The organism is Bacillus sp. 11B20 (assembly GCF_056098985.1).
Window position 1 is genome coordinate 1 of sequence record NZ_JBLZWZ010000002.1, and the last position, 55318, is coordinate 55318.

General features: G+C 41.7%; 58 protein-coding genes, 2 tRNA genes, 1 rRNA gene and 1 pseudogene. 61 read left to right on the forward strand and 1 reads right to left on the reverse strand.

Going from position 1 to position 55318, the window contains the following annotated elements; translation table 11 throughout:
• The 14 genes from rrf to rsmI all read left to right on the forward strand — a co-directional run.
• Positions 1-81, forward strand: a 5S ribosomal RNA gene (rrf, locus tag ACN6NB_RS00110); the annotation flags it as partial.
• A gap of 171 nt (positions 82-252) precedes the next feature.
• Positions 253-444, forward strand: a complete 192-nt coding sequence (locus ACN6NB_RS00115; protein WP_024425620.1) for a sigma factor G inhibitor Gin — start codon at positions 253-255, stop codon at positions 442-444.
• A gap of 128 nt (positions 445-572) precedes the next feature.
• Positions 573-1187, forward strand: coding sequence for a 5-bromo-4-chloroindolyl phosphate hydrolysis family protein (locus ACN6NB_RS00120; protein WP_039175866.1), 615 nt, complete (start codon positions 573-575; stop codon positions 1185-1187).
• Positions 1188-1205: 18 nt separating this feature from the next.
• Positions 1206-2270 (forward strand): toxic anion resistance protein, encoded by a 1065-nt coding sequence (locus ACN6NB_RS00125; RefSeq protein WP_144491845.1) that lies wholly within the window; start codon positions 1206-1208, stop codon positions 2268-2270.
• Between the two features lie 75 nt (positions 2271-2345).
• Complete coding sequence (locus ACN6NB_RS00130; protein ID WP_126681988.1) at positions 2346-3755, forward strand: aminotransferase class I/II-fold pyridoxal phosphate-dependent enzyme; 1410 nt, start codon at positions 2346-2348, stop codon at positions 3753-3755.
• Positions 3752-4390 carry a dTMP kinase gene (gene tmk, locus ACN6NB_RS00135; RefSeq protein ID WP_064498585.1) on the forward strand — a complete coding sequence of 213 codons (639 nt, stop codon included), beginning with the start codon at positions 3752-3754 and terminating at the stop codon, positions 4388-4390. The genes ACN6NB_RS00130 and tmk overlap by 4 nt, the downstream gene beginning before the upstream one ends.
• A 79-nt stretch (positions 4391-4469) precedes the next feature.
• Positions 4470-4799: a cyclic-di-AMP receptor gene (locus tag ACN6NB_RS00140; RefSeq protein WP_024425625.1), complete on the forward strand. Its 330-nt coding sequence runs from the start codon at positions 4470-4472 to the stop codon at positions 4797-4799.
• Between the two features lie 12 nt (positions 4800-4811).
• Positions 4812-5252, forward strand: coding sequence for a YaaR family protein (locus ACN6NB_RS00145; RefSeq protein ID WP_039175878.1), 441 nt, complete (start codon positions 4812-4814; stop codon positions 5250-5252).
• An 11-nt stretch (positions 5253-5263) separates the two neighbouring features.
• Complete coding sequence (gene holB / locus ACN6NB_RS00150) at positions 5264-6253, forward strand: DNA polymerase III subunit delta' (RefSeq protein ID WP_039175879.1); 990 nt, start codon at positions 5264-5266, stop codon at positions 6251-6253.
• Positions 6254-6255: 2 nt separating this feature from the next.
• Positions 6256-7083: a competence/sporulation regulator complex protein RicT gene (ricT, locus tag ACN6NB_RS00155; protein WP_024425628.1), complete on the forward strand. Its 828-nt coding sequence runs from the start codon at positions 6256-6258 to the stop codon at positions 7081-7083.
• Positions 7084-7097: 14 nt separating this feature from the next.
• Complete coding sequence (gene yabA, locus ACN6NB_RS00160) at positions 7098-7451, forward strand: DNA replication initiation control protein YabA (protein ID WP_039175883.1); 354 nt, start codon at positions 7098-7100, stop codon at positions 7449-7451.
• Positions 7452-7506: 55 nt separating this feature from the next.
• Positions 7507-8250, forward strand: coding sequence for a tRNA1(Val) (adenine(37)-N6)-methyltransferase (locus ACN6NB_RS00165; RefSeq protein WP_039175886.1), 744 nt, complete (start codon positions 7507-7509; stop codon positions 8248-8250).
• Positions 8237-8536 (forward strand): GIY-YIG nuclease family protein, encoded by a 300-nt coding sequence (locus ACN6NB_RS00170; protein WP_039175889.1) that lies wholly within the window; start codon positions 8237-8239, stop codon positions 8534-8536. The genes ACN6NB_RS00165 and ACN6NB_RS00170 overlap by 14 nt, the downstream gene beginning before the upstream one ends.
• On the forward strand, positions 8511-9392 hold the full coding sequence (rsmI, locus tag ACN6NB_RS00175; RefSeq protein WP_058838216.1) for a 16S rRNA (cytidine(1402)-2'-O)-methyltransferase: 882 nt from the start codon (positions 8511-8513) through the stop codon (positions 9390-9392). The genes ACN6NB_RS00170 and rsmI overlap by 26 nt, the downstream gene beginning before the upstream one ends.
• 44 nt (positions 9393-9436) lie before the next feature.
• Here the strand turns inward: rsmI and ACN6NB_RS00180 are convergent, their stop codons facing one another.
• Positions 9437-9727, reverse strand: coding sequence for an AbrB/MazE/SpoVT family DNA-binding domain-containing protein (locus ACN6NB_RS00180; protein WP_087975202.1), 291 nt, complete (start codon positions 9725-9727; stop codon positions 9437-9439).
• Between the two features lie 520 nt (positions 9728-10247).
• Here ACN6NB_RS00180 and metG point away from each other — a divergent pair.
• The 47 genes and pseudogenes from metG (at position 10248) to lysS (ending at position 54972) form a co-directional block, all read left to right on the forward strand.
• Complete coding sequence (metG, locus tag ACN6NB_RS00185) at positions 10248-12248, forward strand: methionine--tRNA ligase (RefSeq protein WP_144491846.1); 2001 nt, start codon at positions 10248-10250, stop codon at positions 12246-12248.
• 81 nt (positions 12249-12329) lie between these two features.
• Complete coding sequence (locus tag ACN6NB_RS00190) at positions 12330-13097, forward strand: TatD family hydrolase (RefSeq protein ID WP_047203886.1); 768 nt, start codon at positions 12330-12332, stop codon at positions 13095-13097.
• 244 nt (positions 13098-13341) lie between these two features.
• Entirely contained in the window at positions 13342-14544 is a 1203-nt protein-coding gene (locus ACN6NB_RS00195) for a G5 and 3D domain-containing protein (RefSeq protein ID WP_039175900.1), read from the forward strand.
• A 161-nt stretch (positions 14545-14705) separates the two neighbouring features.
• Positions 14706-15266 (forward strand): ribonuclease M5, encoded by a 561-nt coding sequence (rnmV, locus tag ACN6NB_RS00200; RefSeq protein ID WP_017359323.1) that lies wholly within the window; start codon positions 14706-14708, stop codon positions 15264-15266.
• Positions 15259-16137 carry a 16S rRNA (adenine(1518)-N(6)/adenine(1519)-N(6))-dimethyltransferase RsmA gene (gene rsmA / locus ACN6NB_RS00205; protein ID WP_047203888.1) on the forward strand — a complete coding sequence of 293 codons (879 nt, stop codon included), beginning with the start codon at positions 15259-15261 and terminating at the stop codon, positions 16135-16137. The genes rnmV and rsmA overlap by 8 nt, the downstream gene beginning before the upstream one ends.
• 134 nt (positions 16138-16271) lie before the next feature.
• On the forward strand, positions 16272-17156 hold the full coding sequence (gene yabG, locus ACN6NB_RS00210; protein ID WP_024427198.1) for a sporulation peptidase YabG: 885 nt from the start codon (positions 16272-16274) through the stop codon (positions 17154-17156).
• Between the two features lie 213 nt (positions 17157-17369).
• Positions 17370-17627: a biofilm formation stimulator Veg gene (veg, locus tag ACN6NB_RS00215; protein WP_024425637.1), complete on the forward strand. Its 258-nt coding sequence runs from the start codon at positions 17370-17372 to the stop codon at positions 17625-17627.
• Between the two features lie 163 nt (positions 17628-17790).
• Positions 17791-17976: a small, acid-soluble spore protein, alpha/beta type gene (locus tag ACN6NB_RS00220; protein ID WP_012008653.1), complete on the forward strand. Its 186-nt coding sequence runs from the start codon at positions 17791-17793 to the stop codon at positions 17974-17976.
• A gap of 145 nt (positions 17977-18121) precedes the next feature.
• The gene (ispE, locus tag ACN6NB_RS00225; protein ID WP_144491851.1) at positions 18122-18991 is read left to right on the forward strand and encodes a 4-(cytidine 5'-diphospho)-2-C-methyl-D-erythritol kinase; all 870 of its coding nucleotides are present in this window, start codon (positions 18122-18124) and stop codon (positions 18989-18991) included.
• 55 nt (positions 18992-19046) lie between these two features.
• The gene (gene purR, locus ACN6NB_RS00230) at positions 19047-19880 is read left to right on the forward strand and encodes a pur operon repressor (protein ID WP_024425638.1); all 834 of its coding nucleotides are present in this window, start codon (positions 19047-19049) and stop codon (positions 19878-19880) included.
• A 38-nt stretch (positions 19881-19918) separates the two neighbouring features.
• Complete coding sequence (gene ridA / locus ACN6NB_RS00235) at positions 19919-20296, forward strand: 2-iminobutanoate/2-iminopropanoate deaminase (protein ID WP_024425639.1); 378 nt, start codon at positions 19919-19921, stop codon at positions 20294-20296.
• A gap of 224 nt (positions 20297-20520) precedes the next feature.
• A complete protein-coding gene (gene spoVG, locus ACN6NB_RS00240; protein WP_008357439.1) occupies positions 20521-20817 on the forward strand; it encodes a septation regulator SpoVG in 297 nt (98 codons plus the stop codon).
• A gap of 198 nt (positions 20818-21015) precedes the next feature.
• Positions 21016-22386 carry a bifunctional UDP-N-acetylglucosamine diphosphorylase/glucosamine-1-phosphate N-acetyltransferase GlmU gene (gene glmU / locus ACN6NB_RS00245; protein ID WP_144490962.1) on the forward strand — a complete coding sequence of 457 codons (1371 nt, stop codon included), beginning with the start codon at positions 21016-21018 and terminating at the stop codon, positions 22384-22386.
• Positions 22387-22408: 22 nt separating this feature from the next.
• Positions 22409-23362, forward strand: coding sequence for a ribose-phosphate diphosphokinase (locus tag ACN6NB_RS00250; RefSeq protein ID WP_024425641.1), 954 nt, complete (start codon positions 22409-22411; stop codon positions 23360-23362).
• Between the two features lie 137 nt (positions 23363-23499).
• Positions 23500-24126, forward strand: coding sequence for a 50S ribosomal protein L25/general stress protein Ctc (locus ACN6NB_RS00255; protein WP_039175914.1), 627 nt, complete (start codon positions 23500-23502; stop codon positions 24124-24126).
• A 139-nt stretch (positions 24127-24265) separates the two neighbouring features.
• Positions 24266-24832: an aminoacyl-tRNA hydrolase gene (gene pth / locus ACN6NB_RS00260; RefSeq protein ID WP_024425643.1), complete on the forward strand. Its 567-nt coding sequence runs from the start codon at positions 24266-24268 to the stop codon at positions 24830-24832.
• 55 nt (positions 24833-24887) lie between these two features.
• Positions 24888-25118: an anti-sigma-F factor Fin family protein gene (locus tag ACN6NB_RS00265; RefSeq protein WP_003217967.1), complete on the forward strand. Its 231-nt coding sequence runs from the start codon at positions 24888-24890 to the stop codon at positions 25116-25118.
• A gap of 68 nt (positions 25119-25186) precedes the next feature.
• Positions 25187-28720 (forward strand): transcription-repair coupling factor, encoded by a 3534-nt coding sequence (mfd, locus tag ACN6NB_RS00270; RefSeq protein ID WP_039175917.1) that lies wholly within the window; start codon positions 25187-25189, stop codon positions 28718-28720.
• Between the two features lie 139 nt (positions 28721-28859).
• A complete protein-coding gene (gene spoVT, locus ACN6NB_RS00275) occupies positions 28860-29396 on the forward strand; it encodes a stage V sporulation protein T (RefSeq protein WP_003217990.1) in 537 nt (178 codons plus the stop codon).
• Positions 29397-29586: 190 nt separating this feature from the next.
• Complete coding sequence (locus tag ACN6NB_RS00280; protein ID WP_126681982.1) at positions 29587-31191, forward strand: putative polysaccharide biosynthesis protein; 1605 nt, start codon at positions 29587-29589, stop codon at positions 31189-31191.
• Positions 31181-32665, forward strand: coding sequence for a bifunctional methyltransferase/pyrophosphohydrolase YabN (gene yabN / locus ACN6NB_RS00285; RefSeq protein ID WP_474253174.1), 1485 nt, complete (start codon positions 31181-31183; stop codon positions 32663-32665). The genes ACN6NB_RS00280 and yabN overlap by 11 nt, the downstream gene beginning before the upstream one ends.
• On the forward strand, positions 32662-32922 hold the full coding sequence (locus tag ACN6NB_RS00290; protein ID WP_008341839.1) for an RNA-binding S4 domain-containing protein: 261 nt from the start codon (positions 32662-32664) through the stop codon (positions 32920-32922). The genes yabN and ACN6NB_RS00290 overlap by 4 nt, the downstream gene beginning before the upstream one ends.
• 73 nt (positions 32923-32995) lie before the next feature.
• Positions 32996-33304 (forward strand): sporulation protein YabP, encoded by a 309-nt coding sequence (gene yabP / locus ACN6NB_RS00295; RefSeq protein ID WP_024425646.1) that lies wholly within the window; start codon positions 32996-32998, stop codon positions 33302-33304.
• Positions 33301-33939, forward strand: coding sequence for a spore cortex biosynthesis protein YabQ (yabQ, locus tag ACN6NB_RS00300; protein WP_474253175.1), 639 nt, complete (start codon positions 33301-33303; stop codon positions 33937-33939). The genes yabP and yabQ overlap by 4 nt, the downstream gene beginning before the upstream one ends.
• Positions 33940-33957: 18 nt before the next feature.
• Positions 33958-34332: an FtsB family cell division protein gene (locus ACN6NB_RS00305; RefSeq protein WP_003217952.1), complete on the forward strand. Its 375-nt coding sequence runs from the start codon at positions 33958-33960 to the stop codon at positions 34330-34332.
• A gap of 82 nt (positions 34333-34414) precedes the next feature.
• A complete protein-coding gene (locus ACN6NB_RS00310; protein WP_008357409.1) occupies positions 34415-34810 on the forward strand; it encodes a S1 domain-containing RNA-binding protein in 396 nt (131 codons plus the stop codon).
• Between the two features lie 177 nt (positions 34811-34987).
• Positions 34988-35061 (forward strand) — tRNA-Met (locus tag ACN6NB_RS00315).
• Between the two features lie 25 nt (positions 35062-35086).
• A tRNA-Glu gene (locus ACN6NB_RS00320) sits at positions 35087-35158 on the forward strand.
• Positions 35159-35361: 203 nt separating this feature from the next.
• Positions 35362-37845, forward strand: coding sequence for a stage II sporulation protein E (spoIIE, locus tag ACN6NB_RS00325; protein WP_144490966.1), 2484 nt, complete (start codon positions 35362-35364; stop codon positions 37843-37845).
• A gap of 76 nt (positions 37846-37921) precedes the next feature.
• Complete coding sequence (locus tag ACN6NB_RS00330; RefSeq protein ID WP_034325063.1) at positions 37922-38659, forward strand: vWA domain-containing protein; 738 nt, start codon at positions 37922-37924, stop codon at positions 38657-38659.
• Entirely contained in the window at positions 38643-39650 is a 1008-nt protein-coding gene (locus ACN6NB_RS00335; RefSeq protein WP_106025938.1) for a protein kinase domain-containing protein, read from the forward strand. Before ACN6NB_RS00330 ends, ACN6NB_RS00335 begins: the two co-directional genes overlap by 17 nt.
• A gap of 96 nt (positions 39651-39746) precedes the next feature.
• A pseudogene (gene tilS, locus ACN6NB_RS00340) lies at positions 39747-41169 on the forward strand (tRNA lysidine(34) synthetase TilS).
• Positions 41166-41705 (forward strand): hypoxanthine phosphoribosyltransferase, encoded by a 540-nt coding sequence (gene hpt / locus ACN6NB_RS00345; RefSeq protein ID WP_008357399.1) that lies wholly within the window; start codon positions 41166-41168, stop codon positions 41703-41705. The pseudogene tilS and the gene hpt overlap by 4 nt, the downstream one beginning before the upstream one ends.
• A 95-nt stretch (positions 41706-41800) precedes the next feature.
• Positions 41801-43702: an ATP-dependent zinc metalloprotease FtsH gene (gene ftsH / locus ACN6NB_RS00350; protein ID WP_034284252.1), complete on the forward strand. Its 1902-nt coding sequence runs from the start codon at positions 41801-41803 to the stop codon at positions 43700-43702.
• A 161-nt stretch (positions 43703-43863) separates the two neighbouring features.
• Positions 43864-44640 carry a type III pantothenate kinase gene (locus ACN6NB_RS00355; RefSeq protein ID WP_039175940.1) on the forward strand — a complete coding sequence of 259 codons (777 nt, stop codon included), beginning with the start codon at positions 43864-43866 and terminating at the stop codon, positions 44638-44640.
• A 14-nt stretch (positions 44641-44654) separates the two neighbouring features.
• Positions 44655-45530: an Hsp33 family molecular chaperone HslO gene (gene hslO, locus ACN6NB_RS00360; RefSeq protein WP_024425653.1), complete on the forward strand. Its 876-nt coding sequence runs from the start codon at positions 44655-44657 to the stop codon at positions 45528-45530.
• Positions 45531-45576: 46 nt separating this feature from the next.
• Positions 45577-46485: a peptidyl-prolyl cis-trans isomerase gene (locus tag ACN6NB_RS00365; protein ID WP_039175942.1), complete on the forward strand. Its 909-nt coding sequence runs from the start codon at positions 45577-45579 to the stop codon at positions 46483-46485.
• 77 nt (positions 46486-46562) lie between these two features.
• Positions 46563-47486 (forward strand): cysteine synthase A, encoded by a 924-nt coding sequence (gene cysK / locus ACN6NB_RS00370; RefSeq protein WP_024425655.1) that lies wholly within the window; start codon positions 46563-46565, stop codon positions 47484-47486.
• Positions 47487-47610: 124 nt separating this feature from the next.
• Entirely contained in the window at positions 47611-49029 is a 1419-nt protein-coding gene (locus tag ACN6NB_RS00375) for an anthranilate synthase component I family protein (RefSeq protein ID WP_366207069.1), read from the forward strand.
• A 13-nt stretch (positions 49030-49042) separates the two neighbouring features.
• Positions 49043-49636 (forward strand): aminodeoxychorismate/anthranilate synthase component II, encoded by a 594-nt coding sequence (gene pabA / locus ACN6NB_RS00380; RefSeq protein WP_024425656.1) that lies wholly within the window; start codon positions 49043-49045, stop codon positions 49634-49636.
• Positions 49633-50481 carry an aminodeoxychorismate lyase gene (pabC, locus tag ACN6NB_RS00385; protein WP_268474613.1) on the forward strand — a complete coding sequence of 283 codons (849 nt, stop codon included), beginning with the start codon at positions 49633-49635 and terminating at the stop codon, positions 50479-50481. The genes pabA and pabC overlap by 4 nt, the downstream gene beginning before the upstream one ends.
• Before the next feature lie 9 nt (positions 50482-50490).
• Complete coding sequence (gene folP, locus ACN6NB_RS00390) at positions 50491-51348, forward strand: dihydropteroate synthase (protein ID WP_058838231.1); 858 nt, start codon at positions 50491-50493, stop codon at positions 51346-51348.
• Positions 51341-51703, forward strand: coding sequence for a dihydroneopterin aldolase (folB, locus tag ACN6NB_RS00395; RefSeq protein ID WP_024425659.1), 363 nt, complete (start codon positions 51341-51343; stop codon positions 51701-51703). The genes folP and folB overlap by 8 nt, the downstream gene beginning before the upstream one ends.
• Positions 51700-52203 (forward strand): 2-amino-4-hydroxy-6-hydroxymethyldihydropteridine diphosphokinase, encoded by a 504-nt coding sequence (gene folK / locus ACN6NB_RS00400; RefSeq protein ID WP_039175953.1) that lies wholly within the window; start codon positions 51700-51702, stop codon positions 52201-52203. The genes folB and folK overlap by 4 nt, the downstream gene beginning before the upstream one ends.
• Positions 52155-52388, forward strand: a complete 234-nt coding sequence (locus tag ACN6NB_RS00405; protein WP_024425661.1) for a helix-turn-helix domain-containing protein — start codon at positions 52155-52157, stop codon at positions 52386-52388. The genes folK and ACN6NB_RS00405 overlap by 49 nt, the downstream gene beginning before the upstream one ends.
• Positions 52381-53382, forward strand: coding sequence for a tRNA dihydrouridine synthase DusB (gene dusB, locus ACN6NB_RS00410; protein WP_039175955.1), 1002 nt, complete (start codon positions 52381-52383; stop codon positions 53380-53382). The genes ACN6NB_RS00405 and dusB overlap by 8 nt, the downstream gene beginning before the upstream one ends.
• A 90-nt stretch (positions 53383-53472) precedes the next feature.
• Positions 53473-54972, forward strand: a complete 1500-nt coding sequence (gene lysS / locus ACN6NB_RS00415; RefSeq protein WP_034284259.1) for a lysine--tRNA ligase — start codon at positions 53473-53475, stop codon at positions 54970-54972.
• Positions 54973-55318 lie beyond the last annotated feature (346 nt).

Here is a 55318-nt window from a genome sequence, read left to right on the forward strand (position 1 = left end):
CATACCGAACACGGAAGTTAAGCTCTTCAGCGCCGATGGTAGTTGGGGGTTTCCCCCTGTGAGAGTAGGACGCCGCCAAGCTTCTATCAGGATCAGTTCCATTTGGAACTGGTCTTTTTTGTTTTTTAAGAAAAGGAACAAACACTCGATCTGACATGGATACATATACTAAACTACCATCTAAAACATTCTTAATTTTGTATACAATTGAAAGCGCTAGGGCATACTGAAGCTATAAGTGGAGGTGTCACAATGAGCAAAAAAGAGCGAGAAGCGATTTGTTTGATTTGTGAAGAGAAAAAAACAAAGGGAATTTATTTATATCATCAGTTTTTGTGCCGAGAATGTGAGCGAAAGTTAATTTCTACATCGACCTCGGATCCCAGCTATGCCGATTATGTTAGAAAGCTTAAAAATCTTCATACGCCGCCTTTGTATTCATAGACCATTAGATGGTCTTTTTTTATGAGCCATGAAGGATTGGGCCTGTTTTTTGGAACTTAGTTTGGACATCATCCGTAATTAATAATAAGATAAACAGAGAGCCTGATTATTCATAGGAGTCGATGAACATGAAATCAATTTTTTATACATTTATATGGGCCATCCTCTCTACTTTTTTTTCGCTTGTGATTTTAACCGTCAGTATTGGGGTTTTCCATCATCATGTTGGATTATCGATACTGTATGCGATGATAGGGTGGGGCGTGATGTTTGCAGGGAGCAGATGGGTTGCTTTCCAGTTGTTTTTAAAGAAACACGGACTGTCTCGTAGTGATTATGTATATATCAAACAGCATTTAAAAGAAGCAGGACAAAAGCTTGTACGTTTAAAGAAAGCTTTATTTGCTGTGAAAAACGTACAAACGATCAAACATAATTATGAAATTCTCAGACTTGCACGACGAATCTATACGATTACAAAAAAAGAGCCGAACCGGTTTTATGATGCACAGCGTTTTTATTTCGAAAGCTTGGATTCTGTTGTTGAACTAACTGAAAAATATGCACTATTGTATAATCAGCCTGATCGCAGTCATGAGCTGGAAATGACACTTAGCCAAACTCGAGTGACGCTGACAGAGCTGCAAAAGCAATTGACGAATGATTTGCAGCAAGTATTAGGAAGAGACATAGAAGCTCTTCATATTGAGCTTGAAGTGGCAGATAAAATGATAAAGAAATAATGAAAGGAGTCAAACGCAATGAAACCAGAAGATCACATCCGATCATCAACTGCTTCCACTACAGATCTTCAGTTTCGGGTGTTTGATACCTTATCTGATGAGGAGAAACAAGAAGCCATACAGCGTGCCGAGCAGATCCCTGACAATCCGCAAAAGCTGCTTTTCTATGGTACACGTGTTCAGGAACGATTATTGGAACAATCACAACAAATGATGAAATATGTTGAGAAAAAAGATATCGATCAAATAGGAGATGTGCTTGAGGCCTTTTTGCACCAGCTGCATATAGTAGAACCTGAGGATTTACTGCCAAAGAAGCAGGGCTTTTTTTTGAAATTGTTTCAGCGGGAGAAGCGTTCTACTCAGGAAATCATATCGCGTTTTCAACATGCAAAATCACAGATCGAGAGATTATCAGCAAGACTTCGTTATGCAAAAGGCGGATTAATCTCGGATCATATGTTATTAGAGCGTTTATTTGAAGAAAATCAAACTTATTTCCAAGAGATGACGATGCAGGTTGCAGCAGTTGAAGCGAAAATGACAACTTTAGAAAAGCAGATCATATCAGAAACGCAGCATATTGGTAATCGGACTATAGAGGAGAAATTGATGAGTCAGGAATTCAATGCAGAAGAGTATATGGAGAGGTTGAAGGAACGGAAATATGATTTGCTGTTAAGCCGGCAAATTGCGTTGCAATGTAATGCCCAAATTCGAATGATCCAGCATACGAATCATACATTGGCCAATCACATTCAATCAACTGTTTCTGCATCCATTCCTCTATGGATCAACCAAATGTCGATTGCGTTAACGCATATTCAGCAGCGTGCCAATTCAGCTCTTCAGAATCGTATCCAAAAAACATACGAAAAGGTATCAAAGCAACAGGGAGAACTTCTTGAAGAAGCAGCTTTTGCACCTATAGATACGTTGAAAAAGGTTCAACGCCAATTAGCAGAAACCTTACAGGAAACGTTACAGGTGAAAGAGCATGGAAGCCAAGAGCGTGCTCAATTGAAAAACAGCATGTTTGAGGCAGAACAGCAGCTGACAAATCACCAGCCAATAAAGGAATGAGAATCCATCTTTCGGTTCCCTTGTATGAACGTTATAATAGACATAAGATATCGAAAGTGAAAAGGATCGATTTGTTTGAAAACACCTTTATATACAGCATTAGTACAACATGCGGAAAAGAAACCTTATTCTTTCCACGTTCCAGGACATCACAATGGAGATGTCTTTTTTGATGAGGCACGGACTTATTATGACTCAATTCTTCAGCTGGATGTAACAGAGCTTGAAGGATTAGATGATCTTCATCATCCAACTGGTGTGATTCAAGAGGCTGAACATTTATTGGCAAAGCTATATGGATCAGATCAAAGCTTTTTCCTTGTGAATGGGACAACTGTCGGAAATTTAGCGATGGTGATGACAGCCTGTCGTGCGGGAGATGAGATTTTTGTCCAGCGAAATTGTCATAAGTCTGTTTACCATGCGATTGAGCTTGCAGGAGCAATGCCTATTATGGTAGAAGCTGAGATAGATCAACATCTACATGTTCCAACACATGTGACAGATGAAACAGTCAAAAAAGCCATAGCCAAACATCCTAATTGCCGGGCGATCGTTTTGACTTATCCGAACTACTATGGTCATGCAGCTGATTTATCAAAACTGATTCACATGTGCCACGAAGCAGGCATGATCGTTTTGGTTGATGAGGCACATGGTGCACATTTTGTATTAGGCGGCGCTTTTCCTCCATCTGCTCTTTCCTATGGAGCTGACGTGGTGGTACAATCAGCACATAAAACCCTTCCAGCCATGACGATGGGTTCCTACCTTCATCTTCAGGGGGGACGAATGGATGCAAAACGTTTGAAAACATTCCTCACGATGCTTCAAAGCAGTTCTCCATCCTATCCAATTATGGCCTCATTAGATGTGGCAAGGGCCTATGTCGAGGAGATCAAGAAAAAAGAGATCCTGGATGGAATGATGAAAGGGCTGGCAGAGCTGAAAAATGAGTTCAACCGTATACCTCAGCTTGAAGTAGTCCAGTCTGAATTGCTTTTTAACGATCCATTAAAATGTGTGATTCGATCAACAAAAGGGCTGACGGGTTATGAACTAAAACGAGTGCTTGAATCAGTGGAGGTTCACCCAGAGCTTGCGGACGAACATCAGGTTTTACTTGTCTTTGGTTTAGAACAGAAGAAGGATATTCCTTTTAACCGAATAGAGCAGGCCCTTAATCAAAGCAATGCATTTCTCAAAGGAAAAGATCATATCCAAAGAGAGGCACTGGCTATTGAAAACAATGAGCATAGAGAGGATATAGAAGCCGTCCCATTTGAACATGCAGCAGGCCGGATTAGTGCAGAATCGGTTATTCCTTATCCACCGGGTATTCCTTTGATCGTTAAGGGAGAATGTATTGAAAGCGATCAAATCGCGGCTTTAAGCCGTTTGCTTGGACATCAGGTTCATGTTCAAGCGAGTCAGGTGATTCATCAGAGAAAATTATATGTTTATATAGAAGAGGAGACACTATGAGCGGTATGTTTATTACGTTTGAAGGGCCAGAGGGTGCCGGAAAAACGACAGTGATTCGAAAAGTGTATGAAGAAATGGAACGCCAAGGATATGAAGTGATGGCGACACGTGAGCCTGGCGGCATTGACATTGCAGAACAGATTCGTGAAGTCATTTTAAATGAAAAAAACACAAAAATGGACGCGAAAACAGAAGCTTTGCTATATGCAGCCGCAAGAAGGCAGCATTTGGCTGAGAAGGTAGAACCGGCATTAAAGCGCGGGCAGACAGTTTTATGTGATCGTTTTGTTGATAGCTCCCTTGCTTATCAAGGCTATGCGAGAGGGCTTGGGATTGAAGCAGTAAAATCAATTAACGATTTTGCTATTAATGGCACGATGCCGCAAATGACCATTTATTTTTCTATTACACCTGAGGAAGGGCTAAAGCGAATTGATGCCAACCAGGGAAGAGAAAAGAATAGATTAGACATGGAGACGCTGAATTTCCACCAGCTGGTCAGAGAAGGCTATGAACTGCTTATTGCACAATCACCAGAACGATTCCGTGTAGTGGATGCGTCTCAGCCGATGCAGGCTGTCTATGAAGAAGTCCTCCAATTAATTCAGGACACATTAAAGCAAAATCAAATATGACCTAATTCCCAATCGTTGTTATAATATAGAGGAAGACATCGGCATGTCATCTGTGCCTAAAATAAAGGAGGCCAATCAAATGAAATTAATTGTTGCCGTTGTACAGGACCAAGATAGCAGCAAGTTGTTGAAAATATTGACTGAACATCATTTCGGCGTGACAAAATTAGCTTCAACTGGTGGGTTTTTAAAGTCTGGGAATACGACTTTTATTATTGGTTGTGATGATGTCCGAGTGGATAAAGCATTACAGCTTATAAAAGAAAATTGCCGTAAACGTGATCAAATGATCGCGCCTGTATCCCCAATGGGTGGAAATGCAGATTCATACGTACCATACCCTGTTGAGGTTGAAGTTGGCGGAGCTACTGTTTTTATTCTGCCAGTTGAACAATTTCATCAATTTTAAGGATGGGTTGCTGTGAAAATTAATCAAGATATGCGACTGCGTCTAGAAAAGCGTGAACTTCAAGCATTGAAAGGAAACCAAACATCTGCTTCCTTTAAAGCTTCGATGGAGACGCAAAGCGGCAAACTGCGCTTAGAACAGCTGACGGTCATGCTCAGTGATATCGAAGTGTTCGGTAAAAAGCTAGCGAAGTCACGAAACCTAAAGGATTTGGCTAGGTTTAAAGGACTGGTGAAGCGCTTTGTGAAAGAGACAGTCGATAATGGATTAAATATAGAAACATCAAGGAGCTTTGACATTTATGGCAACACACGTACACTTGCTTTAGTCAAAGCCTTAGATGAGAAGCTGATTGAATTAACCGAGGAAATGATGGACCAAGAGAAACCATCTATTGATTTGCTTGAACGTATTGGAGAAATAAAAGGTTTATTGATTAACCTTTACACATAGAGAGTGATAACATGGCAATTAGCTGGGATGACATGAATGATTTGCAGCCGCGCGTCATGCGGCTGATTTTTAATAGTATTGAAAAAGACCGACTTGCGCATGCCTACTTATTTGAAGGGAAAAAAGGAACCGGTAAGCTGGATGCAGCGATGCTGATGGCTAAGAGCTTTTTTTGTTTGGAATCAGGAGTGAAACCATGTGAATCCTGTCAAAACTGCAAAAGGATTGCATCAGGAAACCATCCCGATTTACATCTTGTGCAGCCTGACGGACAATCAATTAAGAAGGCACAAGTGCAGGCACTGCAGGAGGAATTTACAAAAGCGGGTGTAGAATCTCACCGGAAAATGTATATTATTCTTCATGCGGACAAAATGACGGTCAATGCCGCGAACAGTTTATTGAAGTTCCTAGAGGAGCCCAATCGGGAAACGATGGCGGTTTTAATCACTGAGCAATCGCATAAAATGCTGGATACGATTATTTCAAGATGTCAGATGCTCAGCTTTCAGCCGCTGCAGCCACAATCCTTGGAGCAGCAGCTTTTACAAGAAGGCGTATCTCAGCATCTCGCAAGGCTTTTGTCGAATTTAACCAATAATTTAGCAGAAGCACTCGAATTAAGTCGAAATGATCAGTTTGCAGAGTCTAGAGCGAAAGTGATAAAATTGTATGAAGTCTTACACCAGCGAAAAGAACATGCATTTTTTTATATACAGGATCAATGGATGCCTTTTTTCAAAGAGAAAGACCTTCAAGAAACAGGTCTGGATATGCTTTTATTTATATATCGTGATGTATTGTCGATTCAAATAGGAAATGAAGATAAAGTCATTTATCAAGACTTATTCCAGACAATGAAGCAGCATGCGCTGCATTCCACACAGCAGATGGTGACCAGCCAGATCCTTGCTGTATTAGAAGCGAAAAAGAGACTTCAATCCAACGTGAATGCCCAAGGGCTGATGGAGCAATTGGTGTTGATGTTGCAGGAGGGATAAGCTTGTACAACGTAATTGGTGTTCGCTTTAAAAAAGCGGGCAAAATCTATTATTTCGATCCTAATGGATTTCATATAGAAAATGATAGTTGTGTCATTGTAGAAACAGTCAGAGGGGTTGAGTACGGACAAGTGGTCATCGCCAACAAAAAAGTAGATGAACACGATGTGGTTCTCCCTCTGCGTAAAGTCATTCGTGTAGCAGACGAACGAGACCGGCTCATCGTTGAGGAAAACAAAGAAGCAGCGATGACAGCCTTTGATACATGTCTTCAGAAGGTAAGTGAACATGGGCTGGAAATGAAACTGGTCGATGTTGAGTTTACATTTGACCGCAACAAGGTCATCTTCTACTTCACAGCAGATGGCAGAGTTGATTTCCGTGAGCTAGTGAAGGATCTTGCATCAATCTTCAAAACGAGAATTGAACTTCGCCAGATTGGTGTAAGAGACGAGGCAAAAATGCTTGGAGGCATTGGTCCTTGCGGGCGAATGCTCTGCTGTTCGACATTCTTAGGAGATTTTGAACCAGTGTCGATTAAGATGGCAAAGGACCAAAATCTATCGTTAAATCCTACAAAAATTTCAGGACTATGCGGCCGCTTGATGTGCTGCTTGAAATATGAGAATGATGAGTATGAAACAGCGAAGGAACAATTACCGGATATCGGCGAAACGATTCAGACGTCTAATGGCTCTGCAAAGGTAGTGGGGCTCAATATTTTAGAACGAATTTTGCAAGTTGAATTAACCGGGCAAGAAAAAGTGATAGAATATACATGGGAAGAATTATTACAAGAAGGCGTTGTATCTGCACAAACAACTGAGTAACGAGGTGTGCCACCTTGGATAAAAAGGAACTATTTGATACGGTGATTAATTTAGAAGAACAAATCGGTTCTCTTTATCGCCAGTTAGGTGATTTGAAAAATCATATCGGTGAAGTGATTGAAGAAAATCATCAGCTGCAGATGGAGAATCAGCACTTGCGTGAACGTCTGGATCAGTCCGATCGAGACAAATCGTCTGAGGCAGAGAATGATTCTGCCCAGAAGGCAAGTCATTCTGATATAGGAGAAGGTCATGATAACCTGGCCCGATTATATCAGGAGGGCTTCCATATTTGTAATGTACATTATGGGAGCATTCGTAAAGAGGGAGACTGTTTGTTCTGTCTGTCATTTTTAAATAAAAAATGAGAAAAGGCTTCCGCTGAATCGGAAGCCTTTTTCACAGGAAAAGAAAGGATACATCATGGTTTCGTTAAGAGAAGATGAACGTTTAGATTACCTGCTCGCCGAAGATATGAAGATTATTCAAAGTAAAACTGTGTTTGCCTTTTCATTGGACGCAGTGTTATTAGCTAAATTTGCTTATGTGCCAATCCAAAAAGGGGAAATCATTGACCTTTGTACCGGAAATGGCATTGTGCCATTGCTGCTTTCGACTCGATCTAAGGCCTCGATTACGGGTGTTGAAATTCAAGAACGGTTGTTTGATATGGCAAAAAGAAGTGTGGAGTATAATCAACTTGCGCACCAGATCGAATTGATTCATGGTGACTTGAATGATATGCCGGAACGCTACGGCAACCATAAAGTTGATGTGATTACATGTAACCCGCCATATTTTAAAACACCTTCTAAGGATGAAATCAATGAAAATGAATACTTGGCGATTGCCCGGCATGAAATTCATTGTACATTAGAAGATGTTATTCGTGTTTCTTCCACGCTGCTAAAGCAAGGGGGGAAACTGGCGATGGTTCATCGACCAGGACGGCTGCTTGAGATTGTGGAATTAATGAAGAAATACCGAATTGAGCCAAAACGTATTCAATTTGTTTATCCCAAACAAGGGAAAGAAGCCAATACCATCTTGGTAGAGGGCATAAAAGATGGAAAACCAGATCTGAAAATTCTCCCGCCTCTTTTTGTTTATAGAGAAGACCAGGAGTATACAGATGAAATCAGGACGATACTGTATGGAGAAGCATAATCATTACTTCTATGTATTAAAATGTGCAGATGGCAGCCTGTATGCGGGTTATACAAATGATTTACAAAAAAGATTGATGACCCACAATAGTGGAAAAGGAGCAAAGTATACAAGAGCGAGACGGCCGGTTGAGCTTTTTTATCATGAATGTTTTGCAACCAAAAGAGAAGCCATGCAGCAAGAATATCGTTTCAAAACGTGGACACGGAAAAAGAAAGACATGTATATAGAAGAAATGCGAATGGAAAAGGAGGCGGCACATGAAAAAGACACAGAAAAGCTTTGATGGTCAATCTGACATGGGCATTCTTTATCTCGTCCCAACCCCGATTGGAAATCTAGAAGATATGACGTTCCGAGCGATACAAACGTTAAAAGATGTAGACTATATTGCCGCAGAAGATACAAGGCAAACGAAAAAGCTTTGTCATGTATACGAAATTGATACACCCTTAACGAGTTATCATGAGCATAACAAAGACAGCAGTGGCCACAAGTTAATCGAATGGCTAAAAGAAGGAAAAAGTATCGCGCTCGTGAGTGATGCTGGTTTACCGACGATTTCAGATCCAGGGGCTGAAGTGGTACGAGATTTTACTAGCATCGGAGGCTATGTCATTCCGTTACCTGGCGCAAATGCTGCACTAACGGCACTCATTGCATCAGGAATCGCGCCTCAGCCATTTTTCTTTTATGGTTTTCTCGACCGTCAAAAAAAAGAAAAGAAAAAGCAGCTTGAAGCCTTGAAGAAACGCCAAGAAACGATCATTTTCTATGAAGCGCCTCATCGGTTAAAAGAAACGCTGACTTTGATGAAGGAAGTGTGGGGAAATCGGAACATCGCCATTACGAGAGAACTAACGAAAAAATTCGAAGAGTTTATTCGTGGGGATTTAGAATCTGTGCTGACATGGGCTGCGGAGAATCAAATTCGAGGTGAGTTCTGTCTTGTAGTGCAAGGAAATGATCAAGCTGAAGAAGAGCTGAATGAAGAAGCATGGTGGACGTCCTTATCTGAAAAAGAACATGTGATTCATTACATAGAGGAAGGATTAACGTCGAAGGAAGCCATTAAACGTACAGCTGTCGAACGTGGTGTGCCAAAGCGCACGATATACGATGCCTATCATATTGAACAATAAAGAAAGGTTCTTGCAAACGGTGCAAGAACCTTTTTATATGAAACTTATTTTTGTGATTGAAGTTGGTTTTGGATTTCGTTAATGATTTGCTCTGCACCTTCACGGCTAAGAACTAATTTACCATTAGCAAGTTTAAGGTTATCGTCTGATACTTCACCTGTTACTTGGCAAGTCATGTTTGGTTTATATTTTTTTAGGATAATTTTTTCATCATCAACATAAATTTCCAAAGCGTCTTTTTCAGCGATTCCTAGCGTACGGCGAAGTTCGATTGGAATCACCACGCGTCCTAATTCGTCAACTTTACGTACAATACCTGTAGATTTCATCTTCATTCTCCTCCCAAAAAGTTCTTATTACTAAAATAATATTATCTTCGTCATTATTCGACAAATTCCTTACATTCCTAGCATAACAAGGTTTCCATAAATCGTCAATCATTTTGTTTACTATTGTTTGTAAAATATGACTCTTAAAGTCAAAAGACCTTGAAACTACTGATGTATAAGGATTTTGTAGGCTTTTTCTATGAAAATATAAGAAATGACGAGTTCAGATTAACAAGACTTTTGCCCTAATTTAGCCAATTGTAAATCTGGAAATAGATTTCATACGACAATATTCGACAAAATGTCGACGGGTTTGTCGTTTTTTTCGAAAAACTCATCTTTTTCGATCATTTCATCTCGTTCTATGTATATATGCTTGATCTTAAAGGCTAAGATGGTATCATAGAGAAAGCACAAGTGCAAAATTAAATGAATTGATCTGACACATTTTCATGTAATGATGATAACCGCTCTCGTCCATTGGGCGGGAGTTTTTGACATTTACACACACGCAGGAGGTTCCGACATGCCAGAAAAGAAAAAAACGTTTTATCTGACAACACCTATTTACTATCCGAGCGGAAAATTACATATTGGACATGCTTATACGACAGTAGCAGGAGATGCTATGGCTCGTTATAAACGTCTTCAAGGCTATGATGTGATGTATTTAACGGGTACAGATGAGCACGGACAAAAAATTCAGCAAAAAGCTGAAGAACAAAATATCACACCAATCGAGTATTTAGATCCAGTCGTTGAAGACATTAAATCATTATGGAAGAAACTCGACATTTCGAATGATGACTTCATCCGTACAACAGAAAAAAGACATACGAAAATCATCGAGCAGGTATTCCAAAAACTTCTTGATCAAGGCGATATTTATTTAGATCAATATGAGGGCTGGTACAGTATTCCTGATGAGACATTCTATACGGAAACACAGCTTGTTGATGTTGAGCGTAATGAGAAAGGGGAAGTCATTGGCGGGAAAAGTCCTGACAGCGGACACCCTGTTGAATTAATTAAAGAGGAATCATATTTCTTCCGTATGAGTAAGTATGCGGATCGTTTGCTCGATTATTACGAAAAGAATCCATCGTTTATTCAGCCTGAATCAAGAAAGAATGAAATGATTAATAACTTCATTAAACCAGGTTTAGAGGATTTAGCCGTATCAAGAACAACCTTTGATTGGGGAATTAAAGTTCCTAACAATCCAAAACACGTCATTTATGTATGGATTGATGCGTTATTCAACTATTTAACTGCGATTGGCTATGGAACAGATCAAGATGAGAAATATAAAAAATATTGGCCTGCCAACGTACATCTCGTAGGAAAAGAAATTGTACGCTTCCATACGATTTATTGGCCGATTATGTTGATGGCATTAGATCTGCCTCTACCGAAGCAAATCTTCGCACACGGCTGGCTGCTCATGAAAGATGGCAAAATGTCTAAATCAAAAGGGAATGTGGTAGATCCGGTCACATTAATTGATCGCTATGGCCTCGATGCCCTCCGTTATTATCTGCTTCGCGAAGTACCATTTGGTGCGGATGGTGTGTTTACACCAGAAGGATTCGTGGAACGTGTAAACTATGACCTTGCCAATGATTTAGGTAACTTGCTTAATCGTACAGTTGCGATGGTCCAAAAATATTTTGACGGCACTTTAAGCAGCTATAAGGGCCCTGTTAATGAGTTTGATGAAGAGCTGAAAGCAGTCGCTGAGCAAACCGTCAAAGCCTATGAAGAGGCGATGGAAAACCTTGAATTCTCTGTGGCTCTTTCAAATGTTTGGACATTAATCAGCAGAACCAATAAATATATTGATCAAACAGCTCCATGGGTGCTGGCAAAGGATGAAACAAAACGAAAAGAATTGCATTCTGTTATGTATCATTTAGCAGAATCACTTCGAATCACAGCAGTCCTCTTAACGCCATTCCTAACGAAAACACCTGAGAAAATCTTCTTCCAGCTTGGAATTGAAGAAGAGAAGCTCAAAAGCTGGGATAGTATCCTATCATTTGGTGCAATTCAACATGCGACGGTACAAAAAGGCGAGCCTTTGTTCCCGCGTTTAGAGGTTGAAGAAGAAGTATCCTACATTAAAGAAAAAATGCAGGGAAGTGCACCTAAGGTAGAAGAAGAGAAAGTGGATATCGAAGAAACGGAATTACCTGAGCTGGGAGCAGAAATTGCATTTGATGATTTCTCGAAAGTCGATCTTCGAGTCGCACAGGTTTTGGAAGCAGCCCCAGTGAAAAAAGCGGATCGTCTTTTAAAGCTTCAGCTTGATTTTGGATTTGAAAAAAGACAAATAGTCTCAGGGATTGCCAAACACTATCAACCAGAAGAATTAGTAGGGAAAAAGCTCGTTTGCGTAGCGAATCTTACACCAGTTAAACTCAGAGGGGAAATTTCCCAGGGAATGATTTTAACTGGGGAAACAGGCGGGAAATTGCAGGTTCTTGAAGTAGATCAATCTCTAGCAAATGGAACAAAAATTTTATAAATCAACAAAGGTGTTCCACGTGTAACATTTCGTCGAACACCTTTTGTTTTTTAGGAGAATTGTCGAAAGGAGCAATCAACAATGTTATTTGATACACATGCCCACTTGAATGCAGAACAATATAAGGAAGACTTAGAGCAGGTGATCGAAAGAGCGAAAAGCGAAAAAGTTGAGAAAATCGTGGTGGTGGGGTTTGACCGTCCGACAATTACGAGAGCGATGGAATTAATTGAAGAGTATGATTTCATATATGCAGCTATCGGCTGGCATCCAGTCGATGCTATTGATATGACAGATGAAGATTTGGCTTGGATTAAAGATTTATCTCAACACGAAAAAGTGGTTGCGATTGGAGAAATGGGTCTGGATTACTATTGGGACAAGTCACCAAAAGATGTACAAAAGGAAGTCTTTAGACGCCAAATTGCTCTTGCGAAGGAAGTGAATCTTCCAATTGTTATTCATAACCGTGACGCAACGGAAGATGTCGTGACGATTTTAAAGGAAGAGGGAGCAGCTGAGGTTGGAGGTATTATGCACTGCTTTACGGGCAGCTTAGAAACTGCAAAAGTGTGTATGGATATGAATTTTTACATCTCATTCGGTGGACCCGTGACATTTAAAAATGCCAAAAAGCCAAAAGAAGTTGTAAAAGAGATACCAAGTGACCGGCTTTTGATTGAAACAGACTGCCCATACTTAACGCCAGTACCATTTAGGGGGAAACGTAACGAGCCAAGTTATGTCAAATATATCGCAGAACAAATTGCGGAGCTGAGAGAAATCAGCTTTGAAGAGCTTGCCGAATTGACAACAAAAAATGCAAAAAAAGTTTTCCGTATAAACTGACAGTATATGATGTCAATCCTTGTTTAAGCTTGTCCAATTGTGAAACATAACGAAAAAGTTCTACACGTTTGCGCCTCCTCATAGGATAAGTTGTCGATAAGTCTTTCTTCCCTTCTTTCCATAAATCTCCCATAATAGGTTTACAATCGAGCATTTTTGTACAGTGGGTGGAAGGGTTGACAGGTTTTGAGATACTCTATATAATCTCTCCGAGGAGAAGGAGGCGTTTTTCATCGTACAAAAAATGAAAAATCTGTTTTCTGTTAAGCTAGGAAAAGGCAAGGTTTTATTACTAGTTGTTTGCTTGCTTTTAGCTGGAACTGGGACGGCTTACGGTGCGCATGAGCTCACTAAGCAGTCTATTACCATTTCAATCAATGGTAAAGAGAAGACAATTCGTACACATGAAGAGACAGTAGCACAGCTGCTTTCAGACCTTGGCATAAGGACCAAGGCGGAGGATCATATCTCTCCAAGTCTAAATACAAAGATTCAAGACAACATGAACATTGTGTATGATGCGGCTATACCGGTTCATCTGACCCTAGATGGGAAAGAGAAAACGATATGGACAACAGATCAGACGGTTGGAGCATTATTGAAGAATGAGAAGATAGATATCGGGAAGCACGATCAAGTCACTCCAGGAAAGAATGACAAGTTAACAAAGGATATGAAGCTTGTGGTTCAGCAGGCCTTCCAGGTCAGCTTAAATGATGGAGGAAAAGATAAAAAAGTGTGGACCACTTCGACTACGGTCGCTGACTTTTTAAAGCAACAAGAGCTGAAGCTCAAGAAGCACGATAAGATCAAGCCTGCGTTACATAGTAACCTTTCTAAAAAGAGCGCAGATATAAAGATCACTCGGGTGGAAAAAGTCACCGATGTAGTGGAAGAGAAAATTGCTTTTGATACCAAACATAAAAAGGACCATTCTCTTGAAAAAGGGAAAGAGAAGGTACTTAAAAAAGGTGAAGAAGGTAAATTGAAGAAGCACTATGCCATTGTGAAAGAAAACGGCAAAGTGGTGTCTAAAGAATTGATTAAAGAAGTGACCGAAAAAGATAGTAAGGACCGTTTAGTGGCTATTGGTACACAAGTGACCAAAAAGGAGCCTACAGCGTCCCCTGTGGTTTCACGAAGCAATGAGTCTTCAGGAAAAGAATTTTATGTGGCGTCAACAGCCTATACAGCGAGCTGTGCTGGATGTACGGGCAGAACGTCTACAGGTTTTGATTTAAAAGCGAATCCGGGTGCAAAGGTCATAGCAGTTGATCCGAGTGTCATTCCGCTGGGCTCAAAAGTGTATGTGGAAGGCTATGGTTATGCCGTTGCATCAGACACTGGATCTGCTATAAAAGGGAATAAAATTGATGTGTTCGTCCCAAGTAAGTCGGCAGCTTATCAATGGGGAAATAAACGAGTGAAAATTAGAGTGCTCAAATAAACACATCAAATCATTTATATGAACAGAGGGCTTTGCGCACCCTCTGTTTTTTTGGTTATAATAGAAGCACTGTTTTCTAATTAATTAGACGCAAAAACAGCATGAAAGGTTTCGTTTTTTTAACCAAAAAATGTAGATTGTTTTTGCAAGCGGAGGAATACATGAAAATCAAAGAAATCATTGTGGTGGAGGGTCGTGATGACACTGCCAGAGTGAAGATGGCGGTTGATGCAGATACAATCGAAACAAACGGATCTGCCATTGGCGATACAGTCATACAACAAGTGCGTCTTGCTCAGGAGACGAGAGGGGTCATTATTTTAACAGATCCTGATTTTCCTGGTGAGAAGATCCGTAAAACCATCGCAGAGGCGGTTCCTGGCTGTAAGCACGCTTTTTTGCCAAAGCATCTTGCGAAGGCGAAGCGGGATAAAGGAATTGGTGTCGAGCATGCTTCCTTGGACAGTATTCGTGAATGTCTTGCCCATGTCCATGAAGAAATGGAAGAATCGGAAAGTGACATTACATTAGACGACTTATTTGACGCAGGCCTTATCGGAGGCGAAGCATCGAAACGCCGCCGCGAACGACTAGGAGTGCTTTTAAATATAGGATATACCAATGCGAAGCAGCTGCAAAAGCGCCTTCACATGTTCCAAATAACCAAACATGATTTTATTGCGGCCTTAAAGACCGTCATGCAGGAGGAAGCCGATGAATAAAGATATTGCGACACCCGTCAGAACGAAGGAAATACTGAAGAAGTACGGTTTCTCTTTTAAAAAGAGCTTAGGGCAGAACTTCTTAATTGATACAAATATTTTAGATCGCATTGTCGATCACGCAGAGGTTACAGATGAGACCGGCGTCATTGAAATTGGGCCTGGTATCGGCGCATTGACAGAGCAGCTCGCTAAACGTGCAAAGAAAGTCACCGCTTTTGAAATCGATCAGCGTTTATTGCCTATTTTAAACGATACGCTTTCTCCATATGATAATGTCACGATTATTCATCAAGATGTATTAAAGGCGGATGTGAGAAAGGTCATCGAAGAAAATTTTGCTGACTGTAAAGAAGTGATGGTCGTAGCCAACCTTCCGTATTACGTGACAACACCGATTATTATGAAATTGCTTGAAGAAAACCTTCCATTGAAAGGGATCGTGGTCATGCTGCAAAAAGAAGTAGCAGATCGTATGGCAGCTATCCCTTCATCAAAGGAATACAATTCATTGTCTATCGCAGTTCAATTTTATACGGAAGCAAAAACGGTGATGGTTGTGCCTAAAACGGTTTTTGTTCCTCAGCCAAATGTTGATTCGGCTGTGATTAAGCTGACTGTTCGTGAAACGCCTGCTGTCTCAGTAGAAAATGATGCGTTTTTCTTTCAATTGATCCGAGCGAGCTTTGGCCAGCGCCGGAAAACATTGATGAATAATTTGATGAACAATTTTCCTGATGGAAAAAAACATAAAGCGATCATCGAGGAAGCTCTTCAAACAGCAGATATTGATGGAAAGCGCCGCGGAGAATCATTATCCATTGAGGAATTTGCCAGATTGTCGAATGTTTTACAAAAAGCCCTATCGTAAGGGCTTTTTTCTTTTGTTCTTCACCACTTCAACTGTTCAGGCATAGGCTAGAAAGAACAGCACATATGAAAGATGAATATGTTTAGGGCAAGACGATACCAACAGGATATGAGCCTGATTGTGGAGTGAAAAGCATGCAATTTCAAATAGGAGATATGGTGACGAGGGCATCCTATCAAATGGATATTATGTTTCGAATCATTCGAATTGATGAGACAGATCAGCACGAAGCCACTGCCATATTGCATGGGAATGAAGTGAGGCTGATTGCTGATGCTAAGATGTCGGATCTCGTCTTGATTCAAAAAGAGGAGCAGCTGACAAGGGAGAAGGACGACGAACGGAAGATTAATGAATCGCTCGACTTACTAAGACAGGATTATCAGCTGCTGCGTGAAAAACAAGAGTATTATACTTCTGGACAATATCAGCATCAGGAGCAGTATTTTCACATGCCTGGAAAGGTCCTTCATTTAGATGGAGATGCTTCATACTTAAAGAAATGCTTAGATGTATATGAACGAATTGGTGTGCCTGTGTACGGAGTGCATTGTCATGAGAAGAAAATGCCAAGCGTGATCGACTCGTTACTTGATCAATATCGGCCTGATATTTTGGTCATTACAGGGCATGATGCGTATTCCAAGCAAAAGGGCGGCGTAAATGATATCGGTGCTTATCGCCATTCTCGTCATTTCGTTGAAACGGTTCAAAAAGCAAGAAAGAAAATTCCTCATTTAGATCAGCTTGTGATCTTTGCGGGCGCCTGTCAATCTCATTTCGAATCATTGATTCAAGCAGGTGCCAATTTTGCAAGCTCACCTTCACGTGTGAACATCCATGCGCTCGACCCCGTCTATATCGTTGCGAAGATCAGCTTCACTCCATTTGTAGATCGAATCAATGTGTGGGATGTGCTTCGTAATACATTAACAAGAGAAAAAGGTCTCGGAGGCATCGAGACGAAGGGTGTTTTAAGGGTAGGTATGCCATATAAAAAAGACCATGAATCGACATAACCCGACTGATTTCAGTCAGGTTTTTTTTATGTGTAAAAAGAAATTTCAAATGGATACATAATTCACCGGAATTTGAGAAAAATAGGGAGGAGAAAAGGTAGAAGTTTGTCAAAATTATTTTGTTGACAATGGCTCGTGTTGGTTGATATAATTTAATTTTTATTTGACAAAAATGGGCCGTTGTTGTATAATTATCTCAGTGAGGTGGATGCAATGGCGAAGACTTTGTCCGACATCAAAAGATCGCTTGATGGTAACTTAGGTAAACGTTTGACGTTAAAGGCTAACGGAGGCCGCCGTAAAACAATTGAGCGTTCGGGCATTTTAGCTGAAACGTACCCTTCTGTATTTGTGATTCAATTAGATCAAGATGAGAATTCGTTTGAAAGAGTTTCTTACAGTTATGCAGATATACTGACTGAGACGGTCGAATTAACGTTCGATGATGCCGCTAGCTCAGTCGCCTATTAATGGGCAGTGAACTTTTTGTTTACTGCTTTTTGTTTTGCCTTTTTTTCTGAATGGGAGTCTGTCCATTTTTTGAAAGGGGTAAAAGAAAGGATTCGATACAAAATAAGAAAGCCACAAAAGCAGTGGCACTGATTCGAATTCTCGACTAAAGGGGCTGTTTCGTTTGGGTAGACGCCGAGGCATTATGTCAGATGAGTTCAAATACGAGCTGGCGAAGGATCTTGGATTTTATGATACCGTCAAAAATGGAGGCTGGGGAGAAATTCGTGCACGTGACGCAGGTAATATGGTCAAACGTGCCATCGAATTAGCTCAGCAGCACATGGCTCAGGATGAGAATCAACGATAGAAAAATGGTCAGGGATACCTCGGGTGTCTCTGGCTTTTTTGTTGAAAAAGTCAGTGTGCTGGGCGTAAAAGCCAATATTCATCAGATCCATCAAATGTGATACAATATTGATACTTATGTTTAGATGGAGAAGTAGGTGAAATGTTTGCGTATTTTAGAAAAAGCACCGGCAAAAATTAATCTCTCACTTGATGTACATGGAAAAAGACCGGATGGATATCACGAAGTGGAGATGGTGATGACAACAATAGACCTTGCAGATCGACTTGAGCTGACGGAGCTGGACAAAGATGAAATCCGTGTATCATCTCATAATCGATTTGTGCCAGATGATCAGCGTAACTTGGCTTATCAGGCGGCTAAATTACTCAAAACAAGGTTCGGTATTCAAAAAGGGGTATCGATTGTCATCACAAAAGCAATTCCTGTTGCAGCAGGTTTAGCTGGAGGCAGCAGTGATGCTGCAGCAGCGCTTCGCGGTTTAAACCGTTTGTGGAAGTTAAATCTCACGTTAGATGAACTAGCTGAGCTTGGAGCGGAGATCGGCTCAGATGTGTCTTTTTGTGTACACGGAGGCACAGCACTAGCGACAGGACGTGGAGAAAAACTGAAGCATATTGTGACACCGCCGCATTGCTGGGTGATTTTAGCGAAGCCGGTGATTGGGGTATCTACAGCTGAAGTTTATAGACAATATGACGCAAGCAAAGTAGAACACCCAAATGTACAGCGTATGATCGAAGCCATTGAAGCGAAAGATTATAAAGAGATGTGCGGCTCACTCGGTAACGTTCTGGAGTCTGTGACATTAAAGATGTATCCGGAAGTAGATATGATCAAAAGACAGATGAAGCGTTTCGGTGCTGATGCTGTATTAATGAGTGGAAGCGGCCCAACTGTATTTGGCCTGATTCAATATGAATCGAAGGTACAAAGAATATATAACGGACTGAGAGGATTTTGTGATCAAGTATACGCTGTCCGCATGATCGGCGAACAAAATGCCCTTGATTAAATCCGTATATTAAGTTATATTATTCATAAATTATTCGGGTTCTGGGGGTAAGTTCATGAAGTTTCGTCGAAGCGGCAGATTGGTGGACTTAACAAATTATTTGTTAGCCCACCCGCACGTACTAGTACCTTTAACTTTTTTTGCAGAACGATATCAATCTGCAAAGTCCTCCATTAGTGAAGACTTAACGATTATCAAACAGACCTTCGAACAGCAGGGAATCGGCACATTGCTTACTGTACCTGGCGCTGCTGGCGGAGTGAAATATATTCCAAAAATTCACCTAAAAGAAGCAGATGACGTAGTAAACGATATCGGAGAGGCATTATCAACTCCTGAACGTGTACTTCCTGGCGGTTATTTATATTTAACCGATGTTTTAGGCAATCCATCGATTCTTGCGAAAATCGGTAAGCTGTTTGCGACCATCTTTGCGGACCGTGCGATTGATGTCGTCATGACCGTTGCGACAAAGGGGATTCCGATTGCCTATTCTGTTGCGGGTTATTTAAATGTGCCTGTTGTGATCGTTAGAAAAGATAATAAGGTAACCGAAGGATCAACTGTCAGTATTAATTATGCGTCAGGTTCTTCTAACCGAATTCAAACCATGTCCCTTGCAAAGCGCAGCTTAGATAAAGGCTCCAATGTGTTGATCATTGATGACTTTATGAAAGCGGGCGGAACCATTAACGGCATGATGAATTTGCTTGAGGAATTTAATGCAAATGTTGCAGGGATCGGTGTTCTTTTAGAAGATGAAGGCGTAGATGAACGTCTTGTCGATGAATATGTCTCGTTGTTAAAGCTTTCAACTATTGATATGAAACAAAAAATCATTGAGATCAATGAAGGCAATTTCCACGAGTTTTTTCATTCGAAAGCGTAAGCTTTGATCAAACATGTATTTGAATGGGAGAGATTGATATGACAAAAGTTGTTCAAACCAAACATGCACCAGCAGCCATTGGACCTTACTCTCAAGGAATTATTGTCAATAACATGTTTTACAGCTCAGGGCAGATTCCATTAACCCCAGCTGGAGATTTTGTTAATGGAGATATTAAAGAACAAACACATCAAGTATTCCGTAATCTTGAGGCTGTTCTTGAAGCAGCAGGTGCTTCCTTTGAAACAGTCGTGAAAGCTACTGTTTTCATCAAAGATATGGAACAATTCGCTGAAGTGAATGAAGTGTACGGTGAGTATTTCCATACACATAAGCCAGCTCGTTCATGCGTGGAAGTGGCAAGACTTCCAAAAGATGCGCTTGTAGAAATAGAAGTAGTTGCACTAGTAAAATAAACAGGCACTCTCGATGAAAGCCGTTTGGTTTCATCATATGCAGGGAAAGACATCATCATGATGTCTTTTTTCATGCTGAGGATGTAAGCGCCGTCACGAATATGACAAATAATGTATAAATATCCCGATATTTCAAAAAAAGTTTAAAAAAAGAGCAGGAGAATCACCACGATCGTTGAATACCTAAGTAATGCTTTTATATTGGGAAAAGGTGGTGAACTACTGTGGAAGTTACTGACGTAAGATTACGCCGCGTGAATACCGATGGTCGCATGAGGGCGATTGCATCCATCACGCTGGACCACGAATTTGTTGTTCATGATATTCGTGTGATTGATGGAAACAATGGGTTGTTTGTTGCAATGCCTAGCAAACGCACGCCTGATGGAGAGTTTCGCGATATTGCACATCCAATTAATTCAAGCACTCGGGGTAAAATCCAAGATGCTGTATTAAATGAATATCATCGCTTAGGCGAAGAGGAAGAAACAATTGAATATGAAGAAGCTGGAGCTTCTTAATCATACTTAAACCTAAAAAGACGGCTTTAAGAGAAAATGAATGTTTTCTTTTAAATGCTGTCTTTTTTGCGTTCTTTCTCTTGTTTCTTAAGTCTTTCATCTGTTAGAAAATTATTGTACTTCCTTTTGTATCCTTGAAATCAGTCTTTATTTAGGATATATTTTTCTATGGATAATAGGGATATTGGAGGCCAATCAATGGATAAGCGGTTCGCAGTGATTTTAGCAGCGGGAAAAGGAACGAGAATGAAGTCGAAGCTATATAAAGTACTTCATCCAGTTTGCGGAAAGCCAATGGTCGAGCATGTGGCAGATGAAGCGTTAAAGCTTTCTTTAGCCAAGCTAGTGACGATTGTCGGTCATGGAGCAGAGGACGTTAAAGAGCAGCTTGGAGACAGAAGTGAGTATGCACTTCAAGAAGAACAGCTGGGAACAGCTCATGCCGTCAAACAAGCAAAGTCGTTCCTCGCGCAGGAAAAGGGAACAACCATTGTCATTTGTGGTGATACGCCATTATTGACAGCGGAAACAATGGAAGCCATGTTAAGCGAGCATCAAAAACATCAAGCGAAAGTCACTATTTTAACAGCACATGCGGATGATCCGACAGGCTATGGCCGAATTATTCGTGACGAAACAGGTGCTGTCGTAAAAATTGTGGAGCATAAAGATGCGAACGATGCAGAGCGTCAAGTGAATGAAATTAATACAGGGACTTATTGCTTTTCAAATGAAGATCTCTTCCGTGTGATTGAGCAAGTGTCGAATGAAAATGCACAGGGTGAATACTACTTGCCAGACGTCATTGAAATTTTAAAAAATGAAGGGCAAACAGTTGCAGCTTATCAAACACCACATTTTGAAGAAACACTTGGAGTTAATGACCGTATCGCTCTATCACAAGCAGAGCAATTCATGAAGCGACGTATTAATTATCAGCATATGAAGAATGGTGTGACCTTGATTGATCCTGAGAACACGTATATTTCGCCAGATGCTGTCATCGGTGAAGATACAGTTATTTATCCTGGGACGGTCATCAAAGGGAATGTAAAAATCGGTGCAGACGCCACTATTGGGCCAAACACTGAAATTGTTGACAGCATCATCGGAGATCGAACAGTCATTAAGCAATCTGTCGTCTGCGATAGTGAGGTTGGAGTTGATGTGACAATTGGACCGTTTGCTCATATTCGCCCGTTGTCGAAAATTGGCGATGAAGTGAAAATCGGGAATTTCGTCGAAATCAAGAAAACAGTTTTCGGAGACCGCAGCAAAGCATCTCATTTAAGCTACATTGGAGACGCAGAGGTCGGAACTGATGTAAACCTTGGCTGTGGTTCCATTACAGTCAACTATGATGGGAAAAACAAATTCTTAACGAAGATTGAAGACGGCGCCTTTATTGGTTGTAATTCAAATCTCGTTGCACCAGTCACTGTCGGAAAAGGGGCATATGTTGCAGCCGGTTCAACGGTTACAGAAGATGTACCGCAGGATGCATTGTCTATTGCTAGAGCAAGACAAGTCAATAAAGAAGATTATGTGAAAAATATTCATAAAAAATAATCCAAATACCCGGAGGTTTACCATGTCTAATCGTTATGCTGATGCGAATTTAAAGATTTTCTCTTTGAATTCAAACCCTGAACTTGCCAAAGAAATTGCCGATCGTATCGGAGTTGATGTAGGAAAGAGCTCTGTTAAACGCTTTAGTGACGGTGAAGTCCAAATCAATATTGAAGAAAGTATCCGCGGCTGTGATTGTTATGTTATTCAATCAACAAGTGCGCCAGTCAATGAGCATATTATGGAACTGCTCATTATGGTGGATGCGCTCAAACGCGCTTCTGCGAAAACTGTCAATATTGTGATCCCTTATTATGGATATGCACGTCAAGACCGTAAGGCAAAACCTCGTGAGCCTATCACTGCGAAGCTTTTTGCAAACTTGCTTGAAACAGCAGGTGCTACACGTGTGATTGCACTTGATCTTCATGCGCCGCAAATCCAAGGTTTCTTTGATATTCCAATCGATAACTTAATGGCTGTGCCAATCTTAACAAACTATTTCGAACAGAAGAACTTGAATGATATCGTTGTTGTGTCTCCTGACCACGGTGGTGTGACACGCGCGCGTAAAATGGCAGACCGTCTGAAAGCGCCAATCGCAATTATCGACAAACGCCGTCCGAAGCCAAACGTTGCTGAAGTCATGAACATTATTGGTAACATTGAAGGCAAAACGGCTATTCTGATCGATGATATCATTGATACAGCTGGTACCATTACACTTGCAGCAAATGCGCTAGTCGAAAATGGAGCAGCTGAAGTCTATGCTTGCTGTACGCACCCAGTATTGTCTGGACCAGCAGTAGAACGCATCACAAACTCTAAAATTAAAGAATTAGTTGTGACAAACAGTATTCAATTAACTGATGACAAGAAAGTTGGAAAATTCATTCCGCTTTCAGTTGGGCCTTTGCTTGCAGAAGCCATCATCCGTGTACATGAAGAAGAATCTGTGAGCTACCTTTTCAGCTAATTTTATTATGGAAAAGGCCCTAGGCATCAGCTTAGGGTCTTTTTGCTTTCATCAATCACAGGCAAACATGTTTAAAATGATTCGGTTATGGGTAATTATGAGAGTAGTGACAAAAAAGAAATAGGATGGTGCTGAATATGGCAACTTTAAAAGCAAATAAAAGAACTGATTTCAAACGTTCCACACTGCAAAAAATCCGTCATTCAGGACACGTTCCTGGTGTCATATACGGAAAAAATACAGACAGCCTGGCTGTTTCATTAGACAGCATCGATTTATTAAAAACCTTACGTGATGAAGGGAAGAATACAATCATTACCTTAGACGTGGGTGGTGAAACGAAATCTGTGATGGTGACAGAGTTACAAACAGACCCGCTGAAAAACGAACTTGTCCATGCTGATTTCCAAGTCGTTGACTTACAGCGTGAAATTGACGCGGATGTACCAGTGCAGCTGATTGGCGAGTCTAAAGGGGTAAAAGATGGCGGTGTGCTTCAGCAGCCACTATTTGAACTATCTGTTACAGCGAAACCAAAAGATATCCCGCAGAATATTGAAGCTGATATTACAAACTTAGAAGTCAATGATGTCTTAACAGTTGCTGATCTGCCTGTTCAGTCATCTTATCAAATCAATAACGACCCAGAAGAAGTCGTTGCATCCATTCTGCCGCCTCAGCAATCAGAGGTTCCTGAGCCAGATAGCGAAGAGGAGCCGCAAGAACCTGAGGCTATTAAAGAAAAGGATGACGATGGAGAATAACTGGTCATTTAGAGACGTAACCCTCCCGCGGTTGCGTCTTTTGTGCTAGAATGAAAAGAATTCATACGTTTTACATGAGGCAATCTGATTGGCTCATTTTTTAGGCGTGTGCTTTGTGATAAAGGAGGTTATTGGTTTCATGATTGCATTCGTTGGATTAGGTAATCCAGGAAAAGAATATGAAAAAACAAGACATAATGTCGGGTTTATGACAATAGATGAACTATCGAAAAAATGGGACATTCCTTTAAATCAATCAAAATTCCATGGACAATTTGGAACTGGGTTTGTTTCGGGGCAAAAGGTTCTACTTGTAAAGCCGCTTACATATATGAACTTATCAGGAGAATGTGTGCGTCCGCTGATGGACTATTACGATATTCCCCTTGAACATTTGAAAGTGATCTATGATGATCTTGATTTGCCAACTGGCCGAATTCGCTTACGTACAAAAGGAAGTGCAGGCGGGCATAATGGAATCAAATCATTGATTCAGCATTTAGGTTCACCTGAATTTGACCGATTCCGTATCGGCATTGGACGTCCTCAAAATGGCATGAAGGTCGTTGATTACGTACTAGGACGTTTCTCAGAAGAGGAACAGCCTGACATCGCATCAGCCATTCAATCGTCTGTCGAGGCCTGTGAAGCGGCTTTAAAAAAGCCATTTTTAGAAGTGATGAATGATTTTAACAAGAAGGTATAAGAATGATAAGCAAAGCACATACTGATCATAAAATCTCAGCATGGGAGGATCACGTATGGCTTTGCATTATTACTGCCGCCACTGTGGTGTAAAGGTTGGCAGTCTAGATGAATCCGCTGTCCAAAGTGAAGCACTTGGATTTCATCACTTAACAAATGAGGAAAGAAACGATATGATTTCTTATAGGGAAAATGGTGATTTACATGTACAAACCATTTGTGAGGATTGCCAAGAGGCGCTCGAAAGAAATCCTGATTACCATCAGTATCATACTTTTATTCAATAAAAAAGCTTTGGTGTAGATATTAGACCAAAGCGTTTTTCTGTTTTAAACAAACAGGGAGGAGGAGCCAAATGAAAAACATACAATCATTTATCAAACAAAGTGATGATTTTCAGTCTATTTTTAATGGACTAAAGGAAGGGTTAAAAGAACAGCTGCTTGCCGGACTATCAGGCTCCGTCAGATCTTTATTTACAGCCGCGATATCAGACGAACTGAAGCGGCCAATGTTTATTGTGACTCACAATTTATATCAGGCACAGAAGGTAACAGATGATCTAGCAAGTGTGATGCCGGATCGCTCGGTTCTTCTTTATCCTGTCAATGAGCTTATCGCCTCAGAAATTGCAGTGGCAAGCCCTGAGCTGAGAGCACAGCGTTTAGATGTCCTGAACCGGCTTGCGAATGGAGAAAACCCCATTATCGTCACTCCCGCTGCTGCGGTGCGCAGGATGCTTCCACCAGTTGAGCTCTGGAAGGAGAGTCAGATCCATTTAAAGATCGGTGAAGAAATTGATTTGGAGGCGTTTTCAAAACAGCTCGTACAAATTGGTTATGACCGGACGTCAATGGTTGCAGCGCCCGGAGATTTTAGTGTGCGCGGAGGAATCATCGACATCTATGCGTTAACGGAAGATCATCCAATCCGTATTGAACTGTTTGATACAGAAGTAGACTCGATTCGAACGTTTCATTCGGATACACAGCGTTCATTAGAAACCCTTCAAGAAATTAAAATAGGTCCTGCAAAAGAGCTGATTGTGAGAGGTCCTGAACGAGTGAGAGCCATTGAACAGCTTGATCAAGGGCTGGCGAAGAGCTTAAAGAAATTCAACTCAGATCAGCAAAAAGAGCTGCTTCATCAAAATATTTCTGCTGACCGCGAGAAGCTGCTAGAAGGCATCGTGACACAGGAAATGACGAAGTACCTAGCCTATTTCTATGAAAAGCCTGCTAGTTTGCTAGATTACACATCGCAGGATACGATTATTATTTTAGATGAAATCAGCAGAATTCAGGAGATGGAAGAACAGCTTGAACAGGAAGAAGCCGATTGGACAATTAGTCTGCTTGAAGAAGGGAATATTCTTCATGATTTATCTCTTTCTTTCCCGTTCCAAGAACTGATCAATCAGCAATCAAGGTCCATTCTGTACTACTCCTTGTTCCTGAGACATGTCCAGCAGACAAATCCGCAAAATATCGTCAATGTATCTAGTAAGCAAATGCAGAATTTCCACGGGCAGATGAATGTGCTGGCGAGTGAAATTGAACGCTATAAAAAACAGCAATACACGGTTGTCTTCTTAGGTGCGGATGAAGAGCGGACAGAAAAGCTATCGTCTGTTCTGCATGATTATGACATTGAAGCTGCTCTTGCTAAACCGGACGCTGAACTTGTGAGCGGACAGGTGTATATTTTACAAGGTGAGCTGCAAACAGGCTTTGAACTGCCGTTATCAAAAATTGCTGTGATCACAGAAGGTGAACTCTTCAAGAAACGTGTGAAAAAGCAGGCACGTAAGCAAAAGCTGACCAATGCAGAGCGAATCAAGAGCTATTCAGAGCTTCAAGTCGGCGATTATGTGGTGCACATTAACCACGGGATCGGTAAATATTTAGGAATTGAAACGCTTGAAATCGGCGGCATTCATAAAGATTATTTAAATATTCATTATCAAGGAAGCGACAAGCTTTATGTACCGGTCGAACAAATTGATCAGGTCCAGAAATATGTAGGATCAGAAGGTAAAGAACCAAAGCTGTACAAACTTGGCGGCAGCGATTGGAAACGCGTGAAGAAAAAAGTTGAAACATCTGTACAGGACATCGCAGATGATCTGATTAAGCTGTACGCAGAACGCGAGGCTAGCAAAGGATATGCCTTCTCGCCTGACCATGAGATGCAGCGCCAGTTTGAATCTGCATTCCCTTACCAGGAAACAGATGATCAAATCCGTTCGATTCACGAAATTAAGCAGGATATGGAGCGGGAACGTCCTATGGACCGCTTGCTTTGTGGAGATGTGGGTTACGGAAAAACAGAGGTGGCTATTCGTGCGGCCTTCAAAGCGATTGCTGACGGGAAGCAGGTAGCCCTGCTAGTTCCGACAACTATCTTAGCGCAGCAGCATTTTGACACAATCATGGACCGATTCCAAGACTACCCTGTCAAAATCGCGCAGCTGAGCCGTTTCCGTACAAGAAAAGAAACAACTGAAACGTTAAAAGGGCTGAAAAACGGGACGATCGATATGGTCATCGGCACACACCGTCTTCTTTCAAAAGACATCGTCTACAAGGATTTAGGGCTGTTGATCATTGATGAGGAACAGCGTTTTGGTGTGACGCATAAAGAGAAAATTAAGCAGATGAAAGCCAATATCGATGTACTGACATTAACGGCTACGCCAATTCCCCGTACGCTTCATATGTCCATGCTTGGTGTGCGGGATTTATCGGTTATTGAAACACCGCCTGAAAACCGATTCCCTGTTCAAACCTATGTGGTTGAGTACAACGGCGCTTTAGTCAGAGAAGCAATTGAGCGAGAATTAGCACGCGGCGGTCAAGTGTACTTCCTTTACAACCGTGTTGAAGATATCGAACGAAAAGCAGACGAAATCTCTATGCTAGTCCCAGATGCAAAAGTTAGTTATGCGCACGGGAAAATGAGTGAGAACGAGCTGGAATCAGTGATGATCAATTTCCTTGAAGGTGAATCAGATGTATTGGTCAGTACCACCATCATTGAAACGGGAGTCGATATTCCAAATGTGAACACACTCATCGTCCACGATGCTGATAAAATGGGGCTTTCTCAGCTGTACCAGCTAAGAGGACGAGTCGGGCGTTCGAACCGTGTCGCTTATGCTTACTTCACGTATCGAAAAGATAAAGTTCTTTCTGAAGTTGCAGAGAAAAGACTTCAAGCCATTAAAGAATTCACAGAGCTTGGATCTGGGTTTAAAATTGCGATGCGTGATTTAACGATTCGAGGAGCAGGGAACTTACTTGGGGCTCAGCAGCATGGCTTCATTGATTCGGTTGGATTCGACCTCTATTCTCAAATGCTGAAAGAAGCCATTGAGGAAAGAAGAGGCGATACAACGGCTCAAGATAAATTCGAGCCAGAAATTGATCTGCAAATTGATGCGTACATCCCAGACACTTATATTTCGGATGGCAAGCAGAAGATTGAGATGTATAAACAGTTCAGAGCAATTGGATCGATTGAAGAGCGAAAAGAGCTTCAGGATGAAATGATCGACCGATTTGGTGAATATCCGCAAGAAGTGGCAGACTTGTTTACGATTGCGACAATGAAGGTGTACGCTGTCCAGGAACGTGTCGAGCTGATCAAGATGGAGAAAGGCATTGTCAGAATGACCCTTGATGAGCAAGCAAGCAGTGAAATCGACGGTCAAAAATTATTTGAGCTCGGCAGTAAATATGGACGTGAAATTGGGTTGGGAATGGAAGGCAGCAAGCTGATTATTTCTGTCCAAACGAAAGGCAAGAAAACGGAGGAATGGCTTGAGGTTGTTCTTAATATGCTTCGAGGCCTTCAAGATGTGAAAAAAGAAACCATTCCATCTTCATAAAATTTTGTTTGTCTCTCGTGTATATTACGTTTGATGTGACGGATACTAAACTCAGGGTCAAGTGGTGAATGTTGCATAAAGTGGACGCTTTTGTTCCATTCACCCAACACATCATCAAACGAAAGAGAGGCAGCAGTGAATGAAAGCAACTGGAATTGTACGCCGTATCGATGATCTAGGTAGAGTGGTTATTCCGAAGGAGATTCGCAGAACATTGCGCATCCGGGAAGGAGATCCGCTTGAGATTTTCGTCGACCGCGATGGAGAAGTGATTTTGAAGAAGTATTCGCCGATTAGTGAGCTAGGAGACTTTGCGAAGGAATATGCTGATGCATTATTCGACAGTTTGGGTCATTCCATCCTGATCTGTGATCGAGATACGTATATTGCTGTATCCGGCAGTTCGAAAAAAGAGTACTTAAACAAATCGATCAGTGATTTACTTGAACGAACAATGGATCAGCGTAATTCTGTTTTAGAAGAAAGCAAAAAAGAAATTCAACTTGTCGATGGTATTGATGATGACGTATCTGCTTATACCATTGCACCTATTGTTGCAAACGGAGATCCGATTGGCGCCGTCGTCTTATTTTCTAAAGAGCGTTCAATGGGAGAAGTGGAGCATAAAGCGGCAGAAACGGCAGCTGGCTTCTTAGCCCGTCAAATGGAACATTAGGTCTAATAACTCTATATCATTTTGATAAAACGAAAAAATGCCGATGAAATCATTTGATTTTGTCGGTTTTTTATATGGGATGAAACAAATCGGGACATGTGCCGTCTACTCCTTAGAAAGAAACGGCTTTTCATTCACGTATGATATAATGAGTTCGTTTAACTGTAGATCTATTTTAAAGGAGTCATCCATGAAAAATGCTGTGAATCAGCCGCATTGGCTTTTCCAGGGTGCGGTGATTTTGACCATCGCAGGCCTGTTATCAAAGGTACTAAGTGCCGTTTACCGTGTCCCGTTTCAAAACATCGTAGGGGACACAGGGTTTTATATTTATCAGCAGGTATATCCTTTCCTTGGTATTGCCATCATGCTTGGTACAACAGGTTTTCCTGTCATGGTGTCCAAGCTTCTGAGTGAGCATGGGGAAGAGAATCGACAGATCATTACAAGGGTATCCTTGGTATATATCACTTTACTGAGCTTGGTCTTATTTCTTTGTCTTTACATAGGAGCAGGCACAATGGCGAGCCTTATGGCAGATAGTCAATTAATTCTGCTCATCCAGATGAGTGCTTTTGTGTTTCTATTTCTGCCGCTCACTGTGATGCTGAGGGGAGTTTTTCAGAGTGACGGTCTGATGCTTCCGACGGCTGTTTCTCAATTGGTTGAGCAGTTCATCAGGGTAGGCGTCCTGCTTGTTTTATCCTTTTATTTCGTGAGACACGGCTATTCGCTTTATGAAACAGGGGCGGGTGCGGTGTTCTCTTCTATCGCGGGAAGTGCGGCGTCGCTCATTTTGCTTCTTTTCCTTTGGTTGACCTATCGAAAACCGTCTGCTGCAAGTATGTCAGGCAAACAGGCGACACTTCGAAAAAAAGATATTTTGAAGAGTTTGGTGCTGTATACATTGACGATTTGTGTCAGCGGTTTGCTTATTTTATGGATGCAAATGATTGATGCTTTTCATCTGTATGCGTTGCTGCGCAGTGAGGGTCTCAGTGAAGCGGCGGCAAAGGCGGCAAAAGGTGTGTATGACCGAGGTCAGCCGTTCTTGCAGCTAGGGACGGTGTTTGCCATCAGCATCGGAACCTCTCTTGTGCCATTTTTATCGGCAGCCATGAGGAATGGGGAGCATGAAACGATACGGCAAAAAGTGCGGTCATCGGTTAAGACCACGTCGGTATTAGGGATTGGGTCAGCTGTTGGGCTGATTTGTATTTTATCACCAGTAAATACAATGCTTTTTCGTAATGATTTAGGCACAGATGCCCTGCAAATATTCTGTATATCGATTGCGTTTACGTCGATTGCCATTACGCAGGCGGCTTTACTGCAAGGGCTCGGACATACTGTGTATCCCGCTGTTGTGGTGATCATCAGCGTGCTGGTGAAATGGATTCTAACGATTGCGCTTGTTCCGTTATTTGGCATCCACGGTGCCGCATGGTCAACTGTATGTGGTTTTCTCACAGCAGCCGTGCTCAATGCTGTTTATTTGAAGCATAAAGGATGGATTTCATTGAGAGAGCTATTCCCAGTGAAAATTCTTTTATCAGCTGCCTTCATGGCTGTGGTCTTAATGGGATATCAGGCTTTGTTTTCCTGGGTAATCCCTTTTGAAAAACGTCCGTTTTCCGTTTTAGAGAGCCTGACATCAGTTTTTATTGGTGGTTTCGCCTTTTTATATAGTATTCTTAAGCTAGAAGTATTCACGGAAGAGGAATGGAGACTCATTCCATTAGGAAAAAAGATTTTATATTTTAAACAGATGAGAGGGAATCAAAATGGCAGGTAAGATTACCGTCGTCGGTCTCGGGGCAGGCGACATGGATCAGCTGACGCTCGGTGTATATAAGCAGCTGAAGCAGGCGAAAGAAGTATATATGAGAACGCAGGACCATCCGCTTACCGCAGAGTTAATGCAGGAGGTCCCATCTCTCACCTTTTTTGATGAAATTTATGAAAAGCACGATCAGTTTGATCAGGTGTATCAGGAAATTACCGAAATATTATTTGCAGAGGCAGCGGAAAAAGACATTGTGTACGCAGTACCTGGTCATCCATTTGTGGCAGAAAAGACCGTACAGCTGCTCGTCGCCGGGCAGAAAGAGCGCGGGATTGAGGTGTCTGTCGCTGGTGGACAAAGCTTTTTAGATGCGACATTCAACTCCTTGCAGATTGACCCCATCGAAGGATTACAATTCGTTGATGCAGGGGATATGAGAGCGGATGATCTGAAATTAACCCAGCACGTCCTGATTTGTCAGGTATATGATCAGATGACAGCATCAAATGTGAAGCTCACGCTGATGGAAAAGCTCCCTGACGATTATGAAGTTTATATTGTGACTGCAGCTGGAAGCAGTCAGGAACAGATTACTGCCGTTCCTTTATTTGAACTTGATCGAGATGTGTCGATAAATAACTTAACAAGTGTTTATGTTCCTCCGATTCAAGAGGAACATCTGCTTTATCAACAATTTGACACCTTCCGTGACGTCATACGTACATTAAGAGGTCCGGGCGGCTGTCCATGGGATCAAAAACAAACCAATGAATCACTCAAACCATATTTAATTGAAGAATGCTATGAGCTGCTTGAAGCGATAGATGAAGATGACCCAGATCATATGGTGGAAGAGCTTGGCGATGTGCTGCTACAGGTGCTACTTCACGCTCAAATTGGCGAAGATGACGGTTATTTCTCAATCGATGACGTCATTCAGCATGTCACAGAAAAAATGATTCGGCGACATCCCCATGTGTTTGGTGACACGAATGTTTCTGAGGCAGCAGATGTGGTGGCCAACTGGGAAAAAATCAAGCAGCAGGAGAAGCCAGAGCGGACCGGTTCTATTTTGCAATCGATTCCGGCGACACTTCCAGCATTAACAAAGGCATATAAACTCCAAAAGAAAGCCGCCAAGGTAGGCTTTGATTGGACAGATGTTCAAGATATTTGGAACAAATACGAAGAAGAAAAGCAGGAATTTCTTGTTGAAGTGGCAGAGAAGACGGACGAAGGTGCAACGAAGCAGATGAAAGATGAATTTGGAGATCTTTTGTTTGTTCTCGTCAATATTGGACGGTTCTATCACCTAGAGCCTGAAACGGCGCTCGCTTCTGCCAACACAAAATTCATGCGGCGCTTTAAGCATATCGAACAAAAAGCAAAGGACATGGGACGTTCACTAGATGACTTAACGCTAGAGGAAATGGACGATCTATGGAACGATGCGAAACGTATAGAAAGAGGTGAACATACATGAGACTAGATAAGTTTTTAAAAGTGTCCCGTTTAATTAAAAGAAGAACATTGGCAAAGGAAGTAGCTGATCAAGGCAGGATTTCTATTAACGGAACACAGGCGAAAGCAAGCTCTGACGTGAAAGAAGGAGATGAGCTGCAAATCCGCTTTGGTCAAAAGCTAGTGACTGTTCAAGTCAACGAGTTAAAGGACACGACGAAAAAAGAAGAAGCGGCTGGCATGTATACTGTGCTAAAAGAAGAAAAAACAGCAGAATAGGGCTTGTTCTAAATGACCCTCTTATCACATACAATGCAGTAACATGCAAGTATGAGATATGGGGGATGTATAAATGAATCAATATTATAATCAACCTCAAGGCACGAAGCTGTCATCAGACGCGGAGCACAATGTCACAATGCGAAACAGAAAGCATTTAGATATCACTGGTGTCAAACAAGTGGAAAGCTTTGATAGTGAGGAATTTCTGCTGGAGACGGTCATGGGGATTCTCGCCATCCGCGGAGAAAATCTGCAAATGAAGAACCTAGACGTCGAAAAGGGCGTTGTGTCGATCAAAGGGCGTGTCTTTGATTTAATCTATGTTGATGAGCAGCACGGGGAGAAAGCTAAAGGATTTTTTAGCAAGCTGTTTAAATGACGCTGACAGTCCAGTTTTATACGATGCTTTCCATGGCGGCGATGGGCATCTGGCTGGGCGCATCGCTTGATACGTACAAGCTGTTTGTGAACCGGGAAAAAACAGCAAAATGGCTTTTGGCTATACACGATCTCCTTTTTTGGATGGTGCAGGGTCTCTTATTCTTTTACGTCCTGCTGCTGACAAATGAGGGAGAATTCAGGCTTTATATTTTTCTAGCCGTTGCTCTAGGTTTCTCGATGTATCAGGCATTGATGAAACAGCTGTATCTCAAGATTCTCAAGTTTATCATGATGTGTGTATATCAGACCGTTCTCTTCCTGAAAAGGCTGGTCATGACGATTGTCTTCCAACCGATCCGCTGGATGATCACATTGGTCATAAGTGCTATTCTGTTCTTGCTCCACTCGCTCTTACGTCTAGTTCGTTTTACGTTTCGGCTCGTGTGGAAGGTGCTGTCGATTGTTTGTTATCCGCTCATCTGGTTACTCAATGTGACCATTATTCATCGGATTCCCGAAAAATGGCTAACATCAATGAGATTGTTTTTCTCAAAAGGAGCAGGAATTTTACAAGGGGCCAAGAAATTATCTGGTACCATCAAAACGAAATGGAAACAATTCTGGACAAAGTAAGAGAGGAGGCCTTCAACCTTGAACAAGAGAAAAAGAAATATCGCACAAATTCAAAATGATTACCAAAAACAAATGGAACAGCAAGCACAGCGCTTAAAACGCAAACGTCGCGGACTCCTTAGAAGGCTTACCGTGTTTGGTGTGATCGTGCTCATGTTTGCTGTCTTGGTGACAAGTGCCCTCTGGTCGCAATCGTCTTCACTAAAGGAAAAAGAAGAGAAGAAGGTTGCGCTCGAAAAAGAGTTGAAGCAATTACAAACAAAGCAGGAAGATATTTCTGATGAAATTAAGAAGCTGAAAAGCAAGGAATACGTACTCGAACTGGCACGACGGGACTATTATATGTCCAAAAAAGGCGAAAAAATCTTTGATGTGGGCAATAAGAGCGATTAGCCTTGTTGACACTTAAAATTCAGTTTATGTATAATTGAACAAATGAGATTTTTTTATAAGTCTAAGGAGGAGCACTTTTTTTATGTCGATTGAAGTTGGCAGCAAGTTACAAGGGAAAGTTACGGGCATTACAAATTTTGGAGCTTTTGTGGAGTTGCCAGGCGGTTCAACTGGTCTCGTTCATATCAGTGAGGTAGCCGATAACTATGTAAAAGATATTAATGAGCATTTAAAAGTCGGTGAACAAGTTGAAGTGAAAGTGATTAACGTTGAAAAAGACGGTAAAATCGGCTTGTCCATTAAAAAAGCAAAAGATCGTCCTCAACAACAATCAAGACCAAGCAGAAATGATTTCCGTCCGAAGGAATCGTTTGAACAAAAAATGAACAAATTCTTAAAAGATAGCGAAGATCGCTTAACATCTTTAAAACGTAACACGGAATCAAAACGTGGGGGGCGCGGAGCAAGAAGAGGTTAACTTGTTGCTGCTTTCTATATATTTTCACAACAAAGCATCTGCTGTTCAGCAGGTGCTTTTTTTCATGACCTATCCTACATTTTTTGAGATTTCGTCATTTAATTTAAAACTTTCTATTGACGGACAAGCGAATCCTTTGTATTATAGTTCTTGTGCTTCTTAGCGCATTATTATTATGGCGGTGTAGCTCAGCTGGCTAGAGCGTACGGTTCATACCCGTGAGGTCGGGGGTTCGATCCCCTCCGCCGCTATCCTTTTAACTAGAACATAAAGCAAGGCCCGTTGGTCAAGCGGTTAAGACACCGCCCTTTCACGGCGGTAACACGGGTTCGAATCCCGTACGGGTCATCTTCGAAACAGCTTTCTATAGGAAAGCTGTTTTTTTGTGCTTTCGTAAAATTCTGATGAAAGACATCGACTTTCATGAAAGTATGCCTCTTTGACGAATAAAGCGTCGAACGTTTTATGGAAACGACAACTTCTTTTGACAAAATTTCTTTTTCACCTTCGCTATAATGACAAGCAACGAATATCAGGTGGGGGATGAGAAGATGGAAAAACTAGAAAGAAGAACTGATTTAACAGGAGCGGGGTTTGAAAGAATCAGTGCGGGGTTAAAAAAGATGAAAAACCTGTTTCTTCATCACACGCATTCTCTTTTTTTCTATAAAGGGTTTATTTATGTTGTTCTAGGCTTTTTATTAGGACGAGCCTTTATATTATCTGAAATTATGCCGTTTGCTCTGCCTTTCTTTGGTTCCATGCTGCTTATTAAAAGAGATAAGGCAATGCTTGCTTGTCTCGCTTTACTCGCTGGGGCGATGACGATATCACCTCAAAATGCATTGTTTGTGTTTGCATCGCTGCTTATATTTCTCCTTATGTCAAAGGTGGTTTCTTTCATCATCAAAGACCCAGTGAAAACATTACCGGTTGTCATTGTTCTCTCGATGCTGATCACCCGAGGAGCGTTTGTTTACCTAGAGCAAGGTGCTGTGCAAAGCTATGATTATGTCATGGCGGGTGTCGAAGCAGGACTTGCCTTCATTTTGACACTGATTTTTCTTCAAAGCCTGCCGATTTTTACAGTCAGGAAAATTAAACATTCTTTAAAGGTCGAAGAAATTATTTGTTTTATGATTTTAATTGCCTCAGTTTTAACTGGACTTGCTGGGATCTCATTTCAAGGGATGCAGGCAGAGCATATTTTATCACGTTATGTAGTGCTGACCTTTGCCTTTATTGGCGGAGCCAGTATTGGTTGTACGGTCGGTGTCGTGACAGGATTAATTCTCGGTCTCGCCAACATCGGAAACCTTTATCAGATGAGTCTTCTTGCCTTTTCAGGTTTATTAGGCGGATTGCTGAAAGAAGGGAAGAAAGCAGGGGCAGCCATCGGCTTAATTGTGGGTTCCTTACTCATTTCACTGTATGGGGAAGGGTCGGCAGGTCTCATGACCACATTGTATGAATCACTTATAGCGGTTGCGCTCTTTTTGCTCACGCCGCAATCAGTCACCTCCAAGGTAGCGAAATACATTCCTGGCACGGTAGAGCATGTACAAGAGCAGCAGCAATATGCTCGGAAAGTACGAGACGTGACAGCAAAAAAGGTAGACCAATTCTCTAATGTATTTCATGCGCTGTCTGAGAGTTTTGCGACATTTTACGAATCCATTCCTGAAGAGAAGAAGCAGGAAGAGGATGTAGATCTTTTTTTAAGTACGATCACAGAACGATCCTGTCAAACGTGCTATAAGAAAAATAAATGCTGGGTGCAGAACTTTGATACAACCTATGAACTAATGAAACAAGTTATGCATGAATCTGATGAAAAAACGTACGAGCATAACCGAAAATTGAAAAAGAAATTTAGTCAGCACTGCTCAAAATCAAAACATGTCGAGGAATTGATTGAAGAGGAGATCGCTTACTATAAAGCCAACCAGACACTGAAGAAAAAAGTCCAAGACAGCAGACGTCTTGTGGCTGAACAGCTGATGGGGGTCTCGCAAGTGATGGAGGATTTTTCCCGGGAAATAAAACGAGAAAGAGAACAGCATTTTATTCAAGAAGAGCAGATGATAGAAGCGCTTCAGCACTTTGGTATTGAAATTCAGCAAGTAGAAATCTATAGCTTGGAGCAGGGAAATGTCGATATTGAAATGAGAATCCCATATTGCCAAGGGCATGGGGAATGTGAAAAAATCATTGCTCCAATGCTTTCAGATATTTTAGAAGAACAGATTTTAGTCAAAGCAGAGCAGTGTGCAGAGCATCCAACAGGCTATTGTCACGTTGTATTTGGCTCTGCCAAATCATATCGAGTGGCTACAGGCGTGGCACATGCAGCAAAAGGCGGAGGACTGGTATCTGGAGACAGCTACAGCATGATGGAGCTTGGTGCAGGCAAGTATGCCGCAGCTATTAGTGATGGAATGGGTAACGGAGCACGTGCTCATTTTGAAAGCAATGAGACGATTAAGCTGTTAGAAAAAATATTGGCGTCAGGTATCAATGAAAAAGTGGCGATTAAAACCATTAATAGTATTTTATCTTTACGAACAACGGACGAGATCTATTCAACATTGGATTTATCGATTATTGATTTACAGGATGCAAGCTGTAAGTTCCTCAAGATTGGTTCAACACCCAGCTTTATTAAACGGGGTGATCAGGTGATGAAGGTACAAGCAAGCAACTTGCCGATTGGCATTATTGATGAATTCGAAGTCGAGGTTGTGAGCGAACAGATGAAAGCAGGAGATCTCTTGATTATGATGAGTGACGGCATTTTTGAAGGGCCAAAGCATATTGAAAATCATGATCTGTGGGTGAAACGGAAAATGAAAAGCTTTAAAACAGAAGATCCACAAGAAATTGCTGATTTATTAATGGAAGAGGTCATTCGAACAAGAGCAGGCCAAATTGACGACGATATGACGGTTGTTGTCATCAGGCTCGACCACAACACACCAAAATGGGCTTCCATTCCGACAGGTACATTCTATCTTGAGAAACAAGAGATTTCTTAAAATATCGTATAATATGAATTTCTTCTGGCGATGATGGGGATATAAGCATTCAGTTACAATCCCAGGAGGAATGAAGATGCGAAAAGGTCACGTCAACCAAATCTTATTGATTACAGATGGCTGCTCAAATCACGGGGAAGATCCGCTTGCGATTGCCTCATTGGCAAAGGAACAAGGGATTACAGTCAATGTCATTGGCATTATGGAAGAAAACAGACACGATCATGAAGCGATGAAAGAAGTAGAGGGGATTGCTCTCGCAGGCGGAGGCATCCATCAAGTTGTCTACGTCCAGCAATTATCTCAAACAGTACAAATGGTCACGAAAAAAGCGATGACACAAACCTTACAAGGTGTTGTGAATAAAGAATTGCAGCAAATACTCGGCAAAGACACTGAAATTGAAGAGCTTCCACCTGATAAGCGCGGGGAAGTAATGGAGGTTGTTGATGAGTTAGGAGAGACGGTTCACCTTCAAGTACTCGTGCTTGTTGATACAAGTGCAAGTATGAAACCGAAGCTGCCGACTGTCAAAGAAGCACTTATCGACCTTTCCATCAGTTTAAATTCAAGAATTGGAGAAAATCAGTTTGGGATGTGTGTATTTCCCGGGAAAAACTCAGATGCAGAAATTGTGTTGAATTGGACGCCTCGATTCGATTCATTATCATCTATTTTCCCAAAACTGACCACTGGAGGAATCACCCCAACGGGACCAGCACTTCGGGAAGCACTTCAGCATTTCAAGTCAGTTCGCTCACGTAAAGGGCTGCTTGAAGCAAAGGAAGAGCATGATGATGAATTCGGTTTCTAACATCCCGTTAGGTACGGTGATTCAAGGGAAATGGCACCACCATCATTACCGTATTGTAAAAGAGCTTGGAAAAGGGGCGAACGGTGTTGTCTATCTGGCCGAATCGCCACATGGGCAAGCGGCCCTTAAAGTGAGTGATGACAGTATGCTCATTGCATCTGAAGTCAATGTATTAAAATCCTTTTCAAAGGCTCCTGTGAAAACCATGGGGCCTTCTTTTTATGATATGGATGATGCGATTTATCCCGGTATGCCTCAAAAACGCTCCTTTTACGTGATGGAATATGTCAGAGGCCCATTACTGCTTGAATTTGTGAAACAAAAGGGTGATGAATGGATCGTTGTTTTGATGATTCAGCTTTTATCTAGCCTGGCTCATTTACATCAGGAAGGATGGATTTTTGGTGACTTAAAGCCTGATAATCTCATTGTTTCTGGTCCCCCTGCCACGATCCGGTGCATTGATGTGGGAGGAACGACAAAAGCGGGCAGGGCAATTAAGGAGTATACCGAGTTTTTTGATCGAGGCTATTGGGGATTCGGCTCACGAAAAGCTGAACCAACTTATGATTTATTTGCCCTAGCCATGGTGATGGTCAACTGTGCGTATAAGAAAGAATTCAAAAAAGGAGCAGAACCAGAAAAGCAGCTTTATCGAGCCATTGAAGGACATCCTTTATTAAAGCGATATGAAAGGGTGTTAAAGGCTGCTTTACAAGGTAAATATCAATCAGCAGCAGACATGAAAAGTGCGATGCTGAAAGAAGGACAGCTGATTGAATCAAGAAAAACGCGCCAAAAGAAGCAACAGCAAAAAAACGCGCCAAAACCCGCTGTTAATCAAAATCAACAAGTGGCTTCACGATCGCGGGCTGCAGCAGCAAAAAGAACGTCAGTACGTAAAAAATCAGGCGGACTTTTTGAAACCATTCTTATCGTGTGCAGTGTACTCGCCCTTTACTGTGCATATGTGGTTTTGTTCCTGTTGTAGAGCTGTAAAAAAGCAGGCTTCTTCTTTGCTTGGAGCTACTGAAAGTGATAGGATATGTATATCTTTAAATTACCTGCTCTTTGTGAGGAGGAAGTTGTGAATAGAATTGAATCTTTTTTGAAAAAACATGATGTTTACCTTGAAAATACGACAGTCATTGTCGGGGTTTCCGGCGGACCGGATTCCATGCTTTTACTGCATGAACTTAACAAGCGCCGCAAAGGTTCCTATCAGCTGATTGCAGCCCATGTAGATCACATGTTCAGAGGAGAAGAGTCCTTTGCTGATTTGGCATTTGTTGAGGCTTACTGTAAGGAGCACGAGATCCCTTTTGAATCGTCCCGCATACAGGTCACCCAATATGCAAAAGAAAATCGCTTAAACAAACAGGCAGCTGCAAGGGAGTGCAGATATGCTTTCTTTCGTCAATTGATGGAGCAATACAACGCTCAATTTATAGCGCTTGCACATCATGGAGACGACCAAGTAGAAACAATGTTGATGAGACTTGCGAGAGGAACTGTTGGTATAGGACTCGCGGGTATCCAAGCAAAACGTCCTTTTCAAAATGGTTGGCTGATTCGTCCGCTCATTGGATACTCTAAGGACGACGTGCTAAAAGCTTGTGAAAAAGAACATGTTCCCTATGTCATTGATCAAAGCAATCATACAGATGACTACTTGAGAAACCGGGTAAGAAGACACATTCTTCCCGTGTTAAAAGAAGAGGCACCTCATGTACATGAAAGCTTTCAGTTTGTAAGTGACATGCTGACTGAGGATGAGCAATACTTGCAGGCTTTAACAAAGGTACAAATGAACCAAGTGATAACGAGTCAATCGCCTAAGCAAATTGAGATCAAAACGAAGCCTTTGCTTGACCTGCCTTTGCCTTTACAAAGAAGAGGCATTCAACTAATATTAAACTATCTTTATGAAAACACTCAATCAGCGTTTTCAAACCAGCATATTCTAGGGACTTTAGACTGGTTATCTCATACTGATCAACCGTCTGGATCATTAGATTTGCCAAAAGGTTTACAAGCTGTCAAGTCTTATGATCACTGTATGTTTACCTTTGAACGATCGCATGTAGTAGACCAGTCTTATGCTCTTCACTTAAAGGTTGAGCTTGGAGAAGAGCTTTTTCTCCCAAATGGACAGTCTATCGTCGTATCAAATCATGTTCCGAAGGATGCACGGAACGGAAACCATTTTTTCTTGCTTCAAAAAGATCATGTTCGTCTCCCTTTGATCATTCGCTCACGAAAAAATGGTGATCGAATCAAACTTAAAGGGATGAATGGATCAAAAAAGGTGAAGGATATATTTATTGATAAAAAAGTGCCTCTTGCAGAAAGAGACAGCTGGCCGATCGTCACTGACTCGGATCATCAAATCATCTGGATCCCAGGTCTGAAAAAATCCGTTTTTGAAGAAATTGATATGACAAACAGCGATCTCATTGTATTACAATATAGACAGCACGAAAATTTGTAGGGGGCAAGCAAAAGCATGAAACAAGATATTGAAAAGATTTTGATCTCAGAAGAAGAGATCCAGCAAAAAGTGAAGGAACTGGGTGCAACATTAACCAGCGATTATGATGGTAAATTTCCCCTGGCTATTGGTGTTTTGAAAGGGGCTCTTCCATTCATGGCAGACCTGATCAAACACATTGATACATATTTAGAACTTGATTTTATGGATGTATCTAGCTACGGAAAGTCTACCGTATCTTCTGGAGAAGTAAAGATCATTAAGGATCTAGATACTTCTGTTGAAGGAAGAGATATTTTGATTATGGAAGATATCATCGACAGTGGGTTAACTTTGAGCTATCTGGTAGAGCTTTTCCGATACCGTAAAGCAAATTCCATTAAAATTGTGACATTGCTTGATAAACCAAGCGGCCGCAAAGCAGACATCAAAGCAGATTATGTTGGATTTGAAGTACCAGATGCATTTGTTGTCGGCTATGGATTGGATTTCGCTGAACGTTACCGAAACCTCCCGTATATTGGAGTGTTAAAACCATCTGTTTACGAAGGCTGATCAGCATACGTATACATGAGGTTATTGGTTGTGTTGGAATGATTTTCTATGATACTATTGAACATAGTTGTGCTTACTGTGGGAGGAGGTAAGGAATGAATCGGGTTTTTCGTAATACGATTTTTTATATACTTATTTTATTACTTGTGATAGGGGTCGTTAGTTGGTTAGGATCCCCAAATCAAAAGCCTGAGAACATGTCTTACAGCAAATTTTCGCAAAATCTAAGTGCGGGAAAAGTGGAGAGTATCTCCATTCAGCCTGTAAGAGGGGTTTATGAAATTCGTGGTCAATTAGATGGCGCGAAGAAAGATCAATACTTCATTACCCATGTTCCAGATGGTCAAGGTGTTGACCAAATTTACAGTGCACTGAAGAATACAGATGTAAAAGTAGAACCAGCACCTGAAACAAATGGATGGTTGCAAGTTCTGACAACCATCATTCCGTTTATCATCATCTTTATCCTGTTCTTCTTCTTATTGAATCAAGCTCAAGGCGGCGGAAGCCGAGTCATGAACTTTGGTAAGAGTAAGGCGAAGCTTTACACAGAAGAGAAGAAACGTGTGAAATTTAAAGATGTTGCTGGTGCAGATGAAGAAAAGCAAGAGCTTGTAGAAGTGGTGGAATTCCTGAAGGATCCACGTAAATTTGCGGAGCTTGGCGCAAGAATCCCTAAAGGGGTTTTACTAGTAGGACCTCCAGGTACAGGTAAAACATTGCTTGCGAGAGCATCTGCAGGAGAAGCAGGCGTTCCTTTCTTCAGCATCAGTGGTTCTGACTTCGTCGAGATGTTCGTCGGTGTCGGTGCATCACGTGTACGTGATTTATTCGAAAATGCGAAAAAGAATGCACCTTGCTTAATCTTTATTGATGAGATTGATGCAGTGGGTCGTCAGCGTGGAGCCGGTCTTGGCGGTGGTCATGACGAGCGTGAACAAACGCTTAACCAGCTTCTTGTCGAAATGGATGGTTTTAGTGCCAACGAAGGTATTATTATCATTGCTGCGACGAACCGTGCAGATATTCTAGACCCTGCATTGCTGCGTCCGGGACGTTTTGACCGTCAAATTACGGTTGACCGCCCAGATGTTATTGGCCGTGAAGAAGTACTGAAAGTTCATGCGAAAAACAAACCGCTTGACGAGTCAGTCAACTTAAAAGCCATTGCAAGCAGAACACCAGGGTTCTCTGGAGCAGATCTTGAGAACTTACTAAACGAAGCAGCACTTGTTGCTGCCCGTCAAAACAAAAAGAAAATAGATATGCGTGATATCGACGAAGCGACTGACCGTGTCATCGCTGGGCCGGCGAAGAAAAGCCGCGTCATTTCGAAGAAAGAACGTAATATCGTGGCTTACCATGAAGCTGGTCATACCGTCATTGGTCTTATCTTAGACGAAGCGGACATGGTGCATAAAGTAACGATCGTTCCTCGTGGTCAGGCAGGCGGATATGCGGTCATGCTTCCAAGAGAAGACCGTTATTTCCAAACGAAGCCAGAGCTTCTTGATAAGATTGTCGGCTTGCTCGGCGGTCGTGTTGCAGAGGAAATTACGTTTGGTGAAGTAAGTACAGGCGCTCACAACGACTTCCAGCGTGCAACAGGCATTGCAAGAAGAATGGTCACAGAGTTCGGTATGTCTGATAAGCTTGGTCCGCTTCAATTCGGTCAATCACAAGGAGGTCAAGTATTCCTTGGCCGTGATTTCAACAATGAGCCGAATTATAGTGAAGCGATCGCTTACGAAATTGACCAAGAAGTTCAGCGTTTCATTAAGGAGAGCTACGAACGTGCGAAACAAATTCTCACTGAGAATAAAGATAAGCTAGAAATCATCGCACAAGCCCTTCTAGAAGTTGAAACATTAGATGCTGAACAAATTAAATCTCTTTACGAAACTGGAAAGCTTCCAGAGCGTGTATACGCAGATGACGAAGAGAAAAACGATGATGTGAAAGTAAACATCAAGAAAAAAGAAGATGAGGAGATCTAATCTCCTTCTGTGAAAGCTGCCGGGATCACCGGCAGCTTTTTTATTTCGATTCATGAATGGATCGGTTTCGAATTGTTTACAAATGGAACTCAATTCGTGTATGGTATGATAGAAAGTCGAAAAATGCTCTTTTTGAGAAACTATTCAAAGTGGTGATGAAGTTGTTACTCGTGATAGATGTAGGAAACACAAATACCGTTTTAGGTGTTTATCATAATGGCGATCTAAACTACCATTGGCGAATTGAAACAAGCCGTCATAAAACAGAAGACGAATTTGGTATGTCCATTAGGGCCTTATTCGATTATGTGGGGCTGATGTTTGATCAAATAGAAGGGATTATCATCTCGTCTGTGGTCCCGCCAATGATGTTCGCACTTGAAAGAATGTGTGAAAAGTATTTTCACCTAACACCCCAAATTGTAGGGCCTGGAATGAAGACTGGATTAAACATTATGTGTGACAATCCAAAGGAAGTCGGGGCTGATCGAATTGTCAATGCAGTAGCAGCAATTCACCTATATGGGGCGCCTCTTATTGTGGTAGACTTTGGAACAGCAACAACCTACTGTTATATCAATGAACAAAAACAATACATGGGTGGAGCGATTGCACCGGGTATTACCATCTCAACTGAGGCTTTATATACAAGAGCGGCGAAGCTGCCGAGAATTGAAATTGTTCGTCCTGATCACATTGTTGGAAAAAACACCATCAGTGCGATGCAATCCGGCATCCTTTATGGATATGTTGGTCAAGTCGAGGGAATAGTGAAACGGATGAAGCAGCAAGCCAAACAAACACCGAAAGTCATTGCAACAGGCGGTTTGTCTACATTGATTGGAAATGAATCAGACTGCATTGATATTGTCGATCCGTTCCTCACATTAAAAGGACTGCAGCTCATTTATGAACGTAATCGTGTCGGTGTATTATAGGAGGTTTAAATCAAATGGATTACTTAGTTAAAGCATTAGCATATGATGGAAAAGTCCGCGCATATGCTGCAAACACAACAGATACAATCAACGAAGCACAAAGAAGACATCATACGTGGCCGACTGCATCAGCTGCCATCGGCAGAACGATGACAGCAACCGTCATGATGGGTGCTATGCTGAAAGGTGAGAATAAGCTAACTGTCAAAATAGAAGGCGGTGGACCAATCGGCGCCATTATTGCTGATGGAAATGCAAAAGGTCAGGTGCGAGGATATGTCTCAAACCCACAAGTTCACTTTGATTTAAATGAACATGGCAAGCTGGATGTTAGACGTGCAGTCGGAACATCTGGAACCTTAAGTGTTGTCAAAGATATCGGGCTGAAGGACCACTTTACAGGACAAACGGAAATTGTTTCAGGTGAAATTGGAGATGACTTCACATATTATCTTGTTTCTTCTGAGCAAGTGCCTTCCTCTGTAGGCGTAGGCGTCCTTGTCAATCCAGATAATTCGATCCTCGCAGCAGGCGGTTTCATCATTCAATTGCTGCCTGGTACAGAAGATGCTGTTATTGAAAGACTAGAAAAGCGCCTGTCAACCATTGAACCAATCTCTAAACTCATTGAAAAAGGGATGACACCAGAAGAAATATTAGAAGAAGTACTCGGTGAAAAGCCTCAAATTTTAGAAACTGTACCCGTCGAATTTTCTTGTAACTGCTCAAAAGAACGGTTTGCAAATGGCATTATCAGCCTAGGGAAAGCCGAAATTGATGATATGATTGAACAAGACGGACAAGCAGAAGCTCAATGCCATTTTTGTAACGAAACGTATGTATTTACAAAAGAAGAGCTAGAAGAGCTACGTGAAGAATTAACCCGCTAAGCTCTAAGCAGCGGGTTTTCTTTTTAGAATGGAAAGGAGACGAAAGATGAGATTAAAAGCAAGAGTGGTATGGACATTTATCCTCGTGTTGCTCATGATTAATGCTGTTGTCATTGCATATGTATTAACAAAGTCACAAATGTCACAGGCTTCTTCTAATGGGAAGAGCGGTGAAGAAATTGCATCGATTGGAAAAGAGAAGGTAACGCGTCAAGAATGGTTAAAGAAGATGGAAGACCGCTACGGAAAGGCAACACTTGAACAAATGATCAATCTGAAGGTGGTCAATCAGCTTGCCAAGCAAAACAAGCTGGACGTGTCTTCGAAAGAGATCAATCGTGAATTGCTTATGCTCAAAGCAGTATCTAATAATTTCTACGAAGATGGACATACAAGTGAGAAGGAATGGAAAGAACAGATTCGTTATCAAATTTTATTAGAGCAGCTTTTAACAAGAGATGCCGTCGTTTCTGAAAAAGAAGCGAAATCGTTTTATGAAAAAAACAAGGACTTATATCAATATGATGATTCATACCGCATTCGCCATATTGTCGTGAAGACAAAGGACGAGGCTGAAAATGTATTGAAAGATTTAAAAGGTGGATCCAGCTTTGAAGCCGTAGCAGCTGAACGTTCAATCGACCGTTACACCTCACCATACGGCGGAGATCTTGGATTTGTGACAGAAGAGCAGGAAAGCATCCCAGCCCTATACATACAAGAAGCTCAAAAGCTTCAGCCAGATGAATGGACGAAAGAGCCAATTCAGACCAAAAACGGGTATGCCATTATTCAGTTAAAAGAAAAATTAAATGGCCGCTCTTTCTCCTATGACGAAGTCAAAGATCAGATTAAAAGGCAGATTGCGATGGAAGATCTAGGTGAAAAGGCGAATGTCAAAACCCTGTGGAAGGAAGCAAAAGTCACATGGTTTTACGATGGCGAGCAGGACTAAAAGCATTGACAAAATTTTTTGAAATTGATAATTTAATATTAATACAATAAAATTACTCGGAGATAGAGGTGTTAGTGATGGCTCGTATTGCAAATTCAGTTTTTGAACTAATAGGAAATACACCAGTCGTTAAATTAAACCGTTTAGTAGATGAAGACAGTGCGGATGTCTACTTGAAACTTGAATATATGAACCCAGGCAGCAGTGTCAAAGATCGTATTGCTTTAGCGATGATCGAAGATGCTGAAGCGAAAGGTACACTAAAAGCCGGCGATACCCTTATTGAACCAACAAGTGGAAACACAGGAATCGGCCTTGCGATGGTAGCGGCTGCTAAAGGAATCAACGCGATTTTGGTTATGCCAGACACAATGAGTCAGGAGCGCCGCAACCTTTTACGCGCTTATGGTGCGGAGCTTGTCTTAACACCAGGTGCAGAAGGAATGAAAGGTGCCATCAAAAAAGCAGAAGAATTGGCAGAGGAGCATGGTTACTTCATGCCTCAGCAATTTAGCAACGAAGCCAATGCGGAGATTCACCGTCGTACAACTGGGAAAGAAATTCTTGAACAGTTTGACGGCGAGCTTGATGCATTTATTGCAGGTGTTGGTACGGGCGGTACGATTACAGGTGCTGGTGAAGTCCTAAAAGAAGCCATCCCATCCATCCAGCTTTATGCGGTAGAACCGACAGATTCCCCTGTATTGTCAGGCGGAAAGCCGGGTCCACATAAAATTCAAGGAATTGGAGCAGGTTTTGTTCCTTCAATCCTGAACACAGAAATATATGACGGCATCATCCAAGTGAAAAACGAAGATGCATTTGAGCTTGCAAGAAAAGCAGCGAAAGAAGAAGGAATCCTTGGTGGTATTTCTTCCGGAGCAGCTATTTACGCAGCACTTCAAACAGCGAAGAAGCTTGGTAAAGGGAAAAAGGTTCTCGCAATCATCCCAAGTAACGGTGAGCGTTACCTCAGTACACCTCTTTATCAATTCGATTAAACCAATCACCCCAGCGTTTGCTGGGGTTTTTTCATGAATTCTGAAGATGGAAAGCAAATACTATTTTCTAAATAAATTGGATTGCATTACAATAAGATTAATGAAAATAAAAAAGGATGATAACATGACACAACGCAGGCCGATGGGCATCAAAATTCCTTTTACGAAAGATGCATTCTTGAAAAGATACGAACAATTAACTGCTCGTGAAACACATCATGTGCTTCTAGAAAGTGCACGCGGCGGTTCATATAGCGTTGCTGGTATTCACCCGATCGCTAAAGCGAAGGGGAAAGATGGGATGACGACCATCCATTATCAAGGTGAGGTATTGTTCAAAGAAGGTGATCCATTCAGAGCGTTTACGGATTGGTTTCAAACCCTTCAAACCGAAACAAACGACGAATACCCCGACTTCCAAGGTGGAGCGATTGGGTTTTTAAGCTACGATTATGCTAGATACATCGAGCATTTTAAGATGCTGGCAATTGATGATCTTAAAACACCAGACCTTTATTTCCTCGTGTTTAACGATGTTGCAGTTTTTGATCATGAAGAGAACGCACTGTGGCTGATTACTCACACAGAGGAAGCAGAACCAATGAGTGAAGCGAATCAAAGGCTGGAAGAATGGAAGCGAAAGTGGACAAGCTCTTTTGAAGAATCAGCACAATCACCTGTCAATGAATCTTCCACAGAATTTGTACCAGCAGCACCTTTTACTGAAGAAACCTTTGGAGAAGCAGTAGAGAAAATTAAGCAATATATCGCAAACGGTGACGTGTTCCAAGTGAACTTATCTATCAGACAAGATGAACAGCTTCACACTCATCCGTATGATTTATACAAAACGTTACGTCAAGTGAATCCATCTCCTTATATGTCTTACCTGCATACGCCTGACTTCCAGATTGTTTGTGGATCTCCAGAGCTGCTTATTAAGAAAAAAGGAACTCAGCTAGAAACAAGACCAATTGCCGGAACAAGATCACGAGGCAAAGACGACGCTGAGGATCAAGCACTGGCAAAAGAACTCATTGAAAATGAAAAAGAACGCGCAGAGCATGTCATGCTCGTTGATCTTGAGCGGAATGACCTTGGACGAGTATCTACTTATGGATCCGTAAAAGTGAACGAATTTATGGCGATTGAGAAATATTCACACGTGATGCATATTGTATCCAATGTACAAGGAGAGCTGCGTGATGAATGTGACGCGGTAGATGTCATGAGAGCTGTATTCCCAGGAGGAACGATTACAGGTGCACCAAAAGTGAGAACAATGGAAATCATAGAAGAACTTGAGCCAACAAGACGTGGGCTTTATACTGGATCTATAGGCTGGTTTGGATTCAATCAAGATATGCACTTTAATATCGTTATTCGGACTGCGTATTGTACAGAAGGAAAAGCCTTTATGCAGTCAGGTGCGGGGATCGTCATAGATTCTGTCCCAAAACACGAATACAAAGAATCCATTAAAAAAGCCTATGCAGTGAAGAAAGCAATACAGTTGAGCAAAGAAGAGACTATTTTGAGTTAGAGGTGAGCAGAGTATGATTTTAATGATTGATAATTATGATTCATTTACGTACAACCTGGTCCAGTATTTAGGGGAGCTTGGAGAAGAATTGATCGTGAAACGGAATGATCAAGTGACCATTCAAGAAATTGAAGAGCTCAAGCCGGATTTTCTCATGATTTCTCCAGGTCCATGCAGTCCTGATGAAGCGGGAATTAGTATGGAGGCGATCAAGCACTTTGCAGGAAGTATTCCGATCTTCGGTGTGTGTTTAGGCCACCAATCCATCGCACAAGTCTTTGGCGGGGATGTTGTTCGAGCAGAGCGCTTAATGCACGGTAAAACGTCAGAGATTAAACATGACGGAAAAGGTGTCTTCACAGGACTTCAAAATCCGCTCGTTGCAACGAGATACCATTCATTAATTGTCAAAAACGAGACGCTGCCAGAGTGCTTTGACGCAACAGCCAGCACAAAGGAAGGCGAGCTCATGGCGATTCGCCATAAAGAATTGCCGATTGAAAGTGTGCAATTCCATCCTGAATCAATTATGACGTCCTTCGGAAAAGAAATGCTGAAAAATTTCATTGAAACCTATCGTAAAAAGGGGCATGAAGTAAACGCATGATCATTTATCTGAACGGTCAGTATATAGAGGAGAAAGACGCGACTCTTTCTCCTTTTGATCATGGTTTTCTATATGGCATCGGTGTATTCGAAACATTTACCAGCCTGGCAGGACAAGTCTTCCTGTTGGATTGGCATCTTGAAAGGCTCAATCAATCATTACGTGACCTTTGCATCGAATCCACAATAGAGAAACCATTTGTACTCGACATCATTCATACCTTACTGAATAAAAACCAAATAGCCTGCGGCCATGCGAGAATTCGCTTGAATGTTTCTGCGGGCAGAGGAAACGGATTCTCTGCAGATCCTTATGAAGAGCCTGTCGTTTTTGTCATGATCTCTCCTTTCCGTCCAGAATCTATTTTGGATGAGAAAAAGGGAGTCATTCTTCAAACGAGAAGAAATACACCGGAAGGCCCAAGACGCCTCAAGTCTCATCATTATATGAACAACTTGCTCGCTAAAAGGGAAGTGGGGAATGACCCGTCGTTAGAAGGCATCTTTTTAACAAAAGAAGATGATGTGGCAGAAGGCATTACCTCGAATATCTTTTGGCGAAAAGATGATGTGATCTATACACCGTCACTTGATACAGGCATTTTAAATGGGGTCACTCGTCGATACTGTATGGAAACGCTCCGCGCTATGGAGGCTTCTCTAAAGGAAGGGCGATACCCAGTCTCACATTTGCTTTCTGCTGATGAGGCATGGATGACCAATTCTGTTCAGGGAGTTGTACCGTTCAGAGGAATAGGAGAAATCCACTTTCCCAAAAACAGCCGGACAATTTCAACAAAGTTAAGAATGCAATACACTAAAGAACGTCAAGACCATAAAGAGTAGGTGGACACAATGACACAACAATTGATAAAACAGCCTAAAATCATACAGGCCAAGCACCATACCCTTAGTTATGAAGAAAAGACATTAGTCATGGGCATTTTAAATGTCACTCCTGACTCTTTTTCAGATGGAGGAAAGTTTAATCAAGTAGATAAAGCGCTGGCTCATGCAGCGCAGCTGATAGAAGACGGGGCACATATTATCGATATTGGCGGAGAATCGACTCGTCCGGGAGCGGCACTTGTCTCGGAAGAAGAGGAGCTTTCAAGAGTCATTCCGGTCATTGAGAAGATTACAAAAGAATTAGATGTACCTATCTCTATTGATACGTATAAAGCCCGTGTTGCAGATGAAGCGGTGAAAGCTGGAGCCTCCATCATTAATGATGTATGGGGAGCAAAGGCAGATCCCCAAATGGCACATGTGGCAGCGAAGCACAATGTTCCAATCATTTTAATGCACAATCGGCCAGAACGAAACTACACACATCTGATTTCAGATATGATCGCCGATTTGAAAGAAAGTGTCCAAATTGCCCAGCAAGCGGGTGTCAGCGATGACATGATCATATTAGATCCTGGTGTAGGATTTGCGAAAAATAAAGAGGACAACCTGAAGGTCATGAATGAACTTGAACATTTTTGTCACCTTGGGTATCCACTGCTGCTGGCTACATCTCGAAAACGATTCATTGGTGCTGTCTTAGACCTGCCGCCTGAAGAACGTACTGAAGGAACAGGTGCGACGGTCTGTCTTGGGATTCAAAAGGGCAGTGCGATGGTCCGTGTACATGATGTAAAAGAAATTGCAAGAATGGCAAAAATGATGGATGCCATGCTGAATAAGGGAGGCGCTTATCATCGATAAAGTATATGTAAACGGAATGGAATTTTACGGGTACCACGGCGTATTTGCAGAAGAAAACAAACTAGGGCAGCGATTCCGCGTGGACTTAACAGCTTCACTTGATTTAAGTAAAGCCGGACAAACTGATGACCTCAATGAGACGATCAACTATGCAGAGCTCTACCAAATCTGCAAAAGCATCGTAGAAGGTGAGCCGGTCAATCTCGTTGAAACACTGACAGAAAGAATTGCAAACCAAGTGTTAAAGGACTTTCCGACAGTCCAGGAATGTACAGTGAAGGTGATCAAGCCAGATCCGCCAATTCCAGGTCACTATCAGTCCGTTGCAATTGAAATGACGAGATCACGCACATGAATAACACGGCATACATCGCATTAGGCTCAAACATAGGTAAAAAAGAAACCTATTTAAAAGAAGCCGTTAAAAAACTGCATGAACATCCAGAGGTACAAGTGGAATTAATCTCATCAATATATGAAACAACACCTGTAGGCTATGAAAACCAAGATGACTTTTTAAATATGGCCGTGAAAATTACCACTTCACTTCGTCCAGAGGAACTACTGTCTCTTACTCAGACAATCGAGCAAGAGTTAGGCAGAACAAGAGAAGTGAGGTGGGGGCCGCGAACGGCTGACCTTGACATTTTACTTTATAATCGTGAAAATATTGAAACAGAACAACTTGTAGTGCCGCATCCTAGAATGTACGAACGTTTATTCGTTCTTGTTCCGATGAGTGAGATTTGCCCAGAAATCGGCGAAGTACAAATAAATGCCGTAACAGACCAAGAAGGTGTAAGCATATGGAAAAAGACATGTGGGGTAGAAGAATTCGTGCATACCGAAAGCTAAAAGGGTATACTCAGGAAGGGTTCGCGAAAAGACTGGGCATCTCTGTCTCTGTCTTAGGAGAAATTGAGCGAGGCAATCGATTACCAACAAACCAATTGGTTGGTCAAATAGCAGATGCTTTAAATATAACGGTGGAAGAACTTTCGCCAATCCTTGAAGAAGAAAGGAGGGGGAAAAATGTTTAAAATCGGAGATATCGAGATTAAAAACAAAGTAGTGCTCGCGCCGATGGCTGGTGTGTGCAACTCTGCCTTCAGACTGACGGTGAAAGAGTTTGGAGCGGGCTTAGTCTGCGCTGAAATGGTCAGTGACAAAGCGATCCTGATCAACAATGCAAGAACAATGGGTATGCTATACATTGATGAACGGGAAAAGCCTTTGAGCCTTCAGATATTTGGAGGGGAAAAAGATACACTCGTCGAAGCGGCAAAGTTTGTAGACAAGAATACCACAGCGGATATTATTGATATCAACATGGGCTGTCCTGTGCCGAAGATTACGAAATGTGATGCAGGAGCGAAATGGCTGCTTGATCCAAACAAAATTTATGAAATGGTCTCTGCTGTTGTAGATGCTGTAGACAAACCAGTTACAGTGAAAATGAGAATGGGCTGGGACGAAGACCATATCTTTGCTATTGATAATGCCCGTGCTGTTGAACGAGCAGGTGGACAAGCGGTTGCGCTTCACGGACGGACACGCGTGCAAATGTACGAAGGAACAGCGAATTGGGATATCATGAAAGAGGTTAAACAATCTGTATCCATTCCTGTCATCGGCAATGGCGATGTCAAAACCCCTCAAGATGCAAAACGTATGCTTGATGAAACGGGTGTGGACGCTGTCATGATCGGAAGAGCCGCACTAGGAAACCCGTGGATGATCTATCGAACGGTTCATTATTTAGAAACGGGTGAACTGAAAGAAGAGCCAAACGTGCGTGAGAAAATGTCAGTGTGCAAACTTCACTTAGACAGACTCATTGACCTGAAAGGCGAGCATGTGGCTGTCAGAGAAATGAGAAAGCACGCAGCATGGTACTTAAAAGGTGTCCGAGGCAATGCGGACGTAAGAAATCAAATCAATCAAAGTGAAACGAGAGCGGAGCTTGTACAAGTTCTTGATGACTTTACGATCGAAGCCGAGGCAAAAGAGCTTCAAAGTATAAAAGTAGGATAAGACTATCTTTCTTTTTGTAGCTCACTGCTAGTGCATGTACTGGCAGTTTTTCTGCTTTTCTCTGCAAAATACATTATTGGAGTGATATAAATGAGTAATGAAGGGCTTAATAACGAAGAATTAAATGACCAATTTCAGGTCAGACGTGACAAAATGAATAAAATGAGAGAAGAGGGTATCGATCCATTCGGTGAACGATATGACCGTTCTCATCAATCTGCGCAAATTATCGCTGAATATGACGAGTTTTCTAAAGAAGACTTAGAAGGAAAAGCGGCTCAAGTAACAATCGCTGGACGTATGATGACAAAGCGCGGAAAAGGAAAAGCTGGCTTTGCACATATTCAAGACCTAGAAGGACAAATTCAAATCTATGTTCGTAAAGATAGTGTAGGGGAAGAAGCTTACGAATTATTCAAAAGCTCAGACCTAGGCGATATCATCGGTGTAACAGGAACTGTTTTTAAAACAAACGTAGGAGAACTTTCTATTAAAGCGACCAGCTTTGAGGTTCTTACGAAAGCACTTCGCCCGCTTCCTGATAAGTATCATGGATTAAAAGATGTTGAACAACGCTATCGTCAGCGCTACCTTGACCTCATTGTAAATCCAGAAAGTAAGCAGACGTTCATCATGCGAAGCAAAATCATTCAATCCATGAGAAGATACTTAGATTCTAAAGGATACTTAGAAGTTGAAACACCAACAATGCACAGCATCCCTGGTGGTGCATCAGCGCGTCCTTTCATTACTCATCACAATGCACTTGATATGCCGCTTTATATGCGTATTGCGATCGAGCTGCACTTAAAACGCCTAATTGTCGGTGGTCTAGAGAAAGTATACGAGATTGGTCGCGTATTCCGTAATGAAGGTGTATCAACTCGTCACAACCCAGAATTCACTATGATCGAGCTGTATGAAGCATACGCAGACTACAAAGACATCATGAATCTGACTGAAAACCTGATTGCTCATATTGCCCAAGAGGTGTTAGGAACAACAACCATTCAATATGGAGAAGATGAAATTGATCTCAAACCTGAATGGAAGAGACTTCATATGGTTGAAGCGGTCAAAGAAGCAACAGGTGTAGACTTCTGGCAGGAGATGTCTGTAGAAGAAGCAAAACAGCATGCTGCTGATCATGGTGTTGAAATCACGAAAAATATGACAGTAGGTCATATTATCAATGAGTTCTTCGAGCAAAAAGTAGAAGAAACATTGGTTCAGCCTACATTCATTTACGGACATCCAGTGGAGATTTCTCCATTAGCTAAGAAAAATCCTGAAGACCCTCGCTTTACTGATCGCTTTGAGCTGTTTATCGTACGCCGCGAGCATGCAAATGCATTCACAGAGCTAAACGATCCAATCGATCAAAGAGAACGCTTTGAAGCTCAATTAAAAGAACGTGAAGAAGGAAACGACGAAGCACATCTAATGGATGACGATTTTGTTGAAGCATTAGAATACGGTATGCCTCCAACAGGTGGTCTAGGAATCGGAATCGACCGATTAATCATGCTTTTAACAAATTCTCCATCAATCAGAGATGTACTGCTTTTCCCACAAATGAGAAACCGCTAATACATCAACCAAAGCGCCATTTTATCTATGGCGCTTTTTATTTTTCATAAAATGAAACTTTTTTTAAAAAAACTATTGCAAGGAAAGAATCCAGATGGTATATTATTATTCGTTGCCGCAAAACAGCAACGAGGTTAAAAAAAGAAATTGAAAAAAGTTCTTGACTTTAACTGATGCAAAATGGTAAGATATTAAAGTCGCTTACGAGCGATAACGAAAATGATCTTTGAAAACTAAACAAGACAAAACGTACCTGTTAATTCGAGTTTTTATAAAAAAATCCTATGATACTTCATAGGTAGTCAGTCAAACGCTGACGAAAAACAAAACTTCGGTTTTGTACTTT

Excerpts from the sequence above, each read along its gene's own strand:
- ACN6NB_RS00115 (WP_024425620.1), top strand. The coding sequence starts at position 253 with ATGAGCAAAAAAGAGCGAGAAGCGATTTGTTTGATTTGTGAAGAGAAA.
- ACN6NB_RS00120 (WP_039175866.1), top strand. The coding sequence starts at position 573 with ATGAAATCAATTTTTTATACATTTATATGGGCCATCCTCTCTACTTTT.
- ACN6NB_RS00125 (WP_144491845.1), top strand. The coding sequence starts at position 1,206 with ATGAAACCAGAAGATCACATCCGATCATCAACTGCTTCCACTACAGAT.
- tmk (WP_064498585.1), top strand. The coding sequence starts at position 3,752 with ATGAGCGGTATGTTTATTACGTTTGAAGGGCCAGAGGGTGCCGGAAAA.
- ACN6NB_RS00140 (WP_024425625.1), top strand. The coding sequence starts at position 4,470 with ATGAAATTAATTGTTGCCGTTGTACAGGACCAAGATAGCAGCAAGTTG.
- holB (WP_039175879.1), top strand. The coding sequence starts at position 5,264 with ATGGCAATTAGCTGGGATGACATGAATGATTTGCAGCCGCGCGTCATG.
- ACN6NB_RS00165 (WP_039175886.1), top strand. The coding sequence starts at position 7,507 with ATGGTTTCGTTAAGAGAAGATGAACGTTTAGATTACCTGCTCGCCGAA.
- ACN6NB_RS00170 (WP_039175889.1), top strand. The coding sequence starts at position 8,237 with ATGGAGAAGCATAATCATTACTTCTATGTATTAAAATGTGCAGATGGC.
- rsmI (WP_058838216.1), top strand. The coding sequence starts at position 8,511 with ATGAAAAAGACACAGAAAAGCTTTGATGGTCAATCTGACATGGGCATT.
- ACN6NB_RS00180 (WP_087975202.1), bottom strand. The coding sequence starts at position 9,727 with ATGAAGATGAAATCTACAGGTATTGTACGTAAAGTTGACGAATTAGGA.
- metG (WP_144491846.1), top strand. The coding sequence starts at position 10,248 with ATGCCAGAAAAGAAAAAAACGTTTTATCTGACAACACCTATTTACTAT.
- ACN6NB_RS00190 (WP_047203886.1), top strand. The coding sequence starts at position 12,330 with ATGTTATTTGATACACATGCCCACTTGAATGCAGAACAATATAAGGAA.
- ACN6NB_RS00195 (WP_039175900.1), top strand. The coding sequence starts at position 13,342 with ATGAAAAATCTGTTTTCTGTTAAGCTAGGAAAAGGCAAGGTTTTATTA.
- rnmV (WP_017359323.1), top strand. The coding sequence starts at position 14,706 with ATGAAAATCAAAGAAATCATTGTGGTGGAGGGTCGTGATGACACTGCC.
- rsmA (WP_047203888.1), top strand. The coding sequence starts at position 15,259 with ATGAATAAAGATATTGCGACACCCGTCAGAACGAAGGAAATACTGAAG.
- yabG (WP_024427198.1), top strand. The coding sequence starts at position 16,272 with ATGCAATTTCAAATAGGAGATATGGTGACGAGGGCATCCTATCAAATG.
- veg (WP_024425637.1), top strand. The coding sequence starts at position 17,370 with ATGGCGAAGACTTTGTCCGACATCAAAAGATCGCTTGATGGTAACTTA.
- purR (WP_024425638.1), top strand. The coding sequence starts at position 19,047 with ATGAAGTTTCGTCGAAGCGGCAGATTGGTGGACTTAACAAATTATTTG.
- ridA (WP_024425639.1), top strand. The coding sequence starts at position 19,919 with ATGACAAAAGTTGTTCAAACCAAACATGCACCAGCAGCCATTGGACCT.
- glmU (WP_144490962.1), top strand. The coding sequence starts at position 21,016 with ATGGATAAGCGGTTCGCAGTGATTTTAGCAGCGGGAAAAGGAACGAGA.
- ACN6NB_RS00250 (WP_024425641.1), top strand. The coding sequence starts at position 22,409 with ATGTCTAATCGTTATGCTGATGCGAATTTAAAGATTTTCTCTTTGAAT.
- ACN6NB_RS00255 (WP_039175914.1), top strand. The coding sequence starts at position 23,500 with ATGGCAACTTTAAAAGCAAATAAAAGAACTGATTTCAAACGTTCCACA.
- pth (WP_024425643.1), top strand. The coding sequence starts at position 24,266 with ATGATTGCATTCGTTGGATTAGGTAATCCAGGAAAAGAATATGAAAAA.
- ACN6NB_RS00265 (WP_003217967.1), top strand. The coding sequence starts at position 24,888 with ATGGCTTTGCATTATTACTGCCGCCACTGTGGTGTAAAGGTTGGCAGT.
- mfd (WP_039175917.1), top strand. The coding sequence starts at position 25,187 with ATGAAAAACATACAATCATTTATCAAACAAAGTGATGATTTTCAGTCT.
- spoVT (WP_003217990.1), top strand. The coding sequence starts at position 28,860 with ATGAAAGCAACTGGAATTGTACGCCGTATCGATGATCTAGGTAGAGTG.
- ACN6NB_RS00280 (WP_126681982.1), top strand. The coding sequence starts at position 29,587 with ATGAAAAATGCTGTGAATCAGCCGCATTGGCTTTTCCAGGGTGCGGTG.
- yabN (WP_474253174.1), top strand. The coding sequence starts at position 31,181 with ATGGCAGGTAAGATTACCGTCGTCGGTCTCGGGGCAGGCGACATGGAT.
- ACN6NB_RS00290 (WP_008341839.1), top strand. The coding sequence starts at position 32,662 with ATGAGACTAGATAAGTTTTTAAAAGTGTCCCGTTTAATTAAAAGAAGA.
- yabP (WP_024425646.1), top strand. The coding sequence starts at position 32,996 with ATGAATCAATATTATAATCAACCTCAAGGCACGAAGCTGTCATCAGAC.
- yabQ (WP_474253175.1), top strand. The coding sequence starts at position 33,301 with ATGACGCTGACAGTCCAGTTTTATACGATGCTTTCCATGGCGGCGATG.
- ACN6NB_RS00310 (WP_008357409.1), top strand. The coding sequence starts at position 34,415 with ATGTCGATTGAAGTTGGCAGCAAGTTACAAGGGAAAGTTACGGGCATT.
- spoIIE (WP_144490966.1), top strand. The coding sequence starts at position 35,362 with ATGGAAAAACTAGAAAGAAGAACTGATTTAACAGGAGCGGGGTTTGAA.
- ACN6NB_RS00330 (WP_034325063.1), top strand. The coding sequence starts at position 37,922 with ATGCGAAAAGGTCACGTCAACCAAATCTTATTGATTACAGATGGCTGC.
- ACN6NB_RS00335 (WP_106025938.1), top strand. The coding sequence starts at position 38,643 with ATGAATTCGGTTTCTAACATCCCGTTAGGTACGGTGATTCAAGGGAAA.
- hpt (WP_008357399.1), top strand. The coding sequence starts at position 41,166 with ATGAAACAAGATATTGAAAAGATTTTGATCTCAGAAGAAGAGATCCAG.
- ftsH (WP_034284252.1), top strand. The coding sequence starts at position 41,801 with ATGAATCGGGTTTTTCGTAATACGATTTTTTATATACTTATTTTATTA.
- hslO (WP_024425653.1), top strand. The coding sequence starts at position 44,655 with ATGGATTACTTAGTTAAAGCATTAGCATATGATGGAAAAGTCCGCGCA.
- ACN6NB_RS00365 (WP_039175942.1), top strand. The coding sequence starts at position 45,577 with ATGAGATTAAAAGCAAGAGTGGTATGGACATTTATCCTCGTGTTGCTC.
- cysK (WP_024425655.1), top strand. The coding sequence starts at position 46,563 with ATGGCTCGTATTGCAAATTCAGTTTTTGAACTAATAGGAAATACACCA.
- ACN6NB_RS00375 (WP_366207069.1), top strand. The coding sequence starts at position 47,611 with ATGACACAACGCAGGCCGATGGGCATCAAAATTCCTTTTACGAAAGAT.
- pabA (WP_024425656.1), top strand. The coding sequence starts at position 49,043 with ATGATTTTAATGATTGATAATTATGATTCATTTACGTACAACCTGGTC.
- pabC (WP_268474613.1), top strand. The coding sequence starts at position 49,633 with ATGATCATTTATCTGAACGGTCAGTATATAGAGGAGAAAGACGCGACT.
- folP (WP_058838231.1), top strand. The coding sequence starts at position 50,491 with ATGACACAACAATTGATAAAACAGCCTAAAATCATACAGGCCAAGCAC.
- folK (WP_039175953.1), top strand. The coding sequence starts at position 51,700 with ATGAATAACACGGCATACATCGCATTAGGCTCAAACATAGGTAAAAAA.
- ACN6NB_RS00405 (WP_024425661.1), top strand. The coding sequence starts at position 52,155 with ATGGAAAAAGACATGTGGGGTAGAAGAATTCGTGCATACCGAAAGCTA.
- dusB (WP_039175955.1), top strand. The coding sequence starts at position 52,381 with ATGTTTAAAATCGGAGATATCGAGATTAAAAACAAAGTAGTGCTCGCG.
- lysS (WP_034284259.1), top strand. The coding sequence starts at position 53,473 with ATGAGTAATGAAGGGCTTAATAACGAAGAATTAAATGACCAATTTCAG.